This window comes from Mannheimia sp. ZY171111, from assembly GCF_017750945.1.
Taxonomy (GTDB): Bacteria; Pseudomonadota; Gammaproteobacteria; order Enterobacterales; family Pasteurellaceae; genus Mannheimia; species Mannheimia pernigra.
On record NZ_CP046532.1, the window covers coordinates 1,038,082 to 1,095,752 of the forward strand.

Here is a 57,671-nt window from a genome sequence, read left to right on the forward strand (position 1 = left end):
CGTTGTGCCTGTTACCACTAAACCTACACCTTTAATATTAAAAACACGGTCAATCGCATAGCGAAATGGCTTGTTTGTGTGAGGATTATGTTGATTGAATTGCGTTAAATAAGCCTTTAATTCCTCAATGCCTTGCAAGGTTTTGGCAGAGGTCACAAACGTTTTCGCCTGTGCTAAAAATGGATACGCTGTTTTCACCTTTTCAATTAATGACGAAATTTGCTCGACACTCGCACGATCTGCCTTGGTGATCACAATCATAATGTGCTGAAAATTCAGCAGGCGGAGAATGTCTAAATGCTCTTCGGTTTGCGGCTTAATACCCTCTTCGGCAGAAACCACCAACAACGCGTGATGAATACTGCCCAGCCCTGCCAGCATATTGGATAAAAACCGTTGATGTCCTGGCACATCAATAAAACCTAAAATATCATTCTCAACAGGTAAATAGGCATAGCCTAAATCAATCGTTAGCCCACGTTTTTTCTCTTCGGGCAAATGGGCGGTATTGGTGCCCGTTAAGGCGTGTAAAAGCGAGGTTTTGCCGTGATCCACGTGACCTGCGGTGCAGATAATCATAGAAATCCTTGTGAAATTAGTAACTATTTTGACGAGAGGATTTGAAATCCACGATATAGACATTTTCCTGACCGATCAGGAATTTTACTTGATACTTTCCGTTTAAAATCGGAATTTCTTTTTTCTTGCGAAGTCGATAAACCTCTGCGGTATAAGAGTTTATCGACTTCGCTTTTAATTGCATCATAGAATTGCTCAGAAATAATCGGATTTTGAGATTGTTGTAAAATATAATCAGTTTGATGAAATAATTTTATTTCTGCCTTTTTCAGCCAAACAATATCATAATCAAACTTCATCATTTTTCAGACAACCCTAATTTTTTACGCAAATCTTCCATTACTTGATGATGAGATTTGGTTTCCACTAAGCCGTTCTCTAATTTATATAACAATTCAAGCTCATCATCTGTATAAAAACGGTTTTGTTTTTCTAATTGAGCAGCATTGTGTAATAACGTAAGATCCATATATCCCCCTTTGTCATTCATTGGTTAATATTCTAGCCTGATTTAACTAAAGTGTTCAAGGTTTGGTTTTGTGATTCCCCAACATCTCAATTAACCTCTCAAACTGGGCAACCGATCTCACATCTAACCACATTTTTCCTTGTGCAATGCGTCCAATAATGGGGCTTGGGTAGGTTTTGAACTGTTTTTCGAGTGCGAGCAAATCGCGCTGTTTTTCAGCAGAAATAGTCACCGCAACCGAAGGCAACCTTTCGGTTGGTAACGCTCCGCTGCCAATTTGGGCGAGGCTTGGTTCAATTTGCAAAATATAATCGGCATTTAACCGCTTGTTTAAGGCGTTTTTCAAGCGTTCTGCCTTGTTCTGTAACTCCTCGAGCGATTGAGTGAGTAAATTGAGTGTAGGTAAGGCTTCGGGTAATTTTTCTGGGAATAAATAGTGGCGAAGCGTTGCCTCAAGGGCAGATAAAATCACTTTATCACAACGTAATACACGTTTAAGTGGGTGTTGTTGCAGTTGTTGTATCATCGTTTTGCTGCCTACAATAATGCCTGCTTGAGGGCCGCCCAACAATTTATCGCCCGAGAAAGAAACTAAATCTACACCTGCTGCGACTTTTTGTTGTACCAACGGTTCATTAGGTAAATTTAACGCTTGCATATTGGTTAATGAGCCACTACCTAAATCTGTCACGACAGGTAAATTAAACGCTTTTCCTAGTGCCACTAACGCTTCTTCCGATACCGAGCTGGTAAACCCCTCAATATGGTAGTTGCTCGTGTGAACTTTCATCAAAAAGGCAGTGTTTTCAGTGATTGCGTTGCGATAATCGGCTAAATGCGTACGGTTTGTTGTGCCTACTTCCACCAATTTGCACCCAGCTTGACGCATAATATCTGGAATGCGAAACGCCCCCCCAATTTCCACCAATTCACCTCGAGAAACAATCACCTCTTTGCCTTGTGCGAAAGTCGCAAGCATTAGCAACACCGCCGCCGCATTATTATTCACAATACAAGCCGCCTCCGCTCCTGTTAAGGTTTGCAAAAGCTCAGAAATATAATTATCTCGATGCGATCGTTTTCCTTCATCAATATCAAATTCTAATGCGATGTGATGCCGCATTGCGTTTGTGGCAGCGTCAATCGCGTTTTCCGACCATAGCCCTCGCCCCAAATTCGTGTGTAGCACGGTGCCTGTTAAATTAAAAACCGTTCTGATCTTAACGTTGCTTAAGGCTTGCAGATTGCTTTCTAATATGCAGAAAAATGCCTTTTCCTCTGAGATAAAGTTCGGTAATGCTTGATGCTGAGCGATAAATTGACGGGCTTGGTTAATCAATAATCGTGCTTGTTCTGCAACCGTAGAATAAGCAAATTTTTGGCATAATTCGACCGCTTGTGGCTTTTTTAGTAGCAAATCAAGAGAGGGGATTTGTCTGAATAGTTTTTGCATAATTTTTATTAAGAGAATATTTTGGATTATTCTAATAAATAAAGTACAATATTGCTACACATTCGGAAGTGCGTCATCTCCGGTGAGGTGGCAGGACTTCAAATCCTGTTGAGGACGCCAGCGTTCTCGGGTGGGTTCAACTCCCATGCACTTCCGCCAACCCTTGTTTTCTAACATTCCCCAGCGTTCATAACTTGTAATGGTCTAACCTATTTCTATATATAGATATTTTGATTTTCACCTTCTTTTAAAATGTAATTTGCACAATCCCAAAATGGGATTAAAATATAGCAACAAACCAACAGGGGAAACTATGAGAATAATCTCAACTTCAACATTAATAGACTACTACACAAAACACCCTGAAACGGAACAACCTCTAAAATCGTGGGTAGCTGAGGTAAAAAAAGCTAATTGGCAGACAGCTCACGATATTAAGGCACAATATAAAAATGCCAGTATCTTAAAAAATAGGCGTGTTGTGTTTAATATCAAAGGAAACGACCATAGGCTAATTGTGGCGGTTGCATTTAGATTAGGAGCGGTTTACATCAAGTTTATAGTCACACACGCAGAATATGACCGTATCAACGCAGACGAAATAGAACTATAGGGGCAGAAAATGAATATTACACCGATTAGAACAGAACAAGACTATAAGCAAGCATTAAAAGCAATTGAGCCTCTATTTGACCGTGAGGAAGAGTTAACAGGGGAAGAGGTAGATTATTTTGATGTAATGATTAGCTTAATTGAAAACTATGAAAGCAAACACTATCACATTGAACTACCAGACCCAATAGAAGCAATTAAATTTAGAATGGAACAGCAAGGGCTAGAGATTAAAGACCTAGATGGTATTATAGGCAAACCCAATAGAGTGTATGAGATTTTTAACAAAACTAGACCTCTCACGCTAAATATGATCCGCCAACTTCATAGCAAGCTAGGCATAGGGGCGGATATATTGATTCAAGCCTAGTTACAAAGCCGTTGATTGAGAGATTAACGGCTTTTTGTTTGCCTTTCCTTATCAATTTATCAACACTTTATGACCGCTTTTATATCACTCTTAGCGGCTTCTATGATGGTGGATGTCGATATGCTATGGTTAAAATTAACAAGGTACTCCCGAGGGGTTGCGGCGGCGTGGTTTTTGACAGTTTTTGACTTTCTAAGCATCATCTTCTGGAACTATTTTATCCCCAATAGGACACAACAGGGCTAAAATATACTCAATTGCCCCTACGTCTGAATAGAGGTTACCGATTGGCAGTTTAGCTTCCTTGTAAATGCCCTTAGTTATTATCCTCAAAAGCCCCCGATAAACCGCCGCTTTACACAATAATAAAATCAGCACATAATGCGGAATTAAACGCAATTTTTAAAAATTGAGGCTTTCGTTATGAAACTACCCTATCCGCCAAATCTCGACACGCTTTTAGAGCAATATTCAATTAATGACGTTTTGCCCTTTCTTTCGCAATTCAAAGCTACCGATGAAAAGGGGCGTTATTTGGCGTGGGATAAATTCAAATATGTGTACCCTAAAGATAGCGAAATAAAATGGCTTGCCACCAAGCTAAACCGCAAGGGGCTAAAAAATGCGTTAAGAGTAGGCGAGTGCGAATTTTCATTTTGTGTACCAGATAGTCTGCAGGCTCAACTTCATTTCATCGATAAAGCAACTGGCGGAAATGTAGGAACAAGCACGCTTACTGGCTTAAATAAAAGCGAACAAGACCGTTTTTTATTGAAATCGCTTGTAATGGAGGAAGCTATCACCTCAGCCCAACTAGAGGGGGCGGTTACTACTCGCAAAGTGGCAAAAGAGATGCTAGAAACTGCAAGAAAGCCCAAAACCAAAGGCGAAATGATGATTGCGAATAACTATGCCTTGATGAAAGAGGCGATCAAGCTCAAAGATGAACCGCTTTCTATTGAGCTTATCCTTGAGCTACACCGCACGGCAACGCATAACGCCATTGAGAATAAAGCCATTGCAGGAGAATTTAGGAAAGATGATGATATATTCATTTCAGATAATGACGGAAACCAACTCTATCAGCCGCCATCGCACACCCAACTAAAAGCACTAATGACCGCCTATTGTGAATTTGCGAATGCAGACCATAGCGGAGAAAAAGGGCAATTCATTCACCCAGTGATTAAAGCTATTTTGCTGCATTTCCTGATTGGGTATATCCACCCTTTCGGGGATGGCAACGGACGAACCGCAAGAGCCTTGTTTTACTGGTATATGCTGAAATCGGGCTACTGGCTATTTGAATATATCTCTATCAGCAGACTACTCAAAGAAGCCCCGAAACAATATGCGTTATCTTACCTCTACAGCGAAACAGACGAGCTAGATTTGACTTATTTCATTTACTATCAAGCTCACATCATTAAGCGAGCCATTAACGACCTAGAGCGGTTTATTAGTGAAAAGCAAAAGCGGTTCAACGCATTTATGGGGGAGATAGCAAAATTTACCGCCAAAACTGCTATTAAACTCAACGATAGACAAATTCAGATACTGCAAAAAGCGATTAAAGAAAAAGGCTACATCTTTACCGCAAGAGAAATCTGCAACGAGTACGGCATATCAGAAAACACAGCTAGAAGCGATTTAAAGGAATTGTTTGAGCTTAATCTATTAGGTCAATTCAAGACCGGCAACAGCATAAGCTACATTGCCCCTAGTGATTTAATCGAACGGTTACAAACCCAATAATCAACCAGCCTTTAGAAGTTACATTCTAAAGGCTTTTTATTGTCCATCACTTTGCTACAGCCAAATTTCTGAATTACAAAATGATGATGACGGAATATGTGGGCAGCAATGAAAAAAAGTAACAAGATAAGTAACAAGAACTTAAGGGTAAAATAAAAACACATTTAAAATCAAAAATTTAACCTATTAATTTGACTCCCATACACTTCCGCCATTTCTCTTTCTTCTCTCCATTCTCAAAAATATTTTGATGAAAAATGCGATCTAGTTCACATTTTTCTAATTTCCTATTTGTAGTAAAAGTTTATTAGATTATAATTATTTGGAGTATTTCTTCATAACAAATCTAGTCTATTGACGACTTTTGCACTAAGGAAAAAGATTATGTCAGCATCTCGTCATACCATTTTAAATAAAATCCAACACGGCTTAATTGCCTCTTGCCAACCTGTCGATGATGGTCCGATGGATAAACCTGAAATTGTTGCTGCAATGGCAGCTGCTTCCGTTATTGGTGGAGCAAAAGGGATTCGCATTGAAGGGGTAGAGAATTTAAAAGCCACTCGTGCAGCCGTTGATGTGCCGATTATCGGTATTGTAAAACGTGATTTGCCTGATTCCCCAGTTCGTATAACCCCATTTTTAGAAGATATTGATGCGTTAGCCGATGCAGGTGCAGATATTATTGCCGTTGATGGCACATTCCGCACTCGCCCTGTGAGCATTGAAGATGCTGTAAAACGCATTCACGAAAAAGGTTGTTTAGCAATGGCAGATTGTTCTAATTTGGAAGAAGGTTTGCATTGCCAACAGCTGGGTTTTGATATTATTGGCAGTACGATGTCGGGCTATACAGGCGGTGAAGTGCCTGATGAACCAGATTATCAATTAGTGAAAGATTTAAAAATAGCGGGTTGTAATGTGATGGCAGAAGGGCGTTACAATACGCCAGAACTTGCCAGAGTCGCGATGGAAATCGGGGCGGATTATGTTACCGTTGGTTCAGCATTAACTCGCTTAGAGCATATCGTTAGTTGGTTTGCCAACTCTGTGAAATCAGCCCAAAAGTAGAGGTAAATATGCGTTGTTTAGCGATTGATATTGGAGGCACAAAAATTGCCACTGCGATTGTTCAGCACAACCAAGTGCAACAACGCAAGCAAATTCAAACTCCAACAGATAAATCTCAAGCCGATCAAGCAGGAAGTTTGCACCAAACCATTAGCGAGATTTTACACGCCTATCAAGGGCAATTTGATTTTATTGCTGTAGCCTCAACAGGTATTATCAATAAGGGCGTGCTTACTGCATTAAACCCCAAAAACTTGGGCGGTTTAGCTGAGTTTCCATTAGAAGAAAGTATTGCTCGCCATACTGATAAGCCAATTGCATTATTAAATGACGTACAAGCAGCAGTCTGTGCGGAATATTTAAATGAAGAACAACAAGCGGTCAAAAATTTTGTTTTTATTACCGTTTCCACCGGTGTTGGCGGTGGCATTATTTTAAACGGCGAATTGCAAATTGGCTCAAATGGCATTGCAGGGCATATTGGTCATACCCTTGCCGATCCTAATGGCCCTGTTTGCGGTTGTGGTCGAGTTGGGTGTGTAGAAGCCATAGCGGCAGGGCGTGCCATAGAGGCGGTTTCTAGCAAATGGGATTCCCCTTGCTCACCAAAAGAAGTGTTTGAGCGTTTCAGACAAGGTAATCAACAAGCGGTCGAATTAGTAGAAAAATCTGCAAAAGCGATTGCCAATTTAATTGCTGATTTAAAAATCAGTTTAGATATTCAAAAAGTGGTGTTAGGGGGTAGTGTTGGCTTGGCAAAAGGGTATTTGCCGTTGGTTCAACACTATCTCACCGAGCTTCCCGCTGTTTATCACTGTGCATTAGACAATGCCAAATCAGGGCAAGATGCAGGTTTAATCGGTGCGGCTTGGTGGGCTGAACATCATTTTAAGAACAATTAACTCTTTCAAAAACTCCGGAGATTCAAATGAAAAGTTTAAAAGGTATTTTTAGTGCGTTACTCGTTTCTTTTAACGAAGACGGCTCAATTAATGAGAAAGGTTTACGCCAAATTATCCGCCACAACATTGATAAAATGAAAGTGGACGGCTTATATGTTGGCGGTTCAACGGGTGAAAACTTTATGCTTTCTACCGAAGAGAAAAAAGAAATTTTCCGCATTGCAAAAGATGAAGCGAAAGATGAAATTGCATTAATCGCACAAGTAGGTAGCGTAAACTTAAAAGAAGCGGTGGAATTAGGTAAATACGCCACAGAATTAGGCTACGATTCTTTATCTGCGGTTACGCCGTTTTACTATAAATTCAGCTTCCCTGAAATCAAACATTACTACGAAACAATTATTGCAGAAACAGGCAATAATATGATTGTCTATTCTATCCCGTTCTTAACAGGTGTGAATATCGGTATTGAGCAGTTCGGTGAACTTTACAAAAACCCGAAAATCTTAGGGGTTAAATTTACAGCGGGTGATTTCTACTTATTAGAACGCTTGAAAAAAGCCTATCCTGATCACTTAATTTGGGCTGGTTTTGATGAAATGATGTTACCAGCAGCCTCTCTTGGTGTAGATGGTGCTATCGGCTCAACCTTTAACGTAAACGGTGTGCGTGCAAGACAAATTTTTGAATTAACTCAACAAGGTAAGATCAAAGAAGCACTTGAAATTCAACACGTTACAAACGATTTAATTGAAGGTATTTTAGCAAACGGCTTATATTTAACGATTAAAGAGTTATTAAAATTAGAAGGTGTTGATGCAGGCTTCTGCCGTGAGCCAATGACGGCAAAAGCAACCGAGCAACAATTAGCTCGAGCGAAAGAGTTAAAAGCAAAATTCTTATAATGTATAAGAAATAACATCCTCTTAATTATTGCACCTTAAATAAATTATTTAAGGTGCTTTTTTCAAGTCATTATAGGAAGAATCCTAATGCACTTAGCCCCCAAATATCAAAGACGGCGTGAGCAATAAAAAAAGGTACAAGCACATTCATTTTTCGGCGAAATAACCAAAATGATATTCCTAGTGTTGTCACAGTTAAAGCCCCTGCAATACCTTGGTAAGTATGGAATAAAAAACGAACCACAATACTTAAGATTAATGCTTTAGGAAAAGATCGAGGTTGCACCGCAAAGACTAACCCTATAAAGAAAATCTCTTCAAAAAAACCATTAACCAATGATGTGATGATTAATTCAGGGGTATAACTAATGCGTTGATAATATGACTCATCTATTTCTGGGTAATGCTCTGGTATAACGAATGAATGTAAATATTGATAAATATCTGCAATAGCACCTGCTACCAATACGAGCACTAAAGTCATCGGTAATGTGTAACGATCAACCTTAAAATTTAATACGCTAAAATCAAAATTACGCCAACGTAAATACAACCAAGCAATCATCAACAAAATACCCTGCACAACGGTTATATGATAGCTCGCTAAATCATTAACCGATATTTCAGGGGCAACCTGATTATTATCAAGCAACTCAATATATCCGATAGAAGAATAATAAATTGATGCACCAAAGAAAATGAGGGTTAATACCATAATATCTTTAAATGTCAGATACTTTATCTTCTGAACTACCATACGCTCTCCTTTTAGTCTAATATTTTTTCATTTTATTATTTAAAAATAAGGCGGTGATTTTAATACAAGTAAATTGCATTTACATCTAAATTAGATTTATTAACCATAATTAAAGAAGCACTAACCTCATAATTGACCTATAATAAATCTAAATTGTCACTCAAAATACAATATCTATTTTTTAAGAGAGGTTTAAAATGACGTCTATTTGCATTATTACAGGTAGCACCCTTGGTGGTGCGGAATATGTTGCCGATCATATTAACGATATATTAACTAAACAAGGCATTGAAGTAACATTGTTTAATCAAGCTCAGCTGTCAGATATTAAAGGGAGATCGCATTTAATTGTGGTCACTTCCACCCACGGAGCTGGCGAATTACCAGAAAATATCCAACCATTATTTACAGATTTAGCCAACAGTTCTACTGATTTAAGCCCAATGAAATTTGGCATCATTGGGATAGGCAGCTCTGATTACGATACCTTTTGTAATGCGGTCAATATTGCTGAAGAAGCACTAAAAGCAAAAGGGGCAATACAGGTTTGTGAATCTTTACGTATTGACGTAGTCAATAATTTTGACCACGATGCCACAGCAGAGGAGTGGCTACCCTCTTTTATAACCAATCTATAGGATAGATAAATAAATGAACAAAATTCAAGCAAAACATCCCATTAACAAAATGAAGTGGATTAAAATTGCGATTATCTTAATTTATATGTTCAGCCCGATTGATATTTTGCCTGAAGTGATTTTAGGCCCACTCGGTTTAGTTGATGATGCCACAGCCCTTATACTGTTGATTAAAACGATTTTAGAATAATTTGCAAAAAATTAGTAAGAAATAACCGCTTGTAAATCAACATTACATCAAAAACAAAGGGAGCTACCGCTCCCTTTTATGAGAATCAACTTATTCGGATAATATTTCTCCCACACTCACTCTTGAATCAGTCTTTTTACCCAGCATACGGTCTTCGCATTGGTTGTTTTCATCACAAACAGTGATGGAAACCAGGTTTTCAATGTCCAGATTCTCAACGTTACTGTTTCTCAAGCTCAGTTTGCTGGCATCCGCTACGCCTAATTGCTCGGCAGAAAGGCTGCTGGCTTTCACGCCGTTGATGCGGTCGTAAAGGCGGGCAAAATCACGAGAATTGAGTTTAGTAGAATTGCCTTTAATATCAGCTTGATTTAAGTTTTTATTTCTTGGCAATTCAAAAAAGGTAAAATCTGCGCTTGGCTTGACATCAATAAGCGCCTCAGAAAAGCTTAAATACGCTGTACCGCCATTGGGTGCAAGTGCTGTAATGGTCGCATTTTCAATTACCGTTTTGGTTCGTGCCGCATCACCAACGGTAAATGCCATATTAGCGGAATTCGCATCATTATCTATCGATCCAGGCAAACCATTTACCATCACTTCAGCACCCATTCGACCACCAGTTGTAATTGCGGTAATTTTCAAGTCATCTTTGTTGTTTTTTCCTGTAAGTCGAGAGTCACCATCCGTTCTAAACGCATAACCTTGATGGGATTTCACAAAAATGGAGCTCTTCTCACCCTCTAATTCACCTACTAAGAACATAGCGGCATAAGGCGGGTTTGGTGAGATACCACTTTTCTCTTCACCAACAGCTTTAATATGGGAGTTTTTCATTGCGACTTTGCCGTTAAATCCAATCCGGTTAAATTGGGTGCTCTCATCCATACTGTTATCTTTATTAAAAGCAATATCAATATTACTGTTATCCAACTTAATCTTCTCAGCCATCAAATGCACAAAACCATTGTTTAGCTTGATATTACTATTGGAAATGTTAATTTCCGTATCTGCAACTGGTGCTCGGTTGTTAAATTTAGCGGCAAACAAATCATACCGAAGATTGTATTCTCTGTGAATATCGTCTTCTATAGTCGCATGAGATATCCAACGGGCTCTGTTTTGGTTACGTCTGGATAATTGCGTACGCGTATCTAAATTTAATACGCCATATTCATAAAGGGTCATCTCTTCTTGTTTGCCACGTTTATATCTCATATATTCTCGAGTGTTACCAGAATCAATGTAAAAGTTGGTCTGCCCCGTAGCGTTAATGTGATTTAAATTGACCTTATCAAAACCACCAACCACAACAACATCATCAACTTGACTAAATTCAACATTGTTCATATCAACATTAAATTTCTTACGTTGTTTATCTTCAACTTTGTAATGGCGATCATCTAAGAAATCACGAGAACTCGCACTGCGTCCTAAGCCAATAGCCCCATTACCTAAATTAAATTTACTGTCGTTAATACTGATATTTGACTTAAAATCTACCGTATTCTGCAAACTTGTGATCATAAATAATCGGCCAGTTGAATTAATATTTGCATTATGAATATTAATATTCCCTTGATTGGTGATCTTCAATACCCCATCTGTCTTTTTAAATGAATCAATGTTGATATTGCCTGAAATATCAAACCCGTTACCTTGCATATTGACTCGACCATTATTCGCCAACAATGAGCTTAAAGCATCTGTTTGGATAAATGAGCCTGCTCCACCATTATCTTTATCCGCAATGCGAATATCTTCCGTATTGGGAACTTGAATATGAACTGTCGATTTGAGTGTTTGGTCGTGGGTATATAAGTCGGTGTTGTTCTGACGGCCGAAATCGCCAGTCAAATGCACTGTTTTTCCTTTGATATGCAAATTAGGGGTTGTGACTTTAGCCCCTTTTTGAGAACTGACGTTGATATTCTCTTTTAGTCCAAAGGTAGCTGGTTCAGAAAAATGCAAGTTCTCCGCTTTTATATCACTCTTTTCATTTAACTGAATATCACCTGCTGATAACACAACAGTACCCACTTTTTTACTGACGACTTGGTTCGCTTGCAGCACACCATCGTTTATAATCAAACTATCCAATGCCTGATTACGTGCTTTGGCCGTCAACGTAATATCACCATCAGTGGTAATAATGCCTTCATTTTTAATGATACTTTTTACCGTATTCTCATCTAATGCCACATCAATATAACCATCACGCAGGGTAAAGGTCACATTTTCACCTGAAGATAAATTCACATCACCACTGGTACTTTTGACAATGTCTTGCTCATAATCGTAGCAGGTTTTTCCATTCCAACTCCAAGGGTCATCATGACAACCTTTAACTCTCTTGGTTTCTTTATGATAATAACGCTCAGCCGTAATTTCCCCTTCATTAACAACATCATCACCAACTAATACCACGAAAGCCCGTTCGCCTTTTGCGGTAATTTTTCCTTGATTACGGATTTGTCCTTCTTTTTGCAATTTACGGGTAAATTTATCTTTATCCCCTTTCTCGCTGATTTGTTCTAAGTCTTTCGTTGTGACCAACAAACCGCCAACATTCACTTCAGCCCCTTTGGTGACTAACACACCGTTTGGGTTCGCTAAATACACCTTACCATTGGAGGTCAGTTTGCCCGCAATTTGGCTAGCATTGCCCCCCGTCACACGGTTGTAAGCTACCGCCATTTCTGACGGCTGTTTAAATTCCACCTCGTTATTTTTACCAATATCAAAGCTATTCCAGTTGATTTGTGCTTTTGGGGTACTTTGATCTATCGTCATTTTATCGCCACTGGTATTGATCGCAGCCGCACCAACAACCACCTCGCCGTTTTGTGGCAAACTTGGCGTAGAGGCGTAAGCCAAGCCGCTACAAGCGGTCAAAATCGTCCAAGAAATGGCATTTAACTTAAACATATTTCCTCCTAGAATGTTTTAATCACAGAAAATCCAAACTGGTGTTTGTCTGCGTTTTTGATCTTGTTACCCAACGGCTTTGCCGCACTCACATTCACCGCATAGTTGCCTGCCGCCGAAAGCGAGAAGCTCACCCCAAGGCTTTGTACTTTTACCTTGTTTTCCACGCCTGCTGCCAAGAAACGACTATTTTTATAGTATTTGCCGATGCCGTAATCATAGAAAACCGAGCTGGTCAGCACGCTTTTGGAAAAGAGCGGTAAATAATGTTTGAGTTCTATTTGTGCCATATGCCCTTCATCCACCGAAGCAATACCAGCTTGATAGCCACGTACGCCAGACAAGCCACCCAGTAGCATTTTTTGCGAGCTGTCGAGCGTTTTGTCAGTAAATTGCCCATTCACGCCAACAGTGAAGCCAAAGGCATTAGGCAGCATTTGCTCGTGTGACAAGCTATATTGATAGACAGTGAAACGGGATTTCGGCTGGAAATCATCTACCACATAGTGTGTTCTCTCGTTGGTTTGGTTAGTTAAATTACCAAATAATGCCGACAGTGAAAAATAGCTCGTGCCGTCTTTGATGTTGTTCCACGCCCCATTAATGCTCGTAGTGAGACTGTTGAGCTTACGCTTTTGCACCACATCAACGGCTTGCTGTTTGTCAGTTAAGGCTTGGTGGTTAAAGCTGACTTTGGTATTTAAGCGGAAATCTGGCGTACGAATGGTCGGATGCCACACATACACACCAAAACTATGTGAGTTCCCCTTTGATTGCAAATCTTTGAAATTGCCGCCTAATTCATACGCCAAATAATTTGCTGTGACACCCAAACGGGTGGCGTAGCCGTCGATGAGCGAAGAGTAATCCAAACGGGCATTTCTCAAATTAGCATTGTTGGAGCTAATCAAATCCAACTTCAATTCATCGCCCCAACCAATCAAATTATTGGCTTTTGCCCCCAACGCGAAACGAAAACGTCCTGTGGTTTTGTTACCTTGGTTATCCGCCGACACATACCCCGAAAAACGCTGGGCATTATTGAGTTTAAGCAATAAATTCGCTTCGCCAACTTTCTTGCCTGCGGAAAGTTCCAAGCTGGTATTCACGCCAGGAATATCGTTCATCGTCAAAGCTAATTTTTCCAACTTGTCTTTTAAAATAAATTCGGTTGAATTGACCGTCGTATTCGCTAAACGAGCGACAAACTTTTCACTCAAGGCACTGTTATTTTGCAGCCGAACCTCACCCATATTGCCTTTTAACAGCAAAATTCTCACCACACCTTGTTCAATTTCCTGAGGTGGGATAATTGCTTTGGCAACCAAATAGTTGTTACTGCGATAAAACTCAGTGATGTCGTTCGCCAAATGGTTTAAATCCGCCAGCGAGACCTCTTTGCCCACATATTTCGCCAAAACGCCTACCAATTCAGGAGCGGAGGTTTCTTGTTGATCACGGTCGAAAATTTGCACACGGGAAAGCGGGAATTTCAGCCCCTGCCCATCTTGTGCGGTGTGTGGCGTTTTACTGGCTTGGTTGAACATTTCACCGCTTGGTTTGATTTTCGGCTGAATGTTACGCTGCTCCAATTCGCGATTCAGCGTACCAGCGTTGGGTACATTTGCAAACGCTGAGGTATTCAAAACAAGGGCAAAACCGATCGCACTTGCGATCGCCGATAAATTAAATTTCATTGTATCTCCTATCAATTTTGCAAAAAATTGGGGAAAAGTGACCGCTTGTCAATCCTTCTCCCCTTTATATTAGAAGGTATAACCTGCACTTATTTTCACGTTGCGTCCTGCCCCTTCCATCAGGCTAAATGCCGGTAAATGTTTTTTATCGAACAAGTTTTCCACTGCAAAATCTAAACGCAGATTTGCCCACTCGCCTTTCAGCGGTGCGTAGGTGGCACGGAGGTCGGTCAATGTGTAGCCTTGGTAGGTCATTCCGTGGTTTTTCGGCACGCGGGTTTGAGCGTTATAGCGAGTCACTTTCGCCCCTACGGTGAATTTATCTTTCACCACCGCATAATCTACGCCCAGCCCGATTTTGCCTGCCGAAATGTTAGACAAAGCTTCGCCTGTGGCTCTGTCTTTACCTTTGGTCATACCGTAGTCCGCAAACACACCGAGACGCTCGGTTTGATATTGTGCTTTCAACTCAACCCCAGCTAAACGAGCGTTGGCGATGTTTTGGTATTGGGACAATTTCGGCGGAATTTCGCGTCGATCTGCTGAATTTTGTTTGAATAATTGCAGATTGATCAGATCTTTCACGTCGTTACGGAAATAGGTCACCGCCACATTGAGTTTATCGTTTTCGGTAAAGACGCCATCAAAGTGGAAATTGGCGGAAATTTCTTTGTTTTTCGCCGTTTCAGGACGCAAATTCGGGTTAGCCACGAAGGTGTTATTGATGTTTCTGCCCATAAAACTCGCCCCAAAATGTGAGCCACTAACAAAACGCTCCTGCATTGAAGGTGCACGAAATGCCTCATTATATTTAGCAGTTAAATCTAACCAATTTGTTGCTTTCCAAGTTAGTTTTGCAGCAGGAGATAAATGGCTATCTTTGTATTTCACCGTTTCACTTAAAGTGTTGAAATGGTCGTAACGTACACTCGGAGAAAAGACGACTTTTTCGTTAAACAACGGAATATGTGCAATCAAATAAGCACCTGTGGTTTTAGATTTTGCCTCATAAGGATTAGCACGATATTGTGCATCTGAATTATTTCTACCACGTTGAGTTGCAACTTTATCCAACATATAATCCACGCCATATACCAAAGATAACCCTGGTAATTCTGAATGGTTACGCAAATTCAACCCCGTGGTATTGAGTTTGGTTTGATCTTTCACACCGCTTAACTGACGTTTTTCTTTCTCTTTGGTACTGTTACGATAAACCGTAAATTGAGCATTGATATAAGGATTATATGGATTGAAATAGTAGTGAAGTGCCGTGCTTTTATCGGTAATTTTTTGATCGGTTAAATAGCTCACACTCCCGAAACGGGAAGTCACACCTGCGTAGAAATCCGCCAATTTTTGTGCGTATTGCGGATCGGCTGGGTTTACCGTACTGTGAAATCTACCGATTTCCGCTACAATCTGTTCATTTGTGAGTGGATTTTCCACCTCGTTATTACTCGGTGCAGTTTGTTTAATTCGGCTTTCACGGTGGGAAAGTTCCAAACGATTGGTGTCGTTAATTTGCCAACCCAGTTTCGCCAAACCACCCATTTGCTGATATGCCGTGTTGTTTAGTTCTCGCCCTTCACCTGTGCGTAAATTATCAGCATTGTTACGGAAAGCCGTGATCAGCCCATCAAATTTGTCATTCGCCGCAAACAAGGAAACGTCCGTTTCAGACAGATTATTGGCGGTTTGAAAGCCTTGGTGGATTTTTGCCCCAAATTTTTCGTTATTTTTAAGCAAATCCAACGCGTTCGGCGTACGCATTGCCACTACGCCGCCCAACGCACCGCTACCCCACAATGAGCTGCTCGGGCCTTTAATCACCTCAATTTCTTGAATTAACGACATCGGTAAAAAATAGGAACCACGGTGTGCCAAATCAAAATTCTGACGCACGCCATCAACCACCTGCACCACACGGTTACCACTTAAACCACGAATGCTTGGTTTCTGAGCAATCGCACGAGAACCGCCTTGGATATCGACGTTTGGATTATCTTTTAACGCATCAGCAATGCTAGTAGCTTGTTTAGAAAGGAGATTATTTTTGCTTGCTTTTTGCGGATTGTCGGCAAATTTACTCGGGTCACGAGTTGCCACCACATTAATGATATCAAGAGTTGATTGATTGATTGATTGATTGATTGATTGATTGATTGATTGATCAGCAAGAGCATAACCAGCCGTTGAACTAGCCAATAACGCAAGGTAAATTTTAGATAATTTCATTGTAGCCCCTAATTTTAGGTATAAAGTAAAGTGGCTATAATATTTATATTGAGAACAATTATCAATAATAAAAATTATTTTTATACAAAAATAAACCGCTTGTTGTTAGGGACAACTCAACAAGCGGTCAATTTTATGCGAAATATTGCAATTAGGCTTTCACATTCGCCTTCAAGAAATCAAGCAAATTCTCTTTCGCCATCATCTGTTTTTCACCGCTGCGGCGGTTTTTGTATTCAATTTCACCGTTTTCTAGGTTTTTCTCGCCAATCACCACCATATGCGGTACTCCAATAAGCTCCATATCTGCAAACATCACACCTGGACGCTCTTTACGATCATCAAAAATCACATCAACACCTTGTGATTTTAAGGTCGTATATAACTCTTCGGCAAAGGCTTGCACACTTTCCGATTTGTGCATATTCATCGGCACGATTGCCACCGTAAACGGTGCAATTTCATCACTTGGCCAGATAATGCCACGCTCATCGTGGTGCTGTTCGATGGCAGAAGCCACCACACGAGTCACGCCGATACCATAACAACCCATTGTCATCACAAGCGGTTTGCCATCTTCGCCTTGCACCGTTGCTTTCATTGCTTCCGAGTATTTTTTACCCAATTGGAAAATATGCCCCACTTCAATACCACGTTTGATTTGCAATGTACCTTTACCATCTGGGCTTGGATCGCCTTCCACCACATTACGTAAATCAAACACATCTGGTATTGCCACATCACGTTCCCAATTCACATTAAAATAATGTTTGCCATCAATGTTCGCACCGCAGCCGAAGTCTGACATTAATGCAACCGAGCGGTCAATAATTGCAGGAATGGGCAAGTTAATCACACCTAAAGACCCCACACTCGCCCCGATTTTTGCTTTGATGTCCGCCTCATCAGCGAACTCAAGCGGATCAGCCACTAACGGATGCTTTTGTGCTTTGATTTCGTTTAATTCGTGATCTCCCCGAATCACTAATGCGATTAGCGGCTGCTCTTCAGTCGCCCCTTTCACGATTAACGTTTTCACCGTTTTTTCAATGGTTAAACCGTGATTTTCCACTAGCTCAGCAATGGTTTTCGCATTTGGCGTATCGACCAATGTCATCTCCGCAGTTGGTGTTTGGCGTTCTCCTACGGCTACCGCTTCTGCTAATTCGATATTGGCGGCAAAATCTGATTCGGTTGAAAAAACCACGTCGTCTTCACCACTTGAAGCTAAGACTTGGAATTCGTGCGACGCTGAACCACCGATAGAGCCAGTATCTGCCTGTACCGCACGGAAATCTAAGCCTAAGCGTGTAAAAATGTTGCTATAAACCTGATACATAATATCGTAGGTTTCTTGTAAACTCTCTTGGGTGGTGTGGAAAGAGTAAGCATCTTTCATCACAAACTCACGAGAACGCATTACGCCAAAACGAGGGCGAACTTCATCTCTAAATTTGGTTTGAATTTGGTATAAATTCAGCGGAAGTTGCTTATAAGAAGAGACTTCTCGGCGAACTAAATCCGTAATCACTTCTTCGTGAGTGGGGCCAAGTACGAAATCACGCTCACCACGATCTTTAAAACGTAACAGTTCTGGACCATAATCATTCCAACGCCCTGATTCCACCCACAATTCCGCTGGCTGCACCACAGGCATTAATACCTCGATTGCTCCGCCTTTATTCATTTCTTCACGAATAATATTTTCCACTTTTTTCAACACTTTGATTCCAGTTGGCAACCAGTTATATAACCCAGATGCCATCGGGCGAATCATTCCGGCACGCAACATTAATTGATGGCTCACTACCTGTGCATCATTCGGGGTTTCTTTAAGGGTTGAAAATAAATACTGACTTGTACGCATTGTTATTCCTATTCTCTTTATATTTTTAGAAGCTTAAAAATGTTGTCTATTCTAAAACAAAGCGGTCAGATTTTCAGAAAATTTTGCAAAATCCCATAAAAAAATAACCGCTTGTTGTGTATTAACTTCAGAACGTGTTAGGATAGGAAAAACTGAGTAAAGGAGATAAACAATGGCTAAAATATTTTTATTAATTGTATTAGTTTTAGTGGCATTTATTGGCGGTAATTATGTTATTGGCAATAATGAGAAGAAAGAAGAAAAAGTAGAAGCAGTTGAACCAACAAAAACTGAGTCTCAACAAACCGTAGATCCGCATAAAGAGTTGGAAGTCAAGCAGCCACAGCCGCTTCCAGCTGTTACAAAAGAAGAAAAGCGTGAGCAAGCGAAAGATACGCAAAACATACCCGCACCAAGCAAACAACAAGCATTGCCAGAAGAACAATCGCTTGAAGGTCAGCAACAACAGCAACCCGCTGAAGTTCCGCAGGCTAACCAAAAGCAACCAGAGCCTAAAACGTTAGCCAATGAGCAAAAACCAGAAACTCACGCTAAAACGCTTGAACATACCCCAACGGCAAAATCAACAGGGGTAGGAAGTGAGGGTAAACCACTTGTTCAGCAAACTACGCCTGAAGAATTATCAAAAGCGATTGGTCAAAAAGAGCCAACGCCACACAAAGAACAAGGATTACCAGAAGAACAATCGCTTGAAGGTCAAAGAGAGCAAAAAGCCACTCAACAACCAGAAACAAATAAGCAGTAAAAACCTGTCTTATTAACTAAAAAATCCACCTTTGAGGTGGATTTTTATTTGAGTTATTCATTTAATAACTTATTTATTCGCTTAATAAATGCAATCGGATTTTCTAGCGTGCCTCGTTCTGCCAATAACGCTTGTTCAAATAGTAATTCAATCCACTCATTGAACTCATCATCACTTGCAATATCCGCGACTTTTTTCACCATTGTGTGATCTGGGTTTAGCTCGAAAGTATATTTCACTTCTGGTGCTTGTTGCCCCATTGCAGCAAACAGTTTTGCCATTTGAGTGGTCATTTCATCGCTATCAGTTGAAACCACTGCAGGTGTATCCGTTAAACGATGAGTGAGTACCACATTTTTCACCCGTTCACCAAAGTAGCCTTTTGCGCGTTCTAAGAATGAGCCAAACTCTGCCTCTTGGGCTTTTTGGGTTTCATCTTCCGCTTTGTCAGCAAGGTCGCCTAAGTCTAAATCAGACTTGGTAATGCTTTGCAATGGTTTGCCATCAAACTCTGTCAAATGGCTAACTACCCACTCATCAATGCGTTCGGAAAGCAACAACACCTCAATACCTTTTTTATTAAACAACTCTAAGTGTGGGCTATTTTTAGCCGCTTGATAACTATCTGCTGTTAAGAAATAAATTGCTTTCTGCCCCGCTTTCATTCTTGCAATATAATCAGCAAAACTGACCGCTTGTTCGCTAGAATCTGAGTGCGTTGAAGCAAAACGGAGCAAGCCTGCCACCTGTTGCTTGTTGGCAAAATCTTCACCCACGCCCTCTTTCAGCACTAAGCCAAACGCTTTCCAGAATTGAGCGTATTTTTCTGCATCATCTTTTGCTAGTTTTTCCAGTAACTGCAATGCACGCTTAGTTAAAGAGGAGCGGAGCGATTGCGTAACACGGTTTTCTTGCAGAATTTCACGGCTGACATTTAGCGGTAGGTCGTTAGTGTCTAACAGACCACGCATAAAACGCAGGTAATTAGGCATAAACACTTCTGCATCGTCCATAATAAAGACTCGTTGCACATAGAGTTTTAAGCCGTGTTTCTGCTCACGTTGGAATAAATCCCAGGGTGCTTTGCTTGGTATATAAAGCAAGCTGGTGTACTCTTGCTTTCCTTCAACCTTGTTATGCGACCAAAGCAATGGCTCAGCAAAATCATGGCTAATGTGCTTGTAGAACTCTTTATATTCCTCGTCTGAAATCTCGTTTTTCGAGCGAGTCCAAAGAGCTTGGGCTTTGTTAATTTTTTCCCATTTTTGACCGCTTGGTTTACCTTCCTCATCGTATTCGTTGGTTTGAATTTCCACCGCTAAGCCGATGTGGTCGGAGTATTTACCGATAATCTCACGCAAACGCCATTCGTTTAAAAATGCCTTTTCTTCTTCACGCAAATGCAGAATGATTTCCGTACCACGATCTGCTTTCTCAAAATCAGCAATGGTATATTCGCCCTCTCCGGCTGATTCCCAAATCACCCCTTGCTCAGCAGGCACGCCTGCGGCACGAGTTTTTACCGTGACTTTATCCGCCACAATAAACGATGAGTAAAAGCCCACACCGAACTGCCCAATAAGCTGGCTGTCTTTCGCTTGATCTGCACCCAGAGCATTTAAAAACTCTTTGGTGCCTGATTTTGCAATCGTACCTAAATGCTCAATCACCTGCTCACGAGTCATTCCAATACCGTTATCGGCAATGGTAATAGTACCGAGAGTGTCATCAATCGACACCCGCACACGCAACTCGCCATCGCCCTCGTATAAAGAAGAATCAGAGAGTGCTTTAAAACGAAGCTTGTCTGCGGCATCTGAGGCGTTTGAAATCAGCTCTCGCAGGAAAATTTCTTTGTTAGAGTAAAGAGAATGAATCATCAACTGTAAAAGTTGCTTCACTTCCGACTGGAAGCCACGAGTTTCTTGATTTGCCATTGTGTATTCCTTTTATTTAACATTAAAAAAACAGAAACTAGATGGGGCAAGCGGTCAAATTTTCAAGATTTTTTGCAAAAAATGAGAGAAAAAAATACCGCTTGTATGCAAGAAAAATGATTAAAAAATAGAGAAAACCTGATTTAACCCTTATACTTGTTTCCAGTAATGATGATTTGAATAACACTATGAGCGAACAACTATTAGATGGCGTACCGTTAACTGCCCTTTCGGGCGTGGGGGCGGCAATTTCGGAAAAACTGAGCCGTATCGGCATTAATAATGTGCAGGATTTGCTATTTCATCTGCCAATCAGATACGAAGATCGTACTCGTATTACCCCAATTGCAGACATTCGCCCTGAAAGTTACTGCACCATTGAGGGGTATGTTCAGCTCACCGAAGTGCAGTTTGGTCGCCGTCCGATTTTATCCGTCACACTTTCTGACAGCACGAGCAAAATTATGCTCAAATTTTTCAATTTCAATGCAGGAATGAAAAACAGTTTTGCCACAGGTGTTAGAGTAAAAGCCTTTGGTGAAGTAAAACGTGGGCGATTTATGGCAGAAATTCATCACCCTGAATATCAAATTATCCGTAATAATCAACCGCTTGAGTTGGCAGAAACGCTGACGCCGATTTATCCCACCACCGAAGGTTTAAAGCAAGCCTCACTTCGTAAACTAACCGAGCAAGCTCTGGCGTTATTGGAAAAAGTGAACGTTGCCGAACTTCTGCCCGATGAATACAATCCACACCAATATAGTTTAAAAGAGGCGTTGCAGTTGTTGCACCGTCCGCCACCCACTATTTCCGCACAGGTATTAGAAAAAGGCGAACATCCAGCTCAAAAACGGTTAATTTTTGAAGAATTACTGGCTCATAATTTGGCAATGCAGCAACTTCGCTTGGGGGTAAAACAGCAATGTGCGGAAGCATTACGGTATAAAACCGACATTAAGCAACGCTTTTTGGCAAGTTTACCTTTTCAGCCGACCAATGCCCAAAGCCGAGTGACCGCAGATATTGAGCAAGATTTAGCTCATTCAAATCCGATGATGCGTTTAGTACAAGGTGATGTAGGTTCGGGTAAAACCCTTGTTGCGGCTCTTGCTGCCTTACTAGCAATTGATAACGGCAAACAAGTTGCACTGATGGCACCGACTGAAATTCTTGCCGAACAGCATGCTAGTAATTTTGCAAATTGGCTCCATCCGTTCGGTATTAAGGTAGGCTGGCTCGCTGGCAAAGTGAAAGGCAAGGCAAGAATGGCTCAATTAGAAGCGATAAAAAACGGAGATGTGCAGATGATTATCGGTACGCACGCCCTGTTCCAAGAAAATGTGGCGTTTCATCATTTAGCTTTAGTCATTATTGATGAGCAACACCGCTTCGGGGTACATCAACGCTTAACTCTGCGTGAAAAGGGAGCGAAAGGGAATGTGTATCCGCACCAACTCATTATGACTGCAACCCCGATTCCACGCACACTGGCAATGACAGTATATGCTGATTTAGATACGTCTATTATTGATGAGCTACCACCAGGCAGAACGCCTATTACTACCGTAGTGATTTCAGAAGATCGGCGAGCGGAAATTGTGCAGCGAGTTTACCAAGCCTGTAAACAAGAAAATCGCCAAGCCTATTGGGTGTGCACACTGATTGATGAATCGGAAGTGCTAGAAGCCCAAGCTGCTGCCGCAATTGCGGAAGATTTGCAGCGAGCGTTGCCTGATTTACGCATTGGCTTAGTACATGGACGAATGAAACCGCAAGAAAAACAGGATATTATGGCGGAATTTAAATCCGCTAATTTAGATTTATTGGTTGCCACCACTGTGATTGAGGTAGGTGTTGATGTACCGAATGCGAGTTTGATGATCATCGAAAACTCTGAACGGTTAGGATTAGCTCAACTGCACCAATTACGAGGTCGAGTTGGGCGTGGTTCAACTGCCTCTCACTGTGTATTGATGTATAAACCACCTCTCGGCAAAATTTCTAGCAAACGGTTACAGGTTATGAGGGATAGCCAAGACGGTTTCTACATTGCCGAAAAAGATTTAGAAATTCGTGGCACTGGGGAAATATTAGGCACCAAGCAGACTGGAATGGCAGAATTTAAAGTGGCGGATTTGATGCGAGACCGTAAAATAATCCCGCTAGTTCAACACTACGCTAAGCAAATTATTAGCGAAAATCAACCGCTTGCACAAGCGTTGATTAAGAGATGGTTAGATAATAAGGCAGAATATACGAATGCTTAATTAAATGAATAAGGCTGAAAAATCTCAGCCTTATTTCTATTATAGATGTTTTACCGCATCAATCACCAAATCCCAAAAACGGTCTTTATCTAGTTTTTTCGCTACCCAAGTATTACATTTTTTGGGTGGATAGCGAAAATCAGCGACAGTCATCCCTAACGTATGCGTACCTGTTAACTCAATACTGACTGGCACTTGTTGCACTTCAATTAGACTTGGATCTATGACATAAGCCACTGCACAAGCATCGTGAACTGGTGGAGCATCAAAATCTTGGGCTTGTTTGTACATTTTGGAGAAGAACGCTAATAAATCAACCACAAATTGCCCTGGCTTGCTATTTAATGCTTTAAAACGTTCTACCACATCTGGCGTTGCTAGAGCTTGATGAGTTAAATCTAAGCCTATCATCGTCACTTTCCAACCCGCATTAAATACGATATGAGCAGCTTCTGGATCAATTTTTATATTAAATTCCGCTACGGCACTCCAGTTACCCGTGTGATAGCCCCCACCCATTAACACCACTTCTTTTACTCGTTCAATAATACGAGGCTCTAAGCGAGCAGCTAAGGCGATATTGGTTAACCCACCCGTTGGGACGAGTGTAATACTTTTTTCAGGATGGGACATTACTAAATCAATAATTAATTGTGCTGCGTGCTTTTCCTCAAATTGCATTGTAGATTCCGGCAAAACAGGGCCATCCATACCAGAATCACCATGAATATCTGGGGCATTTTCTACTTCTCTCACTAATGGACGAGGACAGCCTTTCGCAAAAGGAATAGTGCGGATATTGGCAATTTCTGCTACTGCTAACGCATTGCGAGAAACCTTCTCTAAGGTTTGATTCCCAACCACTGTGGTAACTGCTAATAAATCAATATTCGGATTTCCCCACGCCAACATCATTGCAATCGCATCATCGTGCCCAGGATCACAGTCTAAAATAATTTTTTGTGCCATATCATTCATCTCCTTCAAAAAAGGAGAGCAATGCTCTCCCTATATTTATAGATTATTAACAATCTTGTTTACCGTACTGATCTTGGCGAAGCAATGTGCGGACACTTTCGTCAAATTGGCTCAATACCTCTTCTGCATTTTTTGCATCCGTACCCCGAGCATCTAGATAGAACTTAATTTTCGGTTCTGTGCCTGAAGGGCGAGCAATTAAGCGGCTACCATTTTCTAAAACAAAAACTAAAATATCATTTTGACGTGTCGTTTTAGTATGATCGATAAATTCAGCCACTTTAAATCCACCAATGTCTGCAGGTGGATGATTACGTAATGCTGCCATTAATTTACCAATTTCCGATAAATCGCTTACTCTGATTGAAATTTGACCGCTTACATAAGCCCCAAATTCTTTCACAAATTCTGCGGTGTAATCTGCCAGCGTTTTGCCCTCTTTTTTCAAGCTGCAAACTAAATCCAAAAACATAATTGCCGCTGAAATACCATCTTTATCACGTACTTTATCTGGGTCAACCAAATAGCCAAGGGCTTCTTCAAAACCAAATAATAGGTTATCCACTTTACCGATATATTTAAAGCCTGTTAGAGTTTCTTCTGAGTCTAATCCATATTTTTTCGCAATTTCGGCTAAAGCAGGGGAAGAAACTAATGAACAAGCCAGCACGCCTTTTTTACCTTGTGCGTGATACTGCTTCGCTAAATACCAACCTAAGAAACAACCAATCACATTACCGTGAAGAGACTTCCAGTTACCTTCTCTATCTGGTATTGCAACCGCTAAACGGTCCGCATCGGGGTCATTTGCAATAATGAATTCAGCATTTTTCTCTTTAGCAAGCTCAATAGCTAAATCTAACGCACCTTTTTCTTCTGGATTAGGGAAGTTTACCGTTGGGAATGAGCCATCAGGCTGAATTTGTGCATCGACTAAATGGGGTTGCGGCAATCCTGCTTTGGCTAAGGTTTTGCTTAATATCTCATAACCCACACCGTGCATTGCGGTGTAAACGTAGTTGATCTCCGCTTTTGGCTGTGTTGCAAGCGAGGCGGTTTTTTCAATATATTTATTTACCACTTCATCATCTAACACGGTGAAATCTTGGCTACGCGGTAAATCAGCAATACTGCCACTTGCCACTTTATCAATTAATGCTGCAATCTCTTTATCAGCAGGGGAAACAATTTGTCCGCCACCATTTGCTTTACCTAAGTAAACCTTGTAGCCGTTATCTTCAGGTGGATTGTGGCTTGCGGTTACCATTACACCAGCTGTCGTGTCAAAATATTGAATAGCAAAGGCAAGCACAGGTGTAGGTAATTTGCGAGGAAGTAAATAGGTTTTAATGCCTGCTGCAGCCATAATTTCTGCGGTGTCACGAGCAAATACATCAGAATTTTTTCGCCCATCATAACCAATCACAATAGAAGGAGCCTTATCATACTCTTTAATAAAAGCTGCTAATCCGCCAGCGGCTTGAGCAACTAACACACGGTTCATACCTTGAGAGCCTGCTTGTAATTTACCACGCAAACCTGCGGTTCCAAATTGTAGGCGACCACAAAAGCGAGCTTCCAATTCTTCTTTCGCTTTTTCATCTGATTGTGCGGCTTGAATTAACTGTTCTAATTCCGCACGGGTTTCTAAATCAGGATCTTGCTCCAACCAATTTTGAGCAATTTGGAAAATAGTCATTTTTTACTCCTTTTAAATTTAAAATAATATTTAGACTAACTCAAAGAGCCTTTGTTTTAAAGGATTTATTTGTTTTTTTGTGATCGAGTTATCAAATAAAAATCAGGCAAACGTTTACTTATTTTTTATATAGTGACAAAAGAACAAGCGGTTATATTTCATCAGTTTTTTGCAAAAAACTCTCAAAATATAACCGCTTGTTGCTAACATTTAGTGCTACATTTAGAAACCAGCATCTTTTTCTAATTGTTCAACCAATCCATCTGGTAAACCTAAAGCTTTTGCTAAGTTTGCTAAAAAGATAATTTCTTTACGCACTAAGTTTGTACATACTGCTCTAGCGGCAAGATAAACTTGGGTAGCTAAAGCTTGATCATTTCCAACTTGACGAGCAATGTCTTCTACACTTGCTGGATTATTCATTTCTTGGTTCATCCAGTCCAATATTTCGGTATCTTGTGATACTTGAGCAACTATTGCCGCTTTTTCATCTTCAGTAATTGCACCATCTGCAGCTGCGGCTGCAATCATTGCTTGTAAAATAACTTTACTCGCTGCGTGAGAATCTATTTCTGCAAATTCATTTTGACTTAATGTAGAAGCGGTCCCATTTTGTTCTTGGTATTTTTTATAAGCTTGATAAGCAAGGCTACCTAATGCACTCAAAGAGCCTAATTTAGCTAAACCTGAACCACCTTTACGCCCAAACAACATTGAAATAAGGCCAAGAGCCGCTGCTGCTCCACCTACTTTAGCAATCTGATCATTTTTAGTGTTACCTTTAATTAATCCATTCGTTGTTGCATCTTTTGCCATCTCTAATACTTGGCTTAAAATTTTACTGAAATCCATTTTTTGTTCCTCATTAGTAAGTAAATCGCATTTATTTAGTCTTTTCGGTTTAAAAAGAGTTCCATTAACTAGAGATAATAACCACAACAATGTTTAAATTTTTTGCCTGAACCGCATATACAAGATTGCTTTTGGTTAGGCAAAGAAACGGTAGGATCAACAAAAAACCATTGATATTCTATTTTTACAAACAGTGATATTTCGTGATGAACTTGCCTACCATCTTCTGTTTCAAAGAAGGCTTTAAATTCAACCTGACTATGTATTTTAGAGAGATTAGGCAAATGTTTCACAATATGTAACCCAGCCCATTTTGTGCTCTCTCCCCATTCTTTCATTGCTCGTTGAGCAAGAAATTTTTGCTGATTTGGTACTGTTGTTTCTACAATATACGCAATATTGACCAACTGATAAGCAGAATAACGAGAACGCATTAGTTGCTCTGCCGTTTCTGGGATTTTGTCTCTTAAATGAAAAGGCTCACAACATTGCGTATAATCTTTGCCCGATTGGCAATAACAAGCGGTCATTTTTTCTCACTTTTTTGCATATTCATTAATGATGCTAAATTTTACTTGAGAAATCATAAAAAAGAAATTGAACTTCAAAATCGTGACATACCCTCTGTGGATAACTTATGAAAAAAGACTGAATTATTTGAGAGTTTTACGTTATAAAGCACATTCATTTTATCTCTTGTGGATAACATTGGGTTTTATCCACAAGTTAATTTTTCTATTTATGCGATCTATCCACGCCTAATTTTTCATCTAACTCATTGTTTCTAATAAAAAAGATCGGTTATTCACCTAAATAGCTCGATCTAATAAGAGTAACAATAAAGATCTTTATATAGATCTATATTATATTTATATCGGCTACAAATGATCCTTTTCATCAAAATCCATTTCCCTGACGATCCCTTTTTACGCTAGAATATGCGTTTATTTTAGAACAGTATTTTTAGATAAAAAGGCAATATATGATTTATAACCAAATTTACGATGTTATTGTCGTAGGTGGTGGACATGCTGGTACAGAAGCCGCTCTAGCTCCTGCCCGTATGGGGTTAAAAACGTTACTTTTGACCCACAATGTAGATACTTTAGGTCAAATGTCTTGTAATCCTGCGATAGGTGGGATCGGTAAAGGACATTTAGTCAAAGAGATCGATGCTATGGGTGGTTTAATGGCAATGGCTACCGATATGGCAGGGATCCAATTTCGCACGTTAAACAGCTCAAAAGGCCCTGCTGTACGGGCTACTCGTGCCCAAGCTGACCGTGTGCTTTACCGTAATGCGGTGCGTACAGCATTAGAAAACCAACCTAATTTAGATATTTTTCAGCAAGAAGTTGTTGATATTTTAATAGAAAATAACCGTGCGGTTGGTGCAGTCACTAAAATGGGGTTGGTCTTTAAAGCTCGTTCAGTGGTTTTAACCGCAGGAACTTTCTTAGCGGGTAAGATCCATATTGGGTTAGATAACTATGCAGGTGGGCGTGCCGGCGATCCAGCCGCTACGATGTTGGCAGATCGCTTGCGTGATCTGAATTTGCGTGTAGATCGCTTAAAAACAGGTACGCCACCACGTTTAGATGCACGTACTATTAATTTTGAGGTATTGGCAAAGCAGCACGGTGATGAAATATTGCCTGTAATGTCTTTTATGGGATCGGTTGAGCAACATCCTCGTCAGATCCCTTGCTACATTACGCATACGAATGAACAAACCCACGAGGTGATCCGTTCAAATCTCGATCGCAGTCCTATGTACACCGGTATTATTGAAGGCATTGGTCCACGTTATTGCCCATCTATTGAAGATAAAGTGATGCGTTTTGCGGATCGCAATTCCCACCAGATCTACCTAGAACCTGAAGGTTTAAACACGATTGAAGTCTATCCAAACGGGATCTCCACCAGCTTGCCGTTTGACGTGCAAATGGGGATCGTAAATTCGATGAAAGGCTTGGAAAATACCCGCATTATCAAACCAGGCTATGCAATTGAATACGACTATTTCGACCCACGAGACTTAAAACCAACTTTAGAGACCAAAGCCATTGACGGCTTATTCTTCGCAGGGCAAATCAACGGCACTACAGGTTATGAAGAGGCGGCAGCACAAGGTTTATTAGCTGGCATTAATGCGGCATTACAAGTTCAAGGCAAGGAATCTTGGTTCCCTACCCGTGATTTAGCTTATACAGGCGTATTGGTGGACGATCTCTGCACGCTAGGCACAAAAGAGCCATACCGTGTATTCACTTCTCGTGCGGAATACCGTCTATTATTGCGTGAAGATAATGCGGATATTCGCTTAACGCCGATTGCTCACGAATTAGGCTTAATTGACGAAGCCCGCTGGGTGCGTTTCAACCAAAAAATGGAAGCGATTGAGCAAGAACGTAGCCGTTTAAAACAGATTTGGGCTCATTTACAAATGCCAAATCTAAGTGAACTCAATGCGTTATTAAGCACGCCACTTACCCGAGAAGCCAGCGGAGAAGACTTAATTCGCCGCCCTGAAATGAGCTACGAAAAATTGACACAAATTGCCCCGTTTGCTCCAGCAATTGAAGACAAACAAGCTGCGGAACAGGTGGAAATTGCAATTAAATATCAAGGCTACATCGAACATCAATACAACGAAATTGAACGCCATAAACGCCACGAAAATACCCAAATTCCGCCAGAGTTTGATTACGACAAAGTGGACAGTTTATCTAACGAGGTGCGTGCTAAATTGATGCAACATAAGCCTGTTTCCATCGGACAAGCCAGCCGCATTTCAGGCATTACGCCTGCGGCAATCTCCATTCTTCTGGTGAATTTGAAAAAACAAGGAATGTTGAAACGAGGTGAGTTGTAATGATACAAGCGGTTGATTTTTTAGTTTTATTTGCAAAAAGAGATGGAAAATTAACCGCTTGTATTTTAGAGTCTTAATTTTCAGCAATATATTTTTGTAAAATTTTTCCCAATTTAGAGTTAGCATCGTTAAGATGAATATAAACGGTATCCATTGCTCGGGTTAATGCCATCAATACCCAATTTGCTGCATATTTTTCTTTACGTTCTTCAAGGGTCAGTAAAAGATCATCACTTAAATAAGTAGCAGCAATCTCTTCATCATATTTACGTTGGTAAAATAAGTCTAAATCTAAACAGACCGTTGACCAAGCCTCCAAACCACGGCAAGACTCATAGCAAATGACTCGATAAGTATCATGAATTAAATCCTGCTCTTCATCGTTATCATTATATTCGCTATTTGTTTGATTATGAAAATAGAGATTTTCTTTTGGTATATCAGTATATTTAGACAGTTTTGATGTTTTTATTTTATTTTCAGAATAATGGAGATTGTTATGTTCATCGATTTTCATCTTTTTATTAGAATCTTCTATCTTTTCAAAAATATCTGAGCCAGATTCAGCCATAAATAAAATACTTTCATAAGGAGATAATTTATTTTTCTTACCGTTTTCCTGTAAATACGTCACTTTATGTTTTAAATTATGATAATTTGGATCGTGTAACTCAATAATAACACTTCCTTCATCGTCTGTTTTCGTATTATGTGCAGAAAGATCTAGTTTTATCTGAAATTCGGCAGCTATAAAATTGCATAATTTAACCAATGCAGGCTTCATTCGGTATGTTTTATTTTTCTTCTCTATCGAAATAATATTATGAATAGGGCGTTTTAATTCTCCATTAAATGCCCAATTACACTCTTTATTGTGGCGAATGAGCTGTTCCCTTCCGCCTGTTGCAACCACAATATTACGTTGTTGCCACATTGATAGTAGAATATCTCGCTCTAGCTCGTGGCAATCTTGTGCTTCATCGATGAATAGTACCTTTCCTCTTCCTCGGGTTCCTCTTAAAGAACGATTTACCATTTCGATAAAATCTTCTGGTGTTTTTTTATAATCTGCTTTATATTCATAACGTATGTCATGAATAACTTTTTTCCATTCATCATCACTCATTTGATCAATTTCTAACTCTTCATAGAGCTTTTGGGGATTATTTATCGCAAGGAGAATATATCTTAATACCTGATAATAATCTTGTAAGAAAGTATTGTTTTCTATATTTTTTTGTAAGCTTTTTAAGTTGTTGTTATGGTAATCGTCCAAGAATTTTAACAAGTCTGCCTTATTAGCTAATTTTGTATTTCTTTTTTTATTAAAATGATCAGTAAAAATTAAAATGTATTCTCTATCAGGTAGAGAGAAATGTGTTAATATAATATCTGTGTCCAGATCTATGTTTTCTTTTTTTAACGAAGATATCGTATTTCTGAATAGGGTATAACGCTGTTCCTGTATCTTGTTTAATTGTTCTCTCCGTTTAGTTGTCATTATAGTTAAAATTCGAAGTCCTTTAACAGATAGACGCCAAAAAAAATGATGGAGAGTTCTCACTGCTGTTTTTCTGCGATTATTAAATTGGTATTGATTGGTTAATAATCGTATTTCTTTAGCCAGTAATTGATTATATGTTAAATAGTAGCCAGAAAGTAAAGATACAGCTCCTTCTTCCTGTGAGCGTTCGTAACACTTTTTCATCAATGTTTGAATTTCAAAACTTTTTCCTGAACCCGCTTTTCCGCTAATAACAATTAAATTTTTATCCAACTCTTTTTCTGCACGAATGCGAGCAGGTAATTTGGTTTGTTTTTTAGGTGCAGATATGTCTTCAAACAAACTTAATAAGTCATTATAGTCATCGTGATTATTCTGCGTTTGTTCAGAAAGATAGGTCTCATAGATTTTTTGATCTTCGCTATATCTAGCATTTAATCGATCGATCTTTTTCTTGGTTAGGTTACCAATTTTGTTATCTTTTTCTAACTGTTCAATTAATAGTGTAATTTGCTTATCTATAAGCTGATAGTTTTCTTTTTTATTTTTGCTTTCTTCTCTTGACCAGTGATAAACAGAATAAAAACTCTTCCTTTCAAATTTAACCCATTTTAAATAAGCAAATAATTCCTCCCAACCAAATTTAGGTGCATAAATTACATTTTCGTATCTGAAATCATAATTTTCATTAGGGCTGGTTATCCAAATGATTGGATAAGGGGATATTGAAAATTCAGATAAATCTTCTTTATTTAGAGCTTTTGAAAATATTTTTTCTAGATAATTTTTGGTTTTCCAGTACAGTTCATCAATTTCTGTTCCTATATCCAATTCCATATCATCGGAGATAAGAATATTATAGGCTTTTGATGTATTTTTGGGAAAGGTAATAATTTTATCGCTAAAATCTTGATAAAATTTGATTGGGATAATCAGATTATTGAAATATTTTGGATTGATTGATTGATTGATTGATTGTAAGAAAATTTCTTTCTCTGTTTTCAACAGCCATAATCAATAAAAGATCAATATCAGTATTAATCATACCTGCAATTCTTGGATTATGGATAAAAAACAACTTTATTGCAGTATTTTTGTATGGAAGATTGTTAACTAATTCTTTTACAAATTGCTCTTTATCTACGATTTTGTGTTGTTCATTATGGGAATAGACTTCTACATTACGGATTCTTTCAGTATTCATTGTTGACTCCAAAATAACTAGGTTAATAAATTCAATTCTACAAAAAATGGAATAAAATAAAAGTGTTTATATATACAGGTTGATAGAATAGTAGCATAAAAGAAAAATGCTATATAAGAGGAACGGTGGGGAGTTATAAAATAGATTATAAAAGCTACAGCTTGTTATAGGGTCGCTTTTAGGTTAGTCTATTCGACTCATTTTATAAGGGGTTATGTTTATTGTTCCAACTGGGAGTAAGATTTACAAAATGTTAGAAAAATTAGACCGCTTGTTAGCCCAAGCTGAAATAAATTTGACCGATCAGCAAAAAGAACAGTTGGTTGGGTTTGTCCGTTTATTAGATAAATGGAATAAAGCCTATAACCTCACCTCTGTTCGCAACCCTGATGAAATGTTAGTGAAACATATAATGGATAGCCTTGTGGTTAGCCGCCATTTGCAGGGTGAAAATTTTATTGATGTAGGAACTGGGCCTGGATTACCTGGTATTCCGCTTGCAATAGCCAACCCCGATAAACAATTTGTGTTGCTTGATAGCTTAGGAAAACGTATCACCTTTATTAAAAATGCGTTGCGTGAGTTAGGGATTAAAAATGTCACGCCAGTACTTAGCCGAGTAGAAGAATACACATCGAACCAGTTTGATGGTGTGTTAAGCCGTGCTTTCGCCTCTCTTAATGATATGATCGATTGGTGCTATCATCTGCCAAATGAACACGGCAAATTTTACGCTCTTAAAGGCGTTTATGATGAGCAAGAAATGGCGGGAATTAATCAGCCAATAGACTTAGTTAATGTGATTAAATTAAATATTCCCGAATTAGTTGGTGAGCGGCATTTGATTGTGTTGAAAAAAGCATAATACAAGCGGTGGTTTTTCTCTAGCTTTTTGCAAAAAAGTGAGCAAAAAACACCGCTTGTATTTTTATATTAAGTAAATTTAGAAAGCAATTGCTTACTAAATTTACTCAGTTATTTGCTGATAAGTTTTTAAGGTTTCCATATTAAACAAATAAGGTTTTAATACGAGGAGAATATCGAAAAGGTGCTTTAATTTATCCTCTTTCAGCTCACTATTTGCCAAGCTTTCAGAAGTAATATTGACTTCAAATTGAGCTAGTTTCTTTGCCACTTCCATATACGTTTGGAGTAAATTTAATTCTGTTTCATTACAGCGATTGATGATGGCTAAAATGTCCCTTTCCTTGCTGGTAAACAGACCATTTTGTGGGTTTAGCAAACCTTTTTCTACATATTCGTTGAGGGTCTGCTCACTTATTTTGAACTCATCACAGAGTGTTTTTGTTGAAAAAGTTTCATTTTCAGCCCCCATAACCAGAGATAGAGAGTGGGCTAAACTTTCATAAGGGTTGTTTATATCAAAATGAGATTGCTCAAATAATAACTTAATTTGCGCTATTGTGGCATTAAAGTTAGTTTGTAGGTATTTAATAAATTCTAATAGTTTTACATTATTTTCATCATAAAGGTGGAAATTTGGTTTATCTTTATAAGGTTCGGGTAAAATACCTTCTTTTATGTAGTATAAAATGGTCGATTTTGGGGTGTTAGTGAGTTTCACTAAGTCATTCATTTTAATCATCATCTTTCCTTTTTTATTGATAGTCGTATTCTGGTTTGGTTTTTTATTAAGTATAAAGTAAAACTTTTTAGTTTTAAATGTAAAAATAAAATAGATTGTTCGTTTTTTAAATAAATTTTTAAATTTTTTGCTAAAAATAAGCATTTTTTCTCAAAAATGTGAAGAATGCCGATTTTTGAATAGTTTTAGGTTGCAACTCTTGATTTGTAAAGTATAATTTCTGGCGAATTTCCGTTGATTAAACAGTGGCTAATTATTAGCTTGATTGTGAAGGTAAATTTGTCTCAAACAAAAAGGGTAAAATGTGTCTGCTGTAATCAATAAAGCAAAATCACAATATCGCAGGGCGTTGGGAATTGAGGTTGGCGTTATATTGGCTTTCGCTTTTTTTCTATTTTTATATAAAGGGAATATCACCATTTCCTTTATTGCTGGAACTGTGTCTAGTTTTGTTCCTCACGCTATTTTTGTGTATTGGGTTTTCTTTAGAAATTCTGCAAAAGATCGGACAAATATGACCGCTTTCTATCGAGGCGAAGGACTTAAATGGCTAGCGACGATATTATTGATTATTGGTTGTTTTAAATTAGTTTTTCCGATGGATTTTGTGTGGTTTTTTATGGGGTATTTTATCGTATTATTATTAAATAATATGATCCCGTTTTTATTAAGTAGATTTACCCACTAATTTTTTACGTTAAAAGGATATGTTATGGCTGGAACGACAGCAGAATATATTAGCCACCATCTGAGTTTTTTATCTACAGGTGATGGTTTTTGGGCAGTAAATTTAGATACGCTGTTCTTTTCTTTAGTGGCAGGTGCAATTTTTTTATGGGTATTTTCTCGAGTGGCGAAAAATGCAACTTCGGGTCAGCCAGGTAAATTGCAATGTTTTGTTGAAATTGTCATTGAATGGGTAGATGGCTTAGTTAAAGATAACTTCCATGGACCTCGTAATATGATTGCTCCACTTGCATTAACAATTTTCTGTTGGGTATTTATTATGAATGCGATTGACCTCGTGCCAGTCGATTTCTTACCTCAGCTTGCACATCTTTTCGGTATTGATTACTTACGTGCAGTGCCTACAGCAGATATTAGTGCAACCTTAGGAATGTCTATTTGTGTATTCGGATTGATTTTATTTTATACCGTGAAGTCTAAAGGTTTTGGTGGTTTAGTAAAAGAATATACGTTACATCCTTTTAATCATTGGGCATTTATTCCTGTCAATTTTATTTTAGAAACAGTTACTTTACTTGCAAAACCCATATCATTGGCATTCCGTTTATTTGGTAATATGTATGCAGGTGAATTAATTTTTATCCTTATTGCAGTAATGTATATGGCTGATAACTTCGCTCTTCAGGCGTTAGGTATTCCATTACACTTAGTTTGGGCTATTTTCCATATTTTGGTTATTACGCTTCAAGCGTTTATTTTTATGATGCTAACGATTGTTTATTTGAGTATCGCTTATAATAAAGCGGATCATTAAACTAACCTTGCAATCCGTTGGATTTTCGTAAAATTTTGCAAAATTGAACGGTTTGAATATTTACTTTTATCAACAACCTAGCCTTCGGGCTAATTCCTCAATTTAATGGAGAACATTATGGAATCAGTAATCACAGCAACAATTATTGGTGCTTCAATTTTATTAGCTTTTGCTGCACTTGGTACAGCTATCGGTTTTGCGATTTTAGGTGGTAAATTTTTAGAGTCATCAGCGCGTCAACCAGAATTAGCATCAAGCTTACAAACAAAAATGTTTATCGTTGCTGGTCTTTTAGATGCTATTGCGATGATCGCAGTAGGTATCTCTTTACTATTTATCTTTGCGAACCCGTTCATTGATTTATTGAAATAAGTCGGGATTTGATTAACCGTTATTCAGCAGAATAACTTTAACCGACTTTTAGGAGGGCGTTGTGAATTTAAATGCAACACTAATTGGTCAGCTTATTGCGTTCGCATTATTTGTTGCGTTCTGTATGAAATATGTTTGGCCACCGCTTATTCGAGCTATCGAAGAGCGTCAAGCAAATATCGCTAATGCTTTAGCTTCTGCTGAAAAAGCGAAACAAGAGCAAGCTGATTTTAAAGCTAGCGCGGATTTAGAAATCCTTAAGGCGAGAGAAGAAGCACAAAATATTATTGATTTGGCAACAAAACGTCGTAATGAAATTTTAGAATCTGTACAAGCAGAAGCTGAGGTGGAACGTCAACGTATTATTGAACAAGGCTATGCGGAAGTCGAAAGCGAGCGTAAACGTGTTCAAGAAGAGCTGCGTCAAAAAGTGGCTGCATTAGCAATTGCTGGTGCGGAGAAAATTGTTGGGCGTTCAGTTGATGCTGCAGCGAACAACGATATTATTGATAAGCTAGTTGCAGAACTATAAGAGGATGGGGCAGATGTCAGAATTAAGCACAGTAGCTCGCCCCTATGCTAAAGCAGCTTTCGATTTTGCTTTAGAACAAGGTCAATTGAATAAATGGCAGGAAATGTTACAGTTTTCTGCAGCTGTCGCTAATAATGAGCAAGTAGCTAGTTTTATTAACTCATCACTTGCAAGCGGTCAAATTTCTGATACGTTTATCAATATTTGTGGCGAACAATTAGATCAATATGGGCAAAATTTCATTCGTGTTATGGCTGATAATAAGCGTTTAGCGGTATTACCTGCTGTATTGAATGCATTTTTAGAATTAAGAGCAGAACATGAGTCAGTGAAAAATGTTGAAGTGGTTTCTGCAGATAAGTTAACAGATGCACAAGAAGCAAAAATTGCTAATGCGATGGAAAAGCGGCTCGGAACAAAAGTTCGTATTACTTCATCAGTCGATAGTTCATTAATTGCGGGTGTGATTATTCGTTATGATGATGTTGTTATTGATGGTAGTAGTCGTGGACAGCTAAACCGTTTAAGTCAAGAGCTGAGCTTGTAAGAGGAATAAAAAATGCAACTAAATTCAACAGAAATTAGTGAATTGATTAAAAAGCGTATTGCCCAATTTAATGTAGTGAGCGAAGCTCAAAGTACGGGGTCAATCGTTTCAGTAAGTGACGGGGTTATTCGTATCCACGGCTTATCTGATGTAATGCAAGGTGAAATGATTGCATTACCAGGCAATCGTTATGCGATTGCATTAAACTTAGAAAGAGATTCTGTCGGTGCAGTTGTAATGGGACCTTATGCAGATTTAGCAGAAGGTATGGAAGTACAGTGCACAGGCCGTATTTTAGAAGTGCCTGTTGGTCGTGGCTTATTAGGTCGTGTAGTAAATACCTTAGGCCAGCCAATTGATGGTAAAGGTGAAATCGAAAATGACGGATTCTCTCCAATCGAGGTGATTGCACCGGGTGTTATTGACCGTCAATCGGTAGATCAACCTGTTCAAACCGGTTATAAAGCGGTTGACTCAATGGTGCCAATCGGTCGAGGTCAGCGTGAATTAATTATCGGTGACCGTCAAACAGGTAAAACGGCATTAGCAATTGATGCCATCATCAATCAACGTGATACAGGTATTAAATGTATCTACGTTGCTATTGGTCAAAAAGCATCAACGATTGCAAATGTGGTGCGTAAATTAGAAGAGCACGGAGCATTAGCGAATACTATCGTGGTGGTGGCATCCGCTTCTGAATCTGCAGCATTGCAATACCTTGCACCTTATGCAGGTTGTACTATGGGTGAATATTTTCGTGATCGTGGTGAAGATGCGTTAATCGTTTATGATGATTTATCTAAGCAAGCGGTTGCTTACCGTCAAATTTCATTGTTATTACGCCGTCCACCAGGTCGTGAAGCATTCCCAGGTGATGTCTTCTACCTACATTCTCGTTTATTAGAGCGGGCATCTCGTGTGAATGCAGACTATGTAGAACGCTTTACTAATGGTGCGGTGAAAGGTCAAACGGGTTCTTTAACTGCATTGCCTATCATTGAAACTCAAGCAGGGGACGTTTCTGCATTCGTTCCAACTAACGTAATCTCAATTACTGATGGTCAGATTTTCTTAGAATCAGGTTTATTCAATGCGGGGATTCGTCCTGCGGTAAACCCAGGTATCTCGGTTTCTCGTGTGGGTGGTTCTGCTCAAACTAAATTAGTGAAGAAATTAGCGGGTGGTATTCGTACCGCACTTGCACAATATCGTGAATTAGCAGCGTTCGCACAGTTTGCATCAGATCTTGATGAAGCAACGCGTAAGCAGCTTTCACACGGTCAAAAAGTAACTGAATTACTTAAACAGAAACAATTCGAGCCAATGTCTGTAGCACAGTTAGGTTTATCGCTAGCCGCAGCAGAATATGGTTATCTTGATGATGTACCTGTTGAGCGTGTAGGTTCATTTGAGTCTAATTTATTAGCTTATGCCGAAAGCAACTACGGTGAGTTTATGCAAGAACTGTCAAAATCGGGTAATTTCAATGATGAAATTAAAGATAAATTGAACGAGATTTTATCTAGTTTCAAAAAGAACAGTGCTTGGTAATCTAACTTTTTAGCGGAGAAAAAAATATGGCAGGTGCTAAAGAGATAAGAACCAAAATTGCAAGTGTTCGTAATACACAAAAAATTACTAAAGCGATGGAAATGGTTGCAGCATCAAAAATGCGTAAAACCCAAGAGCGTATGTCGGCTTCTCGTCCGTATGCAGATAGTATTCGCAAGGTAATTAGCCATATTGCCAAAGGTAACATTGAGTATAAACACCCATTTCTTACCTCTCGCCCAGTAAAGAAAGTTGGCTATTTAGTGGTTTCAACTGATCGAGGATTATGCGGAGGTTTGAATGTAAACTTATTTAAAGCAGTTTTAAATGAGTTGAAAGAAAAAGATGATCAAGGTATTAAACCTGAATTAAGTTTAGTTGGAAATAAAGGTATTGCTTTTTTCAACTCAATGGGATTAGACATTAAAGGTCATCTTAACGGATTGAGTGATACACCAGCAGTGGAAAATTTAGTCGGTATTGTAAACGGTATGGTAAATGCCTTCCGTGACGGTGAGATTGATGAAGTTTATGTGGCATATAACCGCTTCGTAAATACAATGTCTCAAAAACCAACAGTACAAAAACTTCTTCCATTGCCGGAAATTGAAAATGACTCATTAGAACAAACAGGTTCTTGGGATTATATTTATGAACCAAGTCCACAGGCGTTATTAGATAGCTTACTTGTACGTTATTTAGAATCTCAGGTATATCAAGCAGTAGTTGATAATCTAGCGTCGGAACAAGCAGCAAGAATGGTGGCAATGAAAGCTGCAACGGATAATGCGGGTAATCTGATTAATGAGTTACAATTGGTGTATAACAAGGCTCGTCAAGCAAGTATTACGAATGAATTAAATGAAATTGTCGCGGGTGCCGCTGCAATTTAACACAGAATAGAGGAACGGTAATGGCAACGGGAAAAATTGTACAGATCATCGGTGCGGTAATCGATGTTGAGTTTCCGCAAGATGCAGTACCAAAAGTTTATGATGCATTAAAAGTTGAAACAGGCTTAACGCTTGAAGTTCAACAACAATTAGGTGGCGGTGTGGTTCGTTGTATCGCACTTGGTTCATCTGATGGTTTAAAACGTGGCTTAAAAGTTGAAAATACGAATAAAGCGATTGAAGTACCTGTAGGTACAAAAACACTAGGTCGTATTATGAACGTATTAGGTGAGCCTATTGATGAAGCAGGCCCAATAGGTGAAGAAGAGCGTTGGACAATTCACCGTGCAGCACCAAGCTATGAAGAACAAGCTAATAGTACCGAGTTACTTGAAACGGGTATCAAAGTTATCGACTTAGTTGCCCCGTTTGCGAAAGGTGGTAAAGTTGGTTTATTCGGTGGTGCGGGTGTAGGTAAAACCGTAAATATGATGGAGTTAATCCGTAACATCGCAATTGAGCACAGCGGTTACTCTGTATTTGCGGGCGTAGGTGAGCGTACTCGTGAGGGTAATGACTTCTACCACGAAATGAAAGACTCTAACGTATTAGATAAAGTATCGCTAGTTTACGGTCAGATGAATGAACCACCAGGCAACCGTCTGCGTGTCGCATTAACTGGCTTAACCATGGCGGAAAAATTCCGTGATGAAGGTCGTGATGTCTTATTCTTCGTAGATAACATCTACCGTTATACCCTTGCAGGTACGGAAGTATCAGCATTATTAGGTCGTATGCCATCTGCGGTAGGTTATCAGCCAACTCTTGCAGAAGAGATGGGTGTACTACAAGAGCGTATTACTTCAACTAAAACAGGTTCTATTACTTCTGTTCAAGCGGTATATGTTCCTGCAGATGACTTAACTGACCCATCTCCAGCAACAACCTTTGCTCACTTAGACTCAACAGTCGTATTAAGCCGTAATATTGCATCACTAGGTATCTACCCTGCGGTTGACCCATTAGACTCAACATCTCGCCAGTTAGATCCATTAGTGGTTGGTGAGGAGCATTATAGAGTTGCTCGTGATGTACAAGGTACATTACAACGTTATAAAGAGTTAAAAGATATTATTGCAATCTTGGGAATGGACGAATTATCTGAAGATGACAAACGTTTGGTTGCTCGTGCACGTAAAATTGAACGTTTCCTTTCACAACCATTCCACGTTGCGGAAGTATTCAATGGCGTACCAGGTAAATTCGTTCCATTAAAAGAAACCATCCGTGGCTTTAAAGGCATTTTAGAAGGCGAATACGACCATATTCCAGAACAAGCGTTCTATATGGCAGGTTCAATTGACGAAGTGGTTGAAAGAGCAAAACAGATGTAATTGTTCTTAAACAAAGGAGAACAGTATGACATCTCAATTTGAACTCACAGTAGTGAGTGCGGAACGTAAAATTTTTGAAGGCACAGTAACAAGTGTTCGTGTTTCAGGGATCGATGGTGAACTAGGGGTGTATGCAGGGCATACGCCACTATTAACGGCAATTAAACCAGGTATGGCTAAATTCACTCTTGCTGATGGTAAAGAAGAATTTATCTATGTATCAGGTGGATTCCTTGAGGTTCAACCAACCACTGTTACAGTGCTTGCAGATACAGCTATTCGTGGTGAAGACTTAGATGAACAACGTATTCTTGAAGCAAAACGCAAAGCAGAAGAACGTTTATCTAAAGCCTATAGTGAAGACTATTTAACGGCGAAATTAGCACAAGAAATTGCTAAATTACGTGTTTACGAACTCACAAAAACAAAATTAGCGAATAAACGTTAATCTCGAAAAACCTCACGAAAGTGGGGTTTTATTTTTACAAGCGGTTGAAAATCATAAATTATTTCCAATAATTCATTTCTTACTTGACGACAATTTGTTTTTTTTTTGTACAATTTTTGTGTGCGTTTGCACGGTTAATTTAATAAGGAAAACACTATGTCGGTAAAAAAACTTTCTCTAGCTAGTCTTATTTTACTTAGTCTTACAGCCTGTAGTAGCGGTGGTGGGAAATCAGGTGAAACAAATCTAAAACGGCAAAATGAGCTAACCCAAGCTCACGCAGAACTAGATTCGGTTAAATCAGAATTAGTAAAAGCAAATCAAGATCTAAGTTCAGCACAACGCGAGCTTTCAAAAGCAGCTCATACTGTACAACAAGCCCAAGCAGACTTAGCGAAAGCTCAAGCGGATAAAAACACAACGGCAGCACAATTAGCTCAAGCGAAAGCAAATTTAGCGAACGCAGAAAAAGCGAAAGAAATTGCAGAAAGCAAGTTATCTGTTGCGAATAATGAAAAACAAGCGGTGCAAAATCAGCTAAATTCTGCAAATGGCGATCTGGTTAAAGCGAAGAGCGATTTACAACAAGCCCAAGCAGATTTAGCGAAAGCTCAAGTAGATAAAAACACAACGGCAGCACAATTAGCTCAAGCGAAAGCAAATTTAGCGAACGCAGAAAAAGCGAAAGAAATTGCAGAAAGCAAGTTGTCTGTTGCGAATAATGAAAAACAAGCGGTGCAAAATCAGCTAAATTCTGCAAATGGCGATCTGGTTAAAGCGAAGAGCGATTTACAACAAGCCCAAGCAGATTTATCGAAAGCTCAAGCGGATAAAAACACAACGGCAGCACAATTAGCTGTAGCAGAAAAAGCAAAATCTGAGGCAGAAATGGCATTGCAAAATAAAAATAAGGTGATTAAAGAAATCGTCCGTAAAGCCGCAGAAATTACCAATGAGCAGGGGCGAGAGTATTCTTGGGTGGGTTACACAGAATCATCTCTACCACAAGGATTAAGCAAGCACGCCTTTATTAGTATGTCTGCAGAAAATTTAGATGGTATTTTTGTGGGCGATCACTATATTTATCTGACACCCAATGTCACGCTGATAAGCCGTGATCATAAAGCACTTTGGGATTCGGCTGAGCCAAAACAAAGTAGTTTTAGAGTAGAACGTATTAATGGTAAAAAAACAGAAAACCTTCCATTAAACGGCGAAGCAACTTATATTGGAAAAGGCTTCAACTCAGATAATGTGGGGCTGTTAAATTACAAAGTGAATTTTGCGGAGAAAACTGGTGTGGGCTCGATCTCACAATTTAATAACGCTTCCATTCCAACGATTCAGTTAGAAAAAGGTAATATTGTTGATGGAATGATTCAGGCAAATGCCTCTGCTGAAAATGGCGTTACAGGTAAATATGCGTTAGGTTTTTATGGAGATAATGCTCAATCTATCGCAGGAGAAGCCTATCTCTATAAACAATTCGAGGGTGGAATTACAACAGACAGCCGTACAGCTAAAAAATATAGTGATAGTGAGCGAGGTACAGTGTTTGGTATAGCGGGAGAACGGCAGTAATATGATTACAAGCGGTCAAAAATGGTAAATTTTTTGCAAAAACAGACCGCTTGTAGAAAGTTAAAGCGAACTGAACGTTCGCTTTAAACTTATTAGAGAATATGCTCAAATTCTTCAAGAACTGATTTCGGCCACACGCTGGATTGAACTTCACCTATATGTTTCTTGCGTAATAAGAACATCGCTAAGCGTGACTGCCCAATACCACCACCAATTGAAAGTGGTAATTTACCTGCTAATAAATCTTTGTGCCAATCCATTTCTAAGCGATCTTCATCACCAGTGAGGGAAACTTGCAAGCGTAACGCTTTTTCGTCCACACGAATACCCATTGAAGACAGTTCAAACGCTGTGCCTAATTCTTCGTTCCACACTAAAATATCGCCGTTTAAGCCTTTGTAGCCTTGCTCAGATTCTGTTGTCCAGTCATCGTAGTCTGGAGCACGACCATCGTGCGATTTTCCATCTGATAATTTACCGCCAATACCAATTAAGAATACAGAGCCGTACTCTTTACAGATGGCGTTTTCACGTTCTTTTCCTGTCATATTTGGATAGCGTTGCACTAAATCTTCGCTATGTACGAAAGTGATCTGTTTTGGTAAAACCGATGGAATATCAAAACGAGCCTCTACCGCTAATTCAGTTAAACGAATAGCTTTGTAAATTTCATTTACGGTTTCTTTTAAAAAATCGAAATTACGTCTGCCTTCAGGAATTACTTTTTCCCAATCCCACTGATCAACATAAACAGAGTGAGTGCGATCTAAAGAATCTTCATCTGGGCGAAGGGCTTTCATATGCACAAACAATCCTTCCCCATCTTTAAAACCAAAACGAGCAAGAGTGTGACGTTTCCATTTAGCCAAAGAGTGAACGACTTCATAGGTAGAGTTTGGAATACATTTAACATTTACTCTCACTGCTTTTTCAATACCAGAAAGGTTATCTTGCATACCGTTGCCAACTTCGCTTAAGATTGGGCCTTGAACTTCGATAATACCTAATTTATCGATTAAATATTGGGTAAAGGTGTTTTTTACAAAACTGATTTCTTGCTGTTGTAATATGAATGAATTTTCCATTTTCTGCTTTCCTAATTAAATATTAAGTGATTGTTGTTTAATTGATGGCTGATAATTTAAAGAATTATCTTAAAAAAGCAATGTTTATCAAATAAAAAAGCAAATGTATTAAATTTATTTTAAAATAATGTGTCTATGTTTAGATGATATTTAAATAATTTGGTTTTTAGGATGAAAAATGCACAATAAAAATAATGTAAAATTAGAAATAGACAAACTCGATCAGCAAATTTTACGCTGCTTAATTAAAGATGCTCGCACGCCTTATACCGAAATGGGCAAAAATTTTGGCGTAAGTGCAGCAACGATTCACGTTCGAGTAGAAAAAATGCGACAAGCGGGCATTATTGAGTCAACAAAAATTGTAGTAGATGAGCGCAAACTAGGCTATGATGTTTGTTGCTTTATTGGAATTATTCTAAGATCAGCAAAAGATTACGATAAAGTAATTGCGAAACTCAATGAATTTGATGAAGTGGTTGAAGCATATTATACAACGGGCAACTATTCGATTTTTATTAAAGTGATGACGCACACCATTGAAGAGTTGCATTCAGTTTTAGCAGGTAAAATCCAATCTATTGATGAAATTCAATCAACAGAAACGTTGATTTCGCTACAAAATCCGATTTTACGAGATATTTTGCCTTAAAAGTACAAGCGGTTAAAAAAGAATTAATTTTTGTAAATAAGCTCAAAAAAATTGTTATTTTTCAAGTAAAGGAAATAGAATGAATGCCAACCAACCAACCAACCAACCAACCAACCAACCAACCAACCAACCAACCAACCAACCAACCAACCAACCAACCAACCAAGCCAACGGTAGCGGTTATTAGCTTAACAACAGCGAATCCCGCATTGAGCAACGCAATTGAAAGCGTGAAAAAGCAAACGTACCCTTGCAAACACTATATTTTTGTTAATGGCGAGCAATATTACCGATCTGCATCGGAAATCATTCAAAAATTTAATCATTTAACTGTGATTTATTCGCCGATAGGTATTTACGATATTGATCAACTGATCTCAATGTTGGTAAGAGAGGATTTTGTTTTCTATTTGCCAGATGATAATGTTTTTGCACCTACTTATATCGAAGCTCAAATAAAAAAATCAAGATAAAACGAAACCGTTTGCCTTTGATCTACTTCACAAAATTAAACATTCATTGCAAAAAATCTTCGTAAATCAACCGCTTGCTGGGGTAGAATGCCATTACTTTATATTTAAAGACAAAGGAGAAGATTATGTCTGATGTATTCCACCTAGGTTTAACAAAAGCGATGCTAAAAGGTGCAAAAATTGCGATAGTGCCAGGTGATCCAGCACGCTCTGAGCGTATTGCGAAAAAAATGGAAAACCCTGAGTTTTTAGCTTCCACTCGTGAGTTTACCTCTTGGTTAGGTTATTTAGATGGAGAGCCAGTTGTAGTCTGCTCAACAGGCATTGGTGGTCCATCCGTTTCTATTTGTGTTGAAGAGCTAGCCCAATTAGGTATTCGAACCTTTTTACGCATTGGCACAACAGGAGCAATTCAAGAACATATTAACGTGGGCGATATTTTAATTACCACAGGTGCAGTGCGTTTAGATGGCGCAAGTCAGCACTTTGCCCCAATGGAATACCCTGCGGTGGCAAACTTTGAATGTACAAATGCTCTTTATGCTGCAGCGGTTGATGCTGGCGTTAAACCTTATGTTGGGATTACCGCTTCTTCCGACACATTCTATCCAGGGCAAGAGCGTTACGACACCTTTACCGGCAAAATTTATCGCCATTTTCAAGGTTCATTAAAACAGTGGCAAGATTTAAACGTAATGAATTTTGAAATGGAATCTGCAACACTCTTTACGATGTGCTCTGCACTAGGCTTGCGTGCTGGAATGGTTGCGGGGGTTATTGTAAACCGTACTCAACAAGAAATTCCAAATGAAGCAACCATTCACGATACAGAACATAAGGCGGTTTCGGTAGTGGTTGAAGCAGCAAGAAAATTAATTTAAAAATAACCTTTAAACGGAATAAAAAAAAGGATAAATTGACATAATCAAAATTTATCCTTTTTATTTATGTACACAAATTATCGTAATATATTGTCGGCTTGCAAATGGAAAGTGGGTGCTGGTACGCTTTCCTTAACCCAACAAGAATGGCTTTTGCACGAAGGCTCGCTCACCCAAAAGTTGCTTGATGTTACCTCTAATTTTAATGTGGAAGTGGTGCAAGAAAAATGGATTGCAAAAAATTCACAAAAAATGACCGCTTGTAATGAACAATATTGGCGACGAGAAGTATTATTAAAAGATGGCGACACAAATTGGATCTTCGCCCAAACGCTCGTGCCGAAAAAAACGATTGAAAATATCGCCCAAAGCGTCTTAAGGTTGGGTAATGAACCGATTGGCTTGTGGCTCTTTTCCCAACAACCAACTCGAACTAAATTAGAATGGACTCAAGCTGAAAACGGCTTGTTTGCTCGCCGTGGTGTATATGAAATTAACGGCTATTCGCTTGAAATCAAAGAGTTGTTTTTGGCGACATTTCCGTATTTATAATTCTCTAATTAAGTGATGAGTTAAAGGGTAAAGCCGTCCAAATAATCCCCTCAGGCAAAATGGCTTTACCTAGTTGCCACTGTTTAGCTCCTGTTAGTAGAGGATATACTCGCAGATCATCTTCCTTTTTATTGAAGATTTCCAATACCTCAATCAGACATTTTTGTAGTCCTTTAATATCTCCATCGTAGAGAAAAACACTATATTGAATTGGGGTAGAGAATGCTACCATTCGACGATGGATTTTTTGTAGTCGCTTAGGGCTAGAAATATCGTAGCCAATTAAATATTGCATAATATCTCCTTAAAACTTAAAAGTGGAAGATAATCTCACTCATCATTGTGCGTTGGTTAAAATAAAAGTTTTCTAACCATTGCAACCAATCTGTTTCTGGGGGTTGAATGATTTCATTCGGTAGGATTGAACGGCGTTGAGGTGAAATTGCTGCCGTTTGCATTTTAAATACTTTGATCAAATCATAGCAATTTTCCGTCAGCATTTTTCGCCAGTTAGCCACTTGTTTTTCATATTCTTGATAAAAATGCACTCGCCCAGTTTTTCCTAATAGACACCCTTCTTGAGTTGTTGAAAAATATTCGATACGTAAAGTCTCATTACGAAACAGCCCTAATAACCAATTATCAACAAGCGGTCGAATAGGCTCAATTAAATCGCAGGCGAAGGATTCACGTCCATAATCTAATGAATGATAAAAGCCGATGTAGGGATCAAGCCCAGCCCCATAAATCGCAAGGACAGCTTCGCTGTGGAGTAAAGTATAAGTGAGGGAGAGAACCGCATTAAAGGGATCTCTTGGTGGACGGCGATTTCTACCATCAAATTTTAATGAAGGAGGTAAATATTGACTGAGTGCGGTGAAATAAGCACTTGCTGCTCTACCTTCAATACCCCGCAAAGAGGAAAGAGTGGTTTGTGAGTGAATTTTACCGATTAACTGATCTAATTCTTCAGCTTTTGGTACAAGTAAGCATTTTTTATCTAGACGAGTATTTGCTGCCTGCCATAGCCAATTTTTCTGTGTCACTAATTTCAAGGTAACTAATTTTTTGGCAAAGGCTAAACAAAAAGCTTCATTTTGTGATAGTTCATATTGTGCTAAACGGCGTTCTGCATCATTATGCGGTTGGGACATAAAAAGCGTCGGTGTATTTTTTCGACCAGAAAGACAAATAATACCAATGCCTTTTTCACCAAGTTTAGCTAGTAAAGAGGATTGCAATGTGACATCGCCTTTAAGATAAATCCTTTCAATGGGTGCAAGCGGAATTGTGCCGACACGCTCCTCATTTTCATAGCAAACTAAAGTTTCACCGCTTAATTTAATGCTAGTTCCTTTACGATCAATATATAAGCTGGACATAATGCCTCCTAAATTAACAGAAAAGGTTGGGTAGATTGCAATTTAGCCTTACCGAATAATAAAGGCTCGGTATTGTTAAACAGTTGGAAAATAAAAATCCGATCTTCATCGTGTTGCATAATTTCGCTGACACTATTACGCAATTGTGTTAATTCGTGAACAGTGAGCCAACATTCATAAAACGATTTTTGCCCACCAATCGCATAGGCTTCTACTTTCTTATGTACCCGATAAAGCCGCTTATGATCGGCAATATCGTAGGCGATCAGATAGCGAGTTCGATTAGTATCCATTTAAGAGTCCTTACGGTTTATTTTCTCTCTACATAGATTCAAAATGAAGGAATTTCGGTTTCCGTTTACCGTGAACTTTTTGAGGAGTCCAATAGCTCTTTTGTGAGCTCTTTGCCGATTTTATAAGCTATAGCGGTTAAAACAACTTGCCACATATTTCTCTCCTTAGTTTTAAAAATTCAGTCGTCAAATTAATAGTATTATTTTTGTGGAATAATAAGATGTATTTCACAGAAATTGACCAATTACAAATTTGCAAAAAGCTAATGTAATTTCACCGCTTGCATTAACTTTTGAAATTCCTTGTTCTCAGCTAATGTCATTCGATTATGGCGGCTGTAATAGTTTGCGACATCGTAGCCAAAACCCTCAGGATAGCCTGCTTCTAACTCTTCATCGTCAATATAACGTCCATACGCATCGCTTAATTTTTTGCGAAGAGCATTTAGGTTATGGATCCATTTTTTACCTGCTTTTACAAAGCAACGACCGTTATAAGCACGATCATCAGCCACTTCTACATAACCAGCAATTAACGCTTCAATTTCACTTGAAGTGTAAGGAGTAAATGGACGGTTTTGTGCTACGAATCTGGATTGTGTATCACGATTAGAACCGAACATTTTTCTCTCCTAAATATTTAACAATAACGCTATTTTAGGAGAGATGAGGAAAATAAGAGGAGAATACAAATTTGTAAAATGGGTGCGAAAAATCACCGCTTGTAAAAGAAAAAACCGACAAAAACTGTCGGCAATAATTTATAGGACTAGAATCGCATAATAAACAGGTTTAAACGTAAAATCCTTTTTAAGCAGGGCAGTGTCTTTCGACCAACGACACAAACAAATATGCCGTAGTTGTAGATGTCTTAATCCCTTTCAGGCAGGGCGGTGTCTTTCGACACGAGATAGCACAACGATTACGCTAAGTGATGTGTCTTAATCCCTTTCAGGCAGGGCGGTGTCTTTCGACCTCATGGGTACCTAGTAGTAACACCAATTTACTACGTCTTAATCCCTTTCAGGCAGGGCGGTGTCTTTCGACCTCTTAAATCTCGTTTTACTCACATCAATATGGAAGTCTTAATCCCTTTCAGGCAGGGCGGTGTCTTTCGACTACATAAACACTTCAAATAACCCCTAAAAATACGTCTTAATCCCTTTCAGGCAGGGCGGTGTCTTTCGACCACTGAAGCTATATTCCTTCCGATTGAAGGGGGTCGTCTTAATCCCTTTCAGGCAGGGCGGTGTCTTTCGACGTTAAATCTAAACTTAAAGAAGATGCTGCTGTAGCGTCTTAATCCCTTTCAGGCAGGGCGGTGTCTTTCGACAGAGACTACTCTGGGAATGCTCCAGAACAGTCCTAGTCTTAATCCCTTTCAGGCAGGGCGGTGTCTTTCGACACTACTTCTCTTGTTAAAGGGACAGTGAGTTTAGTCTTAATCCCTTTCAGGCAGGGCGGTGTCTTTCGACCAGAGAGATGGAGAAGAATGAAAAATGGCACGTGTCTTAATCCCTTTCAGGCAGGGCGGTGTCTTTCGACTTCTTAATTTCACCCATATTCACTGTTTTTGTGTCTTAATCCCTTTCAGGCAGGGCGGTGTCTTTCGACTGCGGATACCTAAATTTTCCTTATTTTTCAGAAGGTTAAAAATAGGCTTCCCAAAAAATTCAGTAGGCTGAATAGCTGGGTATTGATTTGGTGATAATTTCATCAAAATCATTAAACTCCACAATTAAAGAACGTGGTTATTTTAGCATAAATCAGCTAGTCAGATTAAAGTTATTTGATAGCGGTCGGTATTTTGCAGAAATTTGCAAAAAAACGACCGCTTGCTTAGGCTTAAATTTTGCCTTGTAAATCTGGCAAAATAGCGGAAATATCAATATTTTCTTCCTCGATCAATAATTCGTAACATTGATGTGAAGAAGATGGTATATATGGTGTTTCACAATGACCGATTGAAAATTCCTTTTTAATTCTTTTCCCTAAATGATGACAAGATTCCGAATAGATTTTTTTTGTTTCTTCGGCAAATTCAGCTTCATTTTTCACAAATTTCACCCGATTTTCCAAACTTTCTGCGCTGCCTTTTAAAATAGTGTAAATAGCTAAATACATCGCAAAAACGTCTTCATTAAATAATGAATATGCTATATGTTTCTGTTTCGCCAATACTAAACTCAATAAAAAACTATACTCTTTGGGGGCGAGTTTGATTTCCGTATTTCCGAATCGTACATTTTGATCATCGATCGGGCTTAAAAACGTTAGGCTCGGTTTTGCCAAAATTTGTTGAGCTTTTAACACGGAATCACTATATGAAATTCTGCCGCCCAATAATTCATCCGAAATCCCTAATCCTAACCGAACCCAAGGAATTTCCGCCAACATCACTTTGGCATTCTGGGCATCAAATTCAACCCCTTGGCTATTCATAATTTTGTGCGAATAGGGTTTCGGATAATAAAAGCTCGGTAAGTTCTCAAATTCGGCAGAGACCAAAACGTGCGAAAGGCTGTCGTGCTCCCGCCCATAAAGCGATAACGCATAACCCATAAAAAAGCCCATGGTTTTTCGCCCACCAGCAATCGAAACGTGTAATTGGTTCTGTGGATTTTGGCAAAGTTGCCCTACCAAGCTTACAATTTGATCCGCCGCTAAATTATTCTCTTCGGGTGAGCGAATATCGGACAGTTTTTGGTCATTATGATCCCGAATTATTTCAATGCAACTTTCATCAAAATGAATCTGCTGAAAGCCGAATTGTTCGCCATAATCACTAATAAATTCTTCCAACGCCCCTTTTTGCTCTTTTCGTCCGCCTTCTATACCACACAAGGTTTTTAGCACCTGATTTTTGCCCTGTTGAGTGGTAATCACCCGAATTTCATCGGGAATAAAGCCTTTTTCCGTCACAAGGGCATAAAGCGTTTCCGTCACGACAGCAGGGGACATTCCAGTGACGGAAAGGAGGATTTTTTGGGGTGGTGTGTTCATTATTTCTTACCAATCCAATTTTGAATTTTTGATTTCAACTGCTGTAAGTCTTTTGCCTGAATAAGTTCAATTTTTAAAAATTTAGCTCTATTTTGTACCGATTCAGGTACATCGAAATAAGTAACCAAACATTTTTTGGTCATATAGCCTCCATAATCTTTTAATGTTTCCAATTTATATAAAATATCTTCAGATTTAATACCGCCATTTTTTCCCATCAGTTGCGTTTTAACTTCAATAATATGGAATTTATTGTTTGCCATAAAGGCAATATCAAATTCATTCATATTTCCTTTATTTTCTTTGCTATATTCATTTTTGCCTATTTGATATTTTGAATTTGCCACTTCAATACCACAAGCTAAATCATCAATTTGTTTAACATCTTGTATTTGCAGATAGGTATAATCTTCTAACCAACCACCGCTAAAAAAATCTTTGGTTTTTGTATTTCTAAAATCAATACGATCATTGCAGTAATCAATGAGATCAAGTGCATTTAATTCTCTTAATAGCTCATCCAGCACCGCAATTTTTTTACATTTTGCATCAGTAAAACTGGTTTTAAACCCGCTTTGTTCAGATTTAGTGGCAAGTAAATTTAACATAGGAATTACTACTCTGTATTTATCATACTGTTTTATCCAGCCACTTACCGATTCCACAAGTTTTTCTCTTGATTTAACATCAGACTGTTTTAATGTTCTACCACCGTAAGAAGAAAGATAAATATCTAACGACGTTTTGGCATTCATTATTTGGTCTGGTACCCAATTATTTTTATCATCTTTTGAAATAAAGACCATTCTATTATTATCGGTATCTACATAAAAAATAGGTTTCCCTAATGCAGAGAAAGCGTGTTCCGCAGCAATAGAGATCAATTTAGTTGCACCAGTTACATTGAGTGCAATATTTTGTTCTTCATATTCTTCAGCTAATTTAAAAAATTCGTCTTCCATTAAGCCAAAATTAAATTCATCTTGTAATACAGTAATAGTTGATTTTACACCCACTTTTTTAAAGGTTTCCGCTAAAAATTGCCCTTTTTCTTTCATTCTTTGGGTAACAATTAAAACAACTTCTTTAGGTTTAAATTTACTGTCTAAAAGAGGCAATAAATTTGGTGCAGCTTGATCAGAAACTAAACAAAAATGTACATCATACTTTTGCATAAAAACCTCTATAATTTTTCGATATAAAATGGCTGTAACGAACAACCTTGTTCCACAAGTTGCTCACAGGTTAATTCCGTTCCACGTTGATAACGTGCAACATTAACAGATAAAAAATAGAATTTCGCCCCTTTTTGACAAACCTCCGCCGCCAAATGGATCGGCAATGTGCCGATAACAATATCATCAGCTTGTATATTGGCAACATTCAAATGCTCAACAAAACGATCGATATGAATCGGTTGTTGCTTAATCCATTCAATTGCCCCAATATGGCGGGAAACAAACCAAGTTATCATCACTCTCCGTAAGGGCGTTACTGCTGTACTAAAAATTGTTTCATCAATGGTGCATAGCAAATGCACTCTATAAGCGGTAAATTTACCCGAAAATAATGCAAAATCGCTATGTTACAAATTTGTAATCCGATATTTCCCTAAGCCGAAAGTTGCATTTTTGCCACAATGTAACCATTGACCCAAATAAAGCAATTTTGCCCAATTTACTGGGACATTGTCGAGCTGCCAATGACCGACCACGCCACCCAATTTCATTTTCTGCTTTTGGCGGCTGGAATAACGTGTCCAATCTTGCCACTGCAACTGTTTGCTTTCCTGAATCGGCTCAATTTCTGTAATGAGCTGTTCAAAATCTAAATGTAACTGTAACTGCTGGGCGTGAAATTCGGCTAACAATGAAATGCGTTTTGCTAAGGTAATTAACAGTCGGGTTTTGTTGATTTCCTTTTCTCGCAATGGTTTGCCGTTTTCTTGAATGCGTAATGGGGTGATAAATTCCAATTTTAATGATGAGGGTAAATCAGACGGAACAGACAACATTTGTGAGTGTTCCCGAATTTTTTCCTGCTGAAACAGAGAAAAAGCGGTTTGGTTTTCCGCAATTTTTGCAAAATCGGTCAGTGTGGCTTTTCCGCCCACCAAATTAAATTCCAGTGCCCGTTTAAACGCAAATAAAATTAGTGGTAGTTGCTCTAATGTTCGTCCAAATAACACCAAATCAAAGGCGAAAATATCGCCTTTTGAGTAGCATTGTTCGCCCCATTCTAATGGCTCGATGACATAAGCGTTCGGTACTTGGCTAAATTTTTGCAAAGGGTGATCATTCGGTGCCGGTGTTTCAAAAATGTTAGTGTAAGGGCAGGTTTGATAAAGCCAACAGCCGTGGCATTCGGCTTGCTTTGTCATACAGCTGATTTTTCGCAATGCCCGTCCAAACGCACCTCGCAATGCGGAACCGGCATATTCGGGCAAAGCGAAGGGAGTGGTGACTTGGAATGTTAGGCGGTAGCGGATAATGGGTAATTCGGTTGGGAGCATTATTCTTCCATCAATTTTCTAAGCAATTTATTTAGATCTTTATCTGCATTTTTCTTTTTCAGTTCAATGCGTTTAAGAATAAGGTCTTTGGTAATATGTTCCGCTATAAACTGTTTATCTTCCTTGCTCCAATTTACTGCCTCATTTTCAATTAACAATTTCACTTCTTTTAATAAAATAGATGAACTATCTATCTGTTTTTCATTACTAGCATTGAATTTATTTTCTAATTCAATCACTTTCCTATGATTTTCAGACAGTGAATTCAAAGCGTTTTGTTTCTCTTGAATTTCTTTTTCAATCTCCAACTCTTTTAAGTAATTATGTAATGAATTTTTTGGATTTAAGCACCATTTTTTTAGCAATGCATTATTTTCTTGTTCATTGGAGAACTCTAATAATGCCCAACCGAAAGGTTGGATTGTTTCTGATTTTTCCGTGGAATCCGATGCAACCCATAAAGTATGAGATTCTTTGCTGATTTCACCATTAACAGATAAAGCTCTTAAATTATGGTCACTATACATTTTAGTTTCAGAACCGCTACGCCCTAAACGAATCAGTGCTACTTTTTCATTTTGCAAAATGGTTTTCACATTTTCTATATAATTTCTAGTGTTAATTAAATCATTTTCAATTAGAATTTGAAGTTCTTTTTCTAAAATAGGTAGGTTATATGCATTTAACGCCTTAATTATGTGTTCATCCTTTAATAAAACCTTATTGTTTTCATTTAACAACGTTAAAGAAGCTGAGTAAGATCTAAATTGCATTGAGCTGATACATTCTCTACGAACACTAATGCCTTTAAATGCATTTCTATCTTTACCAAGAGTTTTCTTAACATTTACTGCGTAAATTATTTTTGTAAGGGAAGAGTTTTTATCAGTTGGAACAAAATCACTAAATTTGATTCTTTGAGAGGTAATCTTTTCATTGTTTTTGGAATTAAAATCACCAATATATTGATGAACTAAATCATCATTCAATGCTTTTAGTTTTTTTGCATAACCTTCTCGACTTTCTGAACGCTGTTTAACAGGAACTGAAAAAATCGTTTTATCGCTCTGATTTTCACTATCTAATAAAGCGGTAATAACACTTCCTTTTACACTGCTTGCAGGAATATACGACTGATTACAATAAGGTAAATAGGCGTGTCGTTCAATAAGAAGAGCATTAAATACTTGCTTGTTATTATTTTCTCTTTGTACGACTTTACCTAATTTATTTTTCCATTCACTAGAAATTTTGGCAGAAACGGGAATTTTGATGCAAGCATTATTAATAGCTAATTCAATAACATCTTCTTTAGCAAAAAAAGACTGAATCTGCTGAATACTTTCATCAGTAATATTTCGGCAAATATCCATTAATTGATTACGTTGAGATTCAGAAAGACCTAATTTACTTGCATCAAAACAATAGATATTATTTTCTTTAATCACATAATTCGTCGGCTCAAAATCTTCCCCACAGCCAATGTGAATCGGGCTAATAGGGGTGAGATATACCTTGTGTGTTGTTAAAAATTCGCTCATTGTCACTTCCTTATTTGTCGGAATGGTCGGCGTTAAAATTCAAATAGACCGGCACAATCGGGGCGTAGCCTTGATGTACTGCATTCGGTTGGGCGTAAGAGACATTACCCAAGCCGTTACCTAAAAAGAGGCGTGTTTGCCACTCGGTCGGGCGGAAAATGGCGGCACATTTAGCCAAAATAATCGGTTTTTTAAACGGATTCTGCCCTAATGCAGCCAAACCGCCGTGTCGGCCAAAACGGGTGTGAAGCTGATAAAAGCTGTCGTTTTTATCCAAGTCCACCCCTTGTGGGGCCGTGTTTGCCAGCGTTAAATAGGCATTTGCATTTTCGGTGGCAAATTGCACTGCTTGCACGGACTCAATCTTAAATTTACCCAACCCGATCGAGGCATCTCGCCCAAAGCCGAATTGCCCCATATCGCTTAAACATTGTGTGACCTCATCCACCGAAATACGCTGTTCATCCACCACAATATAAAGATCTAATGCGGTATCGTGTTGATACCAAATTTGTGGCATCGCATAAGGGGCGAACATTCCGTCTTTGCCGGTGGTCATTGTTTGACGACTGAGGGTGTTATGCGGCTGGGGGTGCTTGGTTTTGCACATTACTTCGCTATCGGATTTTGCAGATTTTTGCCAAGAATTAACCGCTTGTGTGTGAGTGTCAAAAGCAATCAATGCTTTCTTTTTCAACACTTTGCGATCTTGGGCAACTTCGCCTTTTTCCCAGAGTTGGGAAGGCAATACCGGTAGCGGTAAAAATCCACTTGGAAAGGCATCGGAAATCACGGCGAACGGCTTGCCCGTGGTGTAGCCTTGTAGCAACTCGGTTAATTTCGCCTCGCCCAGGCGGTGCGACACCGCCCAACAGAATTGCCCGAAGAGGCTGTCCCCCACGAGTGGTGTGCCAAATGCTGTGAGCGTTTTCAGGGTAAAAAGATAGATTTTCATACTGCCGCCTTACACAAAAGGATTTTCAGGTAATGTCGTCTCTTTTCCGCCTACTGTCAGCTTTTCAAAGGCGATTTTGCCATAACCACGAGAGCCTGAACCGCCTAGACTGTCGAGTTCTAAAAGACGTAAGCCTTTCAAGATTAAGTCCAATAATTCCTCACTGTCGCCCTCAAATTGGCGAAGGGTGAGTTTAAAATCAAATTCTGCACCGGCCGGCACACGTTCGGTTTGACGTGGATTATCGGCGGTAGCGGTAATACGGTTGATGGTATTTTCACTTTTCGCTTCGGTCAGCAATAAGTTATCTGCACGAATTTGATCCTCCCATTCCGGATTTAAATTGCAATCCCAAAAGGCTAAACGAGATACGCCTAATTCTTTTAATAATGTCTCATCATTTTTGCTGTCGCCGGTGACACCAAATAATTTCAGGATATTTTTCACCGCACTTTTATCTTTGGCGTTACTAATATCGTTTAATTTCAGTGGTTCACCCGAGGTAATTTCGCCACTTTTCCATTCCAATAACGATCGAATTTTACCTTTTAAACTTGAACCAGGAATATAAGGCGATTGGGTGAGCGGGTTTTTAATCACAGTATTATCAATACCACCGATGTGCATTTCGCTATCGCCTGCTCCAATATGTAACCCGGTTTTTAACACCAATGTTGCCGTTATTTCAATAATGTTGATCAGTTTCATTCTATTTCTCCTTAGCCGTTTTTACGGGTTTCTTCTAATTTGCAATAGCCCATTACGGCTTCCATAAATAATTTGGCATCACGCAAGGTTTCTGCGGATTTCACTTCATCAATACAACGGTTAAACACGTCGCTGAAATTGCTATCAATATGTTTCCGACCTTGTGCATAAGCTACTTTGGCTTTAAGCATTTTGATAAAAGGTTCAAGCTCCTGATATTTTTCTTCACGGTTCTCTCGAGTTGTTTGAACACGATCATTCCACATCGCCAATTCGTCATAAAATTTGCGTAACTGCGAGGTTTTATTTGCGTTGTTGTTTTTGGATTTAATTTGTTTTGCCGCATTTTCTGCCACCGCAGAAAAAATCTCAGCACTTTTCTCTTTGCCAAATTTAATCATCATAAATACCTCTTATTTTCGGATTTGATAGAAATAGTTAAATAGTGGAATTTTAAACGCCGATTTATGCGTTTCAATTCCGATATTGCCGAATGATGTGGAAATTTCCTCCAACGCTTTTTGACGTTGATCTTTCGGTAATTTATCCACCACATAACGGCTGGTTTTATAGTAAAAACGACTCCGCCACATTGTGCTTTCAATGTGTTGTGTATCTGCCGCCAGATCGGCAAACTGAATTAATGCGTAGAGGTAAGCGGTTGAAATTGGATATTTTTCTGCAAGTCGC

56 protein-coding genes, 1 tRNA gene, 2 pseudogenes and 1 CRISPR repeat array (2 of these 60 only partly in view) are annotated in these 57,671 nt (G+C 38.9%); of the genes and pseudogenes, 28 read left to right on the forward strand and 31 right to left on the reverse strand.

Annotation, left to right across the window (positions count from 1 at the left end):
* The 4 genes from selB to selA form a co-directional block, all read right to left on the reverse strand.
* A protein-coding gene (selB, locus tag GM698_RS04955; protein WP_209289744.1) for a selenocysteine-specific translation elongation factor crosses the window boundary here: on the reverse strand, positions 1 to 579 show its 5' end (the start). It extends 1,269 nt beyond the left edge of the window; only the first 579 of its 1,848 coding nucleotides appear in the window; the start codon lies at positions 577 to 579; the stop codon falls past the left edge of the window.
* A gap of 16 nt (positions 580 to 595) precedes the next feature.
* Entirely contained in the window at positions 596 to 766 is a 171-nt protein-coding gene (locus GM698_RS10595; protein ID WP_238348727.1) for a hypothetical protein, read from the reverse strand.
* Between the two features lie 111 nt (positions 767 to 877).
* Positions 878 to 1,048: a hypothetical protein gene (locus GM698_RS04965; protein WP_209289745.1), complete on the reverse strand. Its 171-nt coding sequence runs from the start codon at positions 1,046 to 1,048 to the stop codon at positions 878 to 880.
* 55 nt (positions 1,049 to 1,103) lie between these two features.
* Positions 1,104 to 2,501 carry an L-seryl-tRNA(Sec) selenium transferase gene (gene selA / locus GM698_RS04970; RefSeq protein ID WP_209289746.1) on the reverse strand — a complete coding sequence of 466 codons (1,398 nt, stop codon included), beginning with the start codon at positions 2,499 to 2,501 and terminating at the stop codon, positions 1,104 to 1,106.
* 64 nt (positions 2,502 to 2,565) lie between these two features.
* Between selA and GM698_RS04975 the strand changes: the two genes are divergently transcribed.
* From GM698_RS04975 to nanA, 7 genes are all read left to right on the forward strand, one after another.
* A tRNA-Sec gene (locus GM698_RS04975) sits at positions 2,566 to 2,660 on the forward strand.
* A gap of 154 nt (positions 2,661 to 2,814) precedes the next feature.
* Positions 2,815 to 3,114, forward strand: coding sequence for a type II toxin-antitoxin system HigB family toxin (locus GM698_RS04980; protein ID WP_209289747.1), 300 nt, complete (start codon positions 2,815 to 2,817; stop codon positions 3,112 to 3,114).
* A 9-nt stretch (positions 3,115 to 3,123) separates the two neighbouring features.
* Positions 3,124 to 3,483 carry a type II toxin-antitoxin system HigA family antitoxin gene (locus GM698_RS04985; RefSeq protein ID WP_176807824.1) on the forward strand — a complete coding sequence of 120 codons (360 nt, stop codon included), beginning with the start codon at positions 3,124 to 3,126 and terminating at the stop codon, positions 3,481 to 3,483.
* A 423-nt stretch (positions 3,484 to 3,906) separates the two neighbouring features.
* A complete protein-coding gene (locus GM698_RS04990) occupies positions 3,907 to 5,238 on the forward strand; it encodes a Fic family protein (protein WP_209289748.1) in 1,332 nt (443 codons plus the stop codon).
* Between the two features lie 384 nt (positions 5,239 to 5,622).
* Positions 5,623 to 6,309 carry an N-acetylmannosamine-6-phosphate 2-epimerase gene (locus tag GM698_RS04995; RefSeq protein WP_159628829.1) on the forward strand — a complete coding sequence of 229 codons (687 nt, stop codon included), beginning with the start codon at positions 5,623 to 5,625 and terminating at the stop codon, positions 6,307 to 6,309.
* A gap of 8 nt (positions 6,310 to 6,317) precedes the next feature.
* Positions 6,318 to 7,211 carry an N-acetylmannosamine kinase gene (locus GM698_RS05000; RefSeq protein ID WP_209289788.1) on the forward strand — a complete coding sequence of 298 codons (894 nt, stop codon included), beginning with the start codon at positions 6,318 to 6,320 and terminating at the stop codon, positions 7,209 to 7,211.
* A 26-nt stretch (positions 7,212 to 7,237) separates the two neighbouring features.
* Positions 7,238 to 8,116, forward strand: coding sequence for an N-acetylneuraminate lyase (gene nanA / locus GM698_RS05005; RefSeq protein WP_176807822.1), 879 nt, complete (start codon positions 7,238 to 7,240; stop codon positions 8,114 to 8,116).
* A gap of 70 nt (positions 8,117 to 8,186) precedes the next feature.
* Here nanA and GM698_RS05010 read toward each other — a convergent pair whose 3' ends face one another.
* Complete coding sequence (locus tag GM698_RS05010) at positions 8,187 to 8,873, reverse strand: CPBP family intramembrane glutamic endopeptidase (RefSeq protein ID WP_176807821.1); 687 nt, start codon at positions 8,871 to 8,873, stop codon at positions 8,187 to 8,189.
* A gap of 197 nt (positions 8,874 to 9,070) precedes the next feature.
* On the opposite strand from GM698_RS05010, the gene mioC reads away from it, so the two are divergent.
* Both mioC and GM698_RS05020 read left to right on the forward strand, forming a co-directional pair.
* Positions 9,071 to 9,511 carry an FMN-binding protein MioC gene (mioC, locus tag GM698_RS05015; RefSeq protein ID WP_176812078.1) on the forward strand — a complete coding sequence of 147 codons (441 nt, stop codon included), beginning with the start codon at positions 9,071 to 9,073 and terminating at the stop codon, positions 9,509 to 9,511.
* Between the two features lie 13 nt (positions 9,512 to 9,524).
* Entirely contained in the window at positions 9,525 to 9,701 is a 177-nt protein-coding gene (locus GM698_RS05020; protein ID WP_176807819.1) for a DUF1232 domain-containing protein, read from the forward strand.
* Between the two features lie 90 nt (positions 9,702 to 9,791).
* Here the strand turns inward: GM698_RS05020 and GM698_RS05025 are convergent, their stop codons facing one another.
* The 4 genes from GM698_RS05025 to proS all read right to left on the reverse strand — a co-directional run bounded on the left by GM698_RS05025 (position 9,792) and on the right by proS (position 18,431).
* Complete coding sequence (locus GM698_RS05025) at positions 9,792 to 12,629, reverse strand: filamentous hemagglutinin N-terminal domain-containing protein (protein WP_176809419.1); 2,838 nt, start codon at positions 12,627 to 12,629, stop codon at positions 9,792 to 9,794.
* 8 nt (positions 12,630 to 12,637) lie between these two features.
* Positions 12,638 to 14,326, reverse strand: coding sequence for a ShlB/FhaC/HecB family hemolysin secretion/activation protein (locus tag GM698_RS05030; protein WP_209289749.1), 1,689 nt, complete (start codon positions 14,324 to 14,326; stop codon positions 12,638 to 12,640).
* Between the two features lie 69 nt (positions 14,327 to 14,395).
* Positions 14,396 to 16,564, reverse strand: a complete 2,169-nt coding sequence (locus GM698_RS05035) for a TonB-dependent hemoglobin/transferrin/lactoferrin family receptor (protein WP_209289750.1) — start codon at positions 16,562 to 16,564, stop codon at positions 14,396 to 14,398.
* A gap of 151 nt (positions 16,565 to 16,715) precedes the next feature.
* Positions 16,716 to 18,431: a proline--tRNA ligase gene (gene proS, locus GM698_RS05040; RefSeq protein WP_209289751.1), complete on the reverse strand. Its 1,716-nt coding sequence runs from the start codon at positions 18,429 to 18,431 to the stop codon at positions 16,716 to 16,718.
* A gap of 172 nt (positions 18,432 to 18,603) precedes the next feature.
* Here proS and GM698_RS05045 point away from each other — a divergent pair, with 172 nt between their 5' ends.
* On the forward strand, positions 18,604 to 19,197 hold the full coding sequence (locus tag GM698_RS05045) for a hypothetical protein (protein ID WP_176809422.1): 594 nt from the start codon (positions 18,604 to 18,606) through the stop codon (positions 19,195 to 19,197).
* Positions 19,198 to 19,250: 53 nt separating this feature from the next.
* Here the strand turns inward: GM698_RS05045 and htpG are convergent, their stop codons facing one another.
* Positions 19,251 to 21,134 carry a molecular chaperone HtpG gene (htpG, locus tag GM698_RS05050; protein WP_209289752.1) on the reverse strand — a complete coding sequence of 628 codons (1,884 nt, stop codon included), beginning with the start codon at positions 21,132 to 21,134 and terminating at the stop codon, positions 19,251 to 19,253.
* A gap of 188 nt (positions 21,135 to 21,322) precedes the next feature.
* Between htpG and recG the strand changes: the two genes are divergently transcribed.
* The gene (recG, locus tag GM698_RS05055) at positions 21,323 to 23,404 is read left to right on the forward strand and encodes an ATP-dependent DNA helicase RecG (protein WP_209289753.1); all 2,082 of its coding nucleotides are present in this window, start codon (positions 21,323 to 21,325) and stop codon (positions 23,402 to 23,404) included.
* A 39-nt stretch (positions 23,405 to 23,443) separates the two neighbouring features.
* Here recG and GM698_RS05060 read toward each other — a convergent pair whose 3' ends face one another.
* From GM698_RS05060 to GM698_RS05075, 4 genes are all read right to left on the reverse strand, one after another.
* Positions 23,444 to 24,373 (reverse strand): nucleoside hydrolase, encoded by a 930-nt coding sequence (locus GM698_RS05060; RefSeq protein ID WP_176807811.1) that lies wholly within the window; start codon positions 24,371 to 24,373, stop codon positions 23,444 to 23,446.
* 55 nt (positions 24,374 to 24,428) lie between these two features.
* Positions 24,429 to 26,081 (reverse strand): phospho-sugar mutase, encoded by a 1,653-nt coding sequence (locus GM698_RS05065; RefSeq protein WP_209289754.1) that lies wholly within the window; start codon positions 26,079 to 26,081, stop codon positions 24,429 to 24,431.
* A 222-nt stretch (positions 26,082 to 26,303) separates the two neighbouring features.
* Entirely contained in the window at positions 26,304 to 26,933 is a 630-nt protein-coding gene (locus tag GM698_RS05070; RefSeq protein ID WP_176809427.1) for a tellurite resistance TerB family protein, read from the reverse strand.
* A gap of 68 nt (positions 26,934 to 27,001) precedes the next feature.
* Positions 27,002 to 27,463 carry a YchJ family protein gene (locus tag GM698_RS05075; RefSeq protein ID WP_176809428.1) on the reverse strand — a complete coding sequence of 154 codons (462 nt, stop codon included), beginning with the start codon at positions 27,461 to 27,463 and terminating at the stop codon, positions 27,002 to 27,004.
* 452 nt (positions 27,464 to 27,915) lie between these two features.
* Here GM698_RS05075 and mnmG point away from each other — a divergent pair, with 452 nt between their 5' ends.
* Positions 27,916 to 29,808: a tRNA uridine-5-carboxymethylaminomethyl(34) synthesis enzyme MnmG gene (mnmG, locus tag GM698_RS05080; protein ID WP_176809429.1), complete on the forward strand. Its 1,893-nt coding sequence runs from the start codon at positions 27,916 to 27,918 to the stop codon at positions 29,806 to 29,808.
* Between the two features lie 73 nt (positions 29,809 to 29,881).
* Here mnmG and GM698_RS05085 read toward each other — a convergent pair whose 3' ends face one another.
* Together GM698_RS05085 and GM698_RS05090 are read right to left on the reverse strand one after the other, a co-directional pair.
* Positions 29,882 to 32,317, reverse strand: coding sequence for an AAA family ATPase (locus tag GM698_RS05085; RefSeq protein ID WP_209289755.1), 2,436 nt, complete (start codon positions 32,315 to 32,317; stop codon positions 29,882 to 29,884).
* Positions 32,250 to 32,516, reverse strand: coding sequence for a hypothetical protein (locus tag GM698_RS05090; RefSeq protein WP_209289756.1), 267 nt, complete (start codon positions 32,514 to 32,516; stop codon positions 32,250 to 32,252). Before GM698_RS05090 ends, GM698_RS05085 begins: the two co-directional genes overlap by 68 nt.
* Positions 32,517 to 32,766: 250 nt before the next feature.
* Between GM698_RS05090 and rsmG the strand changes: the two genes are divergently transcribed.
* Positions 32,767 to 33,381 (forward strand): 16S rRNA (guanine(527)-N(7))-methyltransferase RsmG, encoded by a 615-nt coding sequence (rsmG, locus tag GM698_RS05095; protein WP_176809436.1) that lies wholly within the window; start codon positions 32,767 to 32,769, stop codon positions 33,379 to 33,381.
* Between the two features lie 102 nt (positions 33,382 to 33,483).
* Here the strand turns inward: rsmG and GM698_RS05100 are convergent, their stop codons facing one another.
* Positions 33,484 to 34,122 carry a MerR family transcriptional regulator gene (locus GM698_RS05100; protein ID WP_176810362.1) on the reverse strand — a complete coding sequence of 213 codons (639 nt, stop codon included), beginning with the start codon at positions 34,120 to 34,122 and terminating at the stop codon, positions 33,484 to 33,486.
* A gap of 304 nt (positions 34,123 to 34,426) precedes the next feature.
* Here GM698_RS05100 and GM698_RS05105 point away from each other — a divergent pair, with 304 nt between their 5' ends.
* The 10 genes from GM698_RS05105 (at position 34,427) to GM698_RS05150 (ending at position 42,944) form a co-directional block, all read left to right on the forward strand.
* Positions 34,427 to 34,810: an ATP synthase subunit I gene (locus GM698_RS05105; protein ID WP_176809437.1), complete on the forward strand. Its 384-nt coding sequence runs from the start codon at positions 34,427 to 34,429 to the stop codon at positions 34,808 to 34,810.
* Between the two features lie 24 nt (positions 34,811 to 34,834).
* Complete coding sequence (gene atpB / locus GM698_RS05110; protein ID WP_159628808.1) at positions 34,835 to 35,623, forward strand: F0F1 ATP synthase subunit A; 789 nt, start codon at positions 34,835 to 34,837, stop codon at positions 35,621 to 35,623.
* A gap of 117 nt (positions 35,624 to 35,740) precedes the next feature.
* Positions 35,741 to 35,995 (forward strand): F0F1 ATP synthase subunit C, encoded by a 255-nt coding sequence (gene atpE / locus GM698_RS05115; RefSeq protein ID WP_005599073.1) that lies wholly within the window; start codon positions 35,741 to 35,743, stop codon positions 35,993 to 35,995.
* A gap of 61 nt (positions 35,996 to 36,056) precedes the next feature.
* A complete protein-coding gene (gene atpF, locus GM698_RS05120; protein WP_176807797.1) occupies positions 36,057 to 36,527 on the forward strand; it encodes a F0F1 ATP synthase subunit B in 471 nt (156 codons plus the stop codon).
* 13 nt (positions 36,528 to 36,540) lie between these two features.
* A complete protein-coding gene (gene atpH / locus GM698_RS05125) occupies positions 36,541 to 37,074 on the forward strand; it encodes a F0F1 ATP synthase subunit delta (protein WP_176809438.1) in 534 nt (177 codons plus the stop codon).
* A 12-nt stretch (positions 37,075 to 37,086) separates the two neighbouring features.
* Positions 37,087 to 38,628, forward strand: coding sequence for a F0F1 ATP synthase subunit alpha (atpA, locus tag GM698_RS05130; protein WP_176807795.1), 1,542 nt, complete (start codon positions 37,087 to 37,089; stop codon positions 38,626 to 38,628).
* Positions 38,629 to 38,654: 26 nt separating this feature from the next.
* A complete protein-coding gene (gene atpG / locus GM698_RS05135; RefSeq protein WP_209289757.1) occupies positions 38,655 to 39,521 on the forward strand; it encodes a F0F1 ATP synthase subunit gamma in 867 nt (288 codons plus the stop codon).
* Positions 39,522 to 39,541: 20 nt separating this feature from the next.
* Entirely contained in the window at positions 39,542 to 40,915 is a 1,374-nt protein-coding gene (gene atpD, locus GM698_RS05140; protein WP_176807793.1) for a F0F1 ATP synthase subunit beta, read from the forward strand.
* Positions 40,916 to 40,940: 25 nt separating this feature from the next.
* On the forward strand, positions 40,941 to 41,363 hold the full coding sequence (locus GM698_RS05145; RefSeq protein ID WP_209289758.1) for a F0F1 ATP synthase subunit epsilon: 423 nt from the start codon (positions 40,941 to 40,943) through the stop codon (positions 41,361 to 41,363).
* 156 nt (positions 41,364 to 41,519) lie between these two features.
* Positions 41,520 to 42,944, forward strand: coding sequence for a factor H binding protein domain-containing protein (locus GM698_RS05150; RefSeq protein WP_209289759.1), 1,425 nt, complete (start codon positions 41,520 to 41,522; stop codon positions 42,942 to 42,944).
* Positions 42,945 to 43,036: 92 nt separating this feature from the next.
* On the opposite strand, the gene asnA is transcribed toward GM698_RS05150, so the two are convergent.
* Positions 43,037 to 44,029: an aspartate--ammonia ligase gene (gene asnA, locus GM698_RS05155; RefSeq protein ID WP_176807790.1), complete on the reverse strand. Its 993-nt coding sequence runs from the start codon at positions 44,027 to 44,029 to the stop codon at positions 43,037 to 43,039.
* 178 nt (positions 44,030 to 44,207) lie between these two features.
* Here asnA and asnC point away from each other — a divergent pair, with 178 nt between their 5' ends.
* From asnC to GM698_RS05175, 5 genes and pseudogenes are all read left to right on the forward strand, one after another.
* Positions 44,208 to 44,681 carry a transcriptional regulator AsnC gene (gene asnC, locus GM698_RS05160; RefSeq protein WP_176807789.1) on the forward strand — a complete coding sequence of 158 codons (474 nt, stop codon included), beginning with the start codon at positions 44,208 to 44,210 and terminating at the stop codon, positions 44,679 to 44,681.
* A gap of 83 nt (positions 44,682 to 44,764) precedes the next feature.
* Positions 44,765 to 44,833: pseudogene (locus GM698_RS10785) on the forward strand (PT domain-containing protein); the annotation flags it as partial.
* Positions 44,806 to 44,868 (forward strand): annotated as a pseudogene (locus GM698_RS10790) (hypothetical protein); the annotation flags it as partial. The pseudogenes GM698_RS10785 and GM698_RS10790, both read left to right, overlap by 28 nt.
* Positions 44,869 to 45,279: 411 nt before the next feature.
* Positions 45,280 to 46,035, forward strand: coding sequence for a uridine phosphorylase (gene udp, locus GM698_RS05170; RefSeq protein ID WP_176807787.1), 756 nt, complete (start codon positions 45,280 to 45,282; stop codon positions 46,033 to 46,035).
* A 66-nt stretch (positions 46,036 to 46,101) separates the two neighbouring features.
* Complete coding sequence (locus GM698_RS05175) at positions 46,102 to 46,587, forward strand: chorismate lyase (RefSeq protein WP_176809442.1); 486 nt, start codon at positions 46,102 to 46,104, stop codon at positions 46,585 to 46,587.
* 4 nt (positions 46,588 to 46,591) lie between these two features.
* On the opposite strand, the gene cas2 (GM698_RS05180) is transcribed toward GM698_RS05175, so the two are convergent.
* The 13 genes from cas2 (GM698_RS05180) to cas10 form a co-directional block, all read right to left on the reverse strand.
* The gene (cas2, locus tag GM698_RS05180; protein WP_176809443.1) at positions 46,592 to 46,882 is read right to left on the reverse strand and encodes a CRISPR-associated endonuclease Cas2; all 291 of its coding nucleotides are present in this window, start codon (positions 46,880 to 46,882) and stop codon (positions 46,592 to 46,594) included.
* 16 nt (positions 46,883 to 46,898) lie between these two features.
* Entirely contained in the window at positions 46,899 to 47,969 is a 1,071-nt protein-coding gene (gene cas1 / locus GM698_RS05185; RefSeq protein WP_176809444.1) for a CRISPR-associated endonuclease Cas1, read from the reverse strand.
* An 8-nt stretch (positions 47,970 to 47,977) separates the two neighbouring features.
* Positions 47,978 to 48,262 carry a CRISPR-associated endonuclease Cas2 gene (cas2, locus tag GM698_RS05190; RefSeq protein WP_209289760.1) on the reverse strand — a complete coding sequence of 95 codons (285 nt, stop codon included), beginning with the start codon at positions 48,260 to 48,262 and terminating at the stop codon, positions 47,978 to 47,980.
* 263 nt (positions 48,263 to 48,525) lie between these two features.
* Positions 48,526 to 48,885: a hypothetical protein gene (locus GM698_RS05195; RefSeq protein ID WP_176809446.1), complete on the reverse strand. Its 360-nt coding sequence runs from the start codon at positions 48,883 to 48,885 to the stop codon at positions 48,526 to 48,528.
* A gap of 174 nt (positions 48,886 to 49,059) precedes the next feature.
* A CRISPR array of direct repeats spans positions 49,060 to 49,876; the repeat unit is 37 nt; unit sequence GTCTTAATCCCTTTCAGGCAGGGCGGTGTCTTTCGAC.
* A gap of 231 nt (positions 49,877 to 50,107) precedes the next feature.
* Positions 50,108 to 51,265: a CRISPR-associated ring nuclease Csm6 gene (gene csm6 / locus GM698_RS05200; RefSeq protein WP_209289761.1), complete on the reverse strand. Its 1,158-nt coding sequence runs from the start codon at positions 51,263 to 51,265 to the stop codon at positions 50,108 to 50,110.
* Complete coding sequence (locus tag GM698_RS05205; RefSeq protein ID WP_176809448.1) at positions 51,265 to 52,440, reverse strand: Card1-like endonuclease domain-containing protein; 1,176 nt, start codon at positions 52,438 to 52,440, stop codon at positions 51,265 to 51,267. Before GM698_RS05205 ends, csm6 begins: the two co-directional genes overlap by 1 nt.
* A gap of 8 nt (positions 52,441 to 52,448) precedes the next feature.
* Positions 52,449 to 52,739, reverse strand: a complete 291-nt coding sequence (gene csx16, locus GM698_RS05210; RefSeq protein WP_209289762.1) for a CRISPR-associated protein Csx16 — start codon at positions 52,737 to 52,739, stop codon at positions 52,449 to 52,451.
* A gap of 111 nt (positions 52,740 to 52,850) precedes the next feature.
* A complete protein-coding gene (gene cas6 / locus GM698_RS05215) occupies positions 52,851 to 53,777 on the reverse strand; it encodes a CRISPR system precrRNA processing endoribonuclease RAMP protein Cas6 (protein ID WP_209289763.1) in 927 nt (308 codons plus the stop codon).
* Complete coding sequence (locus GM698_RS05220; RefSeq protein WP_176809451.1) at positions 53,777 to 55,318, reverse strand: RAMP superfamily CRISPR-associated protein; 1,542 nt, start codon at positions 55,316 to 55,318, stop codon at positions 53,777 to 53,779. The genes cas6 and GM698_RS05220 overlap by 1 nt, the downstream gene beginning before the upstream one ends.
* A 10-nt stretch (positions 55,319 to 55,328) precedes the next feature.
* On the reverse strand, positions 55,329 to 56,273 hold the full coding sequence (locus GM698_RS05225; protein ID WP_176812059.1) for a CRISPR-associated protein Csm4: 945 nt from the start codon (positions 56,271 to 56,273) through the stop codon (positions 55,329 to 55,331).
* A gap of 9 nt (positions 56,274 to 56,282) precedes the next feature.
* Positions 56,283 to 56,981, reverse strand: a complete 699-nt coding sequence (csm3, locus tag GM698_RS05230) for a type III-A CRISPR-associated RAMP protein Csm3 (RefSeq protein WP_176812058.1) — start codon at positions 56,979 to 56,981, stop codon at positions 56,283 to 56,285.
* An 11-nt stretch (positions 56,982 to 56,992) separates the two neighbouring features.
* A complete protein-coding gene (csm2, locus tag GM698_RS05235) occupies positions 56,993 to 57,385 on the reverse strand; it encodes a type III-A CRISPR-associated protein Csm2 (protein WP_176812057.1) in 393 nt (130 codons plus the stop codon).
* A gap of 9 nt (positions 57,386 to 57,394) precedes the next feature.
* Positions 57,395 to 57,671: the end of a type III-A CRISPR-associated protein Cas10/Csm1 gene (gene cas10 / locus GM698_RS05240; protein WP_176812056.1), read on the reverse strand. 1,895 nt of this gene lie beyond the right edge of the window; 277 of the gene's 2,172 nt are visible here — the last part of the coding sequence; its start codon lies beyond the right edge, outside the window; the stop codon is at positions 57,395 to 57,397.

Coding starts and splice junctions, on each gene's coding strand:
- mioC (WP_176812078.1), top strand. CDS start 9,071: ATGACGTCTATTTGCATTATTACAGGTAGCACCCTTGGTGGTGCGGAA.
- mnmG (WP_176809429.1), top strand. CDS start 27,916: ATGATTTATAACCAAATTTACGATGTTATTGTCGTAGGTGGTGGACAT.
- GM698_RS05070 (WP_176809427.1), bottom strand. CDS start 26,933: ATGGATTTCAGTAAAATTTTAAGCCAAGTATTAGAGATGGCAAAAGAT.
- GM698_RS04990 (WP_209289748.1), top strand. CDS start 3,907: ATGAAACTACCCTATCCGCCAAATCTCGACACGCTTTTAGAGCAATAT.
- selA (WP_209289746.1), bottom strand. CDS start 2,501: ATGCAAAAACTATTCAGACAAATCCCCTCTCTTGATTTGCTACTAAAA.
- GM698_RS05060 (WP_176807811.1), bottom strand. CDS start 24,373: ATGGCACAAAAAATTATTTTAGACTGTGATCCTGGGCACGATGATGCG.
- GM698_RS05175 (WP_176809442.1), top strand. CDS start 46,102: ATGTACACAAATTATCGTAATATATTGTCGGCTTGCAAATGGAAAGTG.
- GM698_RS05035 (WP_209289750.1), bottom strand. CDS start 16,564: ATGAAATTATCTAAAATTTACCTTGCGTTATTGGCTAGTTCAACGGCT.
- GM698_RS05030 (WP_209289749.1), bottom strand. CDS start 14,326: ATGAAATTTAATTTATCGGCGATCGCAAGTGCGATCGGTTTTGCCCTT.
- atpG (WP_209289757.1), top strand. CDS start 38,655: ATGGCAGGTGCTAAAGAGATAAGAACCAAAATTGCAAGTGTTCGTAAT.
- GM698_RS04985 (WP_176807824.1), top strand. CDS start 3,124: ATGAATATTACACCGATTAGAACAGAACAAGACTATAAGCAAGCATTA.
- GM698_RS05225 (WP_176812059.1), bottom strand. CDS start 56,273: ATGAAAATCTATCTTTTTACCCTGAAAACGCTCACAGCATTTGGCACA.
- GM698_RS05010 (WP_176807821.1), bottom strand. CDS start 8,873: ATGGTAGTTCAGAAGATAAAGTATCTGACATTTAAAGATATTATGGTA.
- GM698_RS05195 (WP_176809446.1), bottom strand. CDS start 48,885: ATGTTCGGTTCTAATCGTGATACACAATCCAGATTCGTAGCACAAAAC.
- proS (WP_209289751.1), bottom strand. CDS start 18,431: ATGCGTACAAGTCAGTATTTATTTTCAACCCTTAAAGAAACCCCGAAT.
- GM698_RS05065 (WP_209289754.1), bottom strand. CDS start 26,081: ATGACTATTTTCCAAATTGCTCAAAATTGGTTGGAGCAAGATCCTGAT.
- csm2 (WP_176812057.1), bottom strand. CDS start 57,385: ATGATGATTAAATTTGGCAAAGAGAAAAGTGCTGAGATTTTTTCTGCG.
- GM698_RS05025 (WP_176809419.1), bottom strand. CDS start 12,629: ATGTTTAAGTTAAATGCCATTTCTTGGACGATTTTGACCGCTTGTAGC.
- atpA (WP_176807795.1), top strand. CDS start 37,087: ATGCAACTAAATTCAACAGAAATTAGTGAATTGATTAAAAAGCGTATT.
- atpE (WP_005599073.1), top strand. CDS start 35,741: ATGGAATCAGTAATCACAGCAACAATTATTGGTGCTTCAATTTTATTA.
- GM698_RS05145 (WP_209289758.1), top strand. CDS start 40,941: ATGACATCTCAATTTGAACTCACAGTAGTGAGTGCGGAACGTAAAATT.
- cas2 (WP_209289760.1), bottom strand. CDS start 48,262: ATGGATACTAATCGAACTCGCTATCTGATCGCCTACGATATTGCCGAT.
- GM698_RS05220 (WP_176809451.1), bottom strand. CDS start 55,318: ATGAGCGAATTTTTAACAACACACAAGGTATATCTCACCCCTATTAGC.
- csm6 (WP_209289761.1), bottom strand. CDS start 51,265: ATGAACACACCACCCCAAAAAATCCTCCTTTCCGTCACTGGAATGTCC.
- GM698_RS05205 (WP_176809448.1), bottom strand. CDS start 52,440: ATGCAAAAGTATGATGTACATTTTTGTTTAGTTTCTGATCAAGCTGCA.
- GM698_RS05000 (WP_209289788.1), top strand. CDS start 6,318: ATGCGTTGTTTAGCGATTGATATTGGAGGCACAAAAATTGCCACTGCG.
- recG (WP_209289753.1), top strand. CDS start 21,323: ATGAGCGAACAACTATTAGATGGCGTACCGTTAACTGCCCTTTCGGGC.
- GM698_RS05075 (WP_176809428.1), bottom strand. CDS start 27,463: ATGACCGCTTGTTATTGCCAATCGGGCAAAGATTATACGCAATGTTGT.
- nanA (WP_176807822.1), top strand. CDS start 7,238: ATGAAAAGTTTAAAAGGTATTTTTAGTGCGTTACTCGTTTCTTTTAAC.
- atpH (WP_176809438.1), top strand. CDS start 36,541: ATGTCAGAATTAAGCACAGTAGCTCGCCCCTATGCTAAAGCAGCTTTC.
- GM698_RS04965 (WP_209289745.1), bottom strand. CDS start 1,048: ATGGATCTTACGTTATTACACAATGCTGCTCAATTAGAAAAACAAAAC.
- csm3 (WP_176812058.1), bottom strand. CDS start 56,981: ATGAAACTGATCAACATTATTGAAATAACGGCAACATTGGTGTTAAAA.
- GM698_RS10595 (WP_238348727.1), bottom strand. CDS start 766: ATGATGCAATTAAAAGCGAAGTCGATAAACTCTTATACCGCAGAGGTT.
- GM698_RS04995 (WP_159628829.1), top strand. CDS start 5,623: ATGTCAGCATCTCGTCATACCATTTTAAATAAAATCCAACACGGCTTA.
- asnA (WP_176807790.1), bottom strand. CDS start 44,029: ATGGAAAATTCATTCATATTACAACAGCAAGAAATCAGTTTTGTAAAA.
- rsmG (WP_176809436.1), top strand. CDS start 32,767: ATGTTAGAAAAATTAGACCGCTTGTTAGCCCAAGCTGAAATAAATTTG.
- GM698_RS04980 (WP_209289747.1), top strand. CDS start 2,815: ATGAGAATAATCTCAACTTCAACATTAATAGACTACTACACAAAACAC.
- atpB (WP_159628808.1), top strand. CDS start 34,835: ATGGCTGGAACGACAGCAGAATATATTAGCCACCATCTGAGTTTTTTA.
- cas1 (WP_176809444.1), bottom strand. CDS start 47,969: ATGTCCAGCTTATATATTGATCGTAAAGGAACTAGCATTAAATTAAGC.
- cas6 (WP_209289763.1), bottom strand. CDS start 53,777: ATGCTCCCAACCGAATTACCCATTATCCGCTACCGCCTAACATTCCAA.
- atpD (WP_176807793.1), top strand. CDS start 39,542: ATGGCAACGGGAAAAATTGTACAGATCATCGGTGCGGTAATCGATGTT.
- GM698_RS05045 (WP_176809422.1), top strand. CDS start 18,604: ATGGCTAAAATATTTTTATTAATTGTATTAGTTTTAGTGGCATTTATT.
- GM698_RS05100 (WP_176810362.1), bottom strand. CDS start 34,122: ATGATTAAAATGAATGACTTAGTGAAACTCACTAACACCCCAAAATCG.
- htpG (WP_209289752.1), bottom strand. CDS start 21,134: ATGGCAAATCAAGAAACTCGTGGCTTCCAGTCGGAAGTGAAGCAACTT.
- csx16 (WP_209289762.1), bottom strand. CDS start 52,739: ATGATAACTTGGTTTGTTTCCCGCCATATTGGGGCAATTGAATGGATT.
- udp (WP_176807787.1), top strand. CDS start 45,280: ATGTCTGATGTATTCCACCTAGGTTTAACAAAAGCGATGCTAAAAGGT.
- cas2 (WP_176809443.1), bottom strand. CDS start 46,882: ATGCAATATTTAATTGGCTACGATATTTCTAGCCCTAAGCGACTACAA.
- GM698_RS05020 (WP_176807819.1), top strand. CDS start 9,525: ATGAACAAAATTCAAGCAAAACATCCCATTAACAAAATGAAGTGGATT.
- GM698_RS05090 (WP_209289756.1), bottom strand. CDS start 32,516: ATGAATACTGAAAGAATCCGTAATGTAGAAGTCTATTCCCATAATGAA.
- asnC (WP_176807789.1), top strand. CDS start 44,208: ATGCACAATAAAAATAATGTAAAATTAGAAATAGACAAACTCGATCAG.
- GM698_RS05150 (WP_209289759.1), top strand. CDS start 41,520: ATGTCGGTAAAAAAACTTTCTCTAGCTAGTCTTATTTTACTTAGTCTT.